This is a genomic window from Streptomyces sp. NPDC046197 (assembly GCF_040646295.1).
Lineage (GTDB): Bacteria > Actinomycetota > Actinomycetes > Streptomycetales > Streptomycetaceae > Streptomyces.
Map to the genome: position 1 here is coordinate 187,207 of NZ_JBEYZY010000002.1, position 57,671 is coordinate 244,877.

The 57,671-nt window shown below is 69.1% G+C and carries 51 protein-coding genes and 3 tRNA genes (1 of these 54 running past the window's edge); 42 read left to right on the forward strand and 12 right to left on the reverse strand.

The features are described 5' to 3' along the window. Positions 1-289 precede the first annotated feature (289 nt). The 3 genes from AB0A61_RS03540 (at position 290) to AB0A61_RS03550 (ending at position 3,675) form a co-directional block, all read left to right on the forward strand. Complete coding sequence (locus tag AB0A61_RS03540; RefSeq protein WP_361285433.1) at positions 290-1,429, forward strand: SDR family oxidoreductase; 1,140 nt, start codon at positions 290-292, stop codon at positions 1,427-1,429. A 651-nt stretch (positions 1,430-2,080) separates the two neighbouring features. Then, positions 2,081-3,142, forward strand: coding sequence for an acyltransferase (locus AB0A61_RS03545; RefSeq protein ID WP_361285436.1), 1,062 nt, complete (start codon positions 2,081-2,083; stop codon positions 3,140-3,142). Between the two features lie 320 nt (positions 3,143-3,462). Then, positions 3,463-3,675, forward strand: a complete 213-nt coding sequence (locus AB0A61_RS03550) for a hypothetical protein (protein ID WP_361285439.1) — start codon at positions 3,463-3,465, stop codon at positions 3,673-3,675. Between the two features lie 94 nt (positions 3,676-3,769). On the opposite strand, the gene AB0A61_RS03555 is transcribed toward AB0A61_RS03550, so the two are convergent. Together AB0A61_RS03555 and AB0A61_RS03560 are read right to left on the reverse strand one after the other, a co-directional pair. Then, positions 3,770-4,426: an SDR family oxidoreductase gene (locus AB0A61_RS03555; protein WP_361285442.1), complete on the reverse strand. Its 657-nt coding sequence runs from the start codon at positions 4,424-4,426 to the stop codon at positions 3,770-3,772. Between the two features lie 277 nt (positions 4,427-4,703). After that, positions 4,704-5,906 (reverse strand): amidohydrolase family protein, encoded by a 1,203-nt coding sequence (locus tag AB0A61_RS03560; RefSeq protein ID WP_361285445.1) that lies wholly within the window; start codon positions 5,904-5,906, stop codon positions 4,704-4,706. On the opposite strand from AB0A61_RS03560, the gene AB0A61_RS03565 reads away from it, so the two are divergent. The 9 genes from AB0A61_RS03565 (at position 5,824) to AB0A61_RS03605 (ending at position 11,690) form a co-directional block, all read left to right on the forward strand. Continuing rightward, positions 5,824-6,084, forward strand: coding sequence for a hypothetical protein (locus AB0A61_RS03565; RefSeq protein WP_361286271.1), 261 nt, complete (start codon positions 5,824-5,826; stop codon positions 6,082-6,084). The two genes, AB0A61_RS03560 and AB0A61_RS03565, sit on opposite strands and share 83 nt — an antisense overlap. Positions 6,085-6,531: 447 nt before the next feature. Further along, positions 6,532-6,604: transfer RNA gene (locus tag AB0A61_RS03570), tRNA-Thr, on the forward strand. Positions 6,605-6,649: 45 nt separating this feature from the next. Beyond that, positions 6,650-6,722, forward strand: a tRNA-Met gene (locus AB0A61_RS03575). 90 nt (positions 6,723-6,812) lie between these two features. After that, positions 6,813-6,977 carry a 50S ribosomal protein L33 gene (rpmG, locus tag AB0A61_RS03580; protein ID WP_003948671.1) on the forward strand — a complete coding sequence of 55 codons (165 nt, stop codon included), beginning with the start codon at positions 6,813-6,815 and terminating at the stop codon, positions 6,975-6,977. Positions 6,978-7,077: 100 nt separating this feature from the next. Next, on the forward strand, positions 7,078-7,530 hold the full coding sequence (locus AB0A61_RS03585; protein ID WP_361285448.1) for a MaoC family dehydratase N-terminal domain-containing protein: 453 nt from the start codon (positions 7,078-7,080) through the stop codon (positions 7,528-7,530). Between the two features lie 4 nt (positions 7,531-7,534). Beyond that, positions 7,535-7,963: a MaoC family dehydratase gene (locus tag AB0A61_RS03590; protein WP_361285451.1), complete on the forward strand. Its 429-nt coding sequence runs from the start codon at positions 7,535-7,537 to the stop codon at positions 7,961-7,963. Positions 7,964-8,115: 152 nt separating this feature from the next. Further along, positions 8,116-8,685, forward strand: a complete 570-nt coding sequence (locus tag AB0A61_RS03595) for a TetR/AcrR family transcriptional regulator (RefSeq protein ID WP_361285454.1) — start codon at positions 8,116-8,118, stop codon at positions 8,683-8,685. A gap of 115 nt (positions 8,686-8,800) precedes the next feature. After that, complete coding sequence (locus AB0A61_RS03600; RefSeq protein WP_361285457.1) at positions 8,801-10,291, forward strand: DHA2 family efflux MFS transporter permease subunit; 1,491 nt, start codon at positions 8,801-8,803, stop codon at positions 10,289-10,291. Between the two features lie 343 nt (positions 10,292-10,634). After that, complete coding sequence (locus tag AB0A61_RS03605) at positions 10,635-11,690, forward strand: UDP-N-acetylmuramate dehydrogenase (RefSeq protein WP_361285460.1); 1,056 nt, start codon at positions 10,635-10,637, stop codon at positions 11,688-11,690. Positions 11,691-11,737: 47 nt separating this feature from the next. Here AB0A61_RS03605 and AB0A61_RS03610 read toward each other — a convergent pair whose 3' ends face one another. Both AB0A61_RS03610 and AB0A61_RS03615 read right to left on the reverse strand, forming a co-directional pair. After that, a complete protein-coding gene (locus AB0A61_RS03610; RefSeq protein ID WP_361285463.1) occupies positions 11,738-12,805 on the reverse strand; it encodes an adenosine deaminase in 1,068 nt (355 codons plus the stop codon). A gap of 146 nt (positions 12,806-12,951) precedes the next feature. Further along, positions 12,952-14,178, reverse strand: a complete 1,227-nt coding sequence (locus AB0A61_RS03615; protein WP_361285466.1) for a pyridoxal phosphate-dependent aminotransferase — start codon at positions 14,176-14,178, stop codon at positions 12,952-12,954. Positions 14,179-14,439: 261 nt separating this feature from the next. Here AB0A61_RS03615 and AB0A61_RS03620 point away from each other — a divergent pair. The 10 genes from AB0A61_RS03620 (at position 14,440) to AB0A61_RS03665 (ending at position 27,929) form a co-directional block, all read left to right on the forward strand. After that, positions 14,440-14,512: transfer RNA gene (locus tag AB0A61_RS03620), tRNA-Trp, on the forward strand. Between the two features lie 109 nt (positions 14,513-14,621). Then, positions 14,622-14,909, forward strand: coding sequence for a preprotein translocase subunit SecE (gene secE / locus AB0A61_RS03625; protein WP_361285468.1), 288 nt, complete (start codon positions 14,622-14,624; stop codon positions 14,907-14,909). A gap of 81 nt (positions 14,910-14,990) precedes the next feature. Further along, entirely contained in the window at positions 14,991-15,842 is an 852-nt protein-coding gene (gene nusG, locus AB0A61_RS03630) for a transcription termination/antitermination protein NusG (RefSeq protein WP_361285471.1), read from the forward strand. A 191-nt stretch (positions 15,843-16,033) separates the two neighbouring features. Next, on the forward strand, positions 16,034-16,468 hold the full coding sequence (gene rplK / locus AB0A61_RS03635) for a 50S ribosomal protein L11 (RefSeq protein WP_055493153.1): 435 nt from the start codon (positions 16,034-16,036) through the stop codon (positions 16,466-16,468). A 99-nt stretch (positions 16,469-16,567) separates the two neighbouring features. Then, complete coding sequence (gene rplA / locus AB0A61_RS03640) at positions 16,568-17,293, forward strand: 50S ribosomal protein L1 (protein ID WP_361285474.1); 726 nt, start codon at positions 16,568-16,570, stop codon at positions 17,291-17,293. 191 nt (positions 17,294-17,484) lie between these two features. Further along, positions 17,485-18,408: a hypothetical protein gene (locus tag AB0A61_RS03645; RefSeq protein ID WP_361285477.1), complete on the forward strand. Its 924-nt coding sequence runs from the start codon at positions 17,485-17,487 to the stop codon at positions 18,406-18,408. Positions 18,409-18,794: 386 nt separating this feature from the next. Then, positions 18,795-19,325, forward strand: a complete 531-nt coding sequence (gene rplJ, locus AB0A61_RS03650; protein WP_361285480.1) for a 50S ribosomal protein L10 — start codon at positions 18,795-18,797, stop codon at positions 19,323-19,325. A gap of 114 nt (positions 19,326-19,439) precedes the next feature. Next, positions 19,440-19,829 carry a 50S ribosomal protein L7/L12 gene (rplL, locus tag AB0A61_RS03655; protein ID WP_361285483.1) on the forward strand — a complete coding sequence of 130 codons (390 nt, stop codon included), beginning with the start codon at positions 19,440-19,442 and terminating at the stop codon, positions 19,827-19,829. Between the two features lie 620 nt (positions 19,830-20,449). Continuing rightward, positions 20,450-23,935 carry a DNA-directed RNA polymerase subunit beta gene (gene rpoB, locus AB0A61_RS03660; RefSeq protein ID WP_361285486.1) on the forward strand — a complete coding sequence of 1,162 codons (3,486 nt, stop codon included), beginning with the start codon at positions 20,450-20,452 and terminating at the stop codon, positions 23,933-23,935. Between the two features lie 94 nt (positions 23,936-24,029). Continuing rightward, the gene (locus AB0A61_RS03665) at positions 24,030-27,929 is read left to right on the forward strand and encodes a DNA-directed RNA polymerase subunit beta' (protein ID WP_361285489.1); all 3,900 of its coding nucleotides are present in this window, start codon (positions 24,030-24,032) and stop codon (positions 27,927-27,929) included. A gap of 62 nt (positions 27,930-27,991) precedes the next feature. Here AB0A61_RS03665 and AB0A61_RS03670 read toward each other — a convergent pair whose 3' ends face one another. The 6 genes from AB0A61_RS03670 to AB0A61_RS03695 all read right to left on the reverse strand — a co-directional run bounded on the left by AB0A61_RS03670 (position 27,992) and on the right by AB0A61_RS03695 (position 36,222). Then, on the reverse strand, positions 27,992-29,314 hold the full coding sequence (locus tag AB0A61_RS03670) for a M48 family metalloprotease (protein ID WP_361285492.1): 1,323 nt from the start codon (positions 29,312-29,314) through the stop codon (positions 27,992-27,994). Positions 29,315-29,369: 55 nt separating this feature from the next. Further along, complete coding sequence (locus AB0A61_RS03675; RefSeq protein ID WP_361285495.1) at positions 29,370-29,960, reverse strand: Pycsar system effector family protein; 591 nt, start codon at positions 29,958-29,960, stop codon at positions 29,370-29,372. Further along, the gene (locus AB0A61_RS03680) at positions 29,957-32,008 is read right to left on the reverse strand and encodes a hypothetical protein (protein WP_361285498.1); all 2,052 of its coding nucleotides are present in this window, start codon (positions 32,006-32,008) and stop codon (positions 29,957-29,959) included. The genes AB0A61_RS03675 and AB0A61_RS03680 overlap by 4 nt, the downstream gene beginning before the upstream one ends. Positions 32,009-32,079: 71 nt before the next feature. Continuing rightward, a complete protein-coding gene (locus AB0A61_RS03685; RefSeq protein ID WP_361285501.1) occupies positions 32,080-34,290 on the reverse strand; it encodes a hypothetical protein in 2,211 nt (736 codons plus the stop codon). Beyond that, positions 34,287-35,165 carry a hypothetical protein gene (locus AB0A61_RS03690; protein WP_361285504.1) on the reverse strand — a complete coding sequence of 293 codons (879 nt, stop codon included), beginning with the start codon at positions 35,163-35,165 and terminating at the stop codon, positions 34,287-34,289. Before AB0A61_RS03690 ends, AB0A61_RS03685 begins: the two co-directional genes overlap by 4 nt. Before the next feature lie 298 nt (positions 35,166-35,463). Beyond that, positions 35,464-36,222, reverse strand: coding sequence for a Crp/Fnr family transcriptional regulator (locus AB0A61_RS03695; RefSeq protein WP_361285507.1), 759 nt, complete (start codon positions 36,220-36,222; stop codon positions 35,464-35,466). Positions 36,223-36,675: 453 nt separating this feature from the next. Between AB0A61_RS03695 and rpsL the strand changes: the two genes are divergently transcribed. The 4 genes from rpsL (at position 36,676) to tuf (ending at position 41,037) form a co-directional block, all read left to right on the forward strand. Continuing rightward, a complete protein-coding gene (rpsL, locus tag AB0A61_RS03700) occupies positions 36,676-37,047 on the forward strand; it encodes a 30S ribosomal protein S12 (RefSeq protein WP_003948652.1) in 372 nt (123 codons plus the stop codon). A 2-nt stretch (positions 37,048-37,049) separates the two neighbouring features. After that, positions 37,050-37,520 carry a 30S ribosomal protein S7 gene (rpsG, locus tag AB0A61_RS03705; RefSeq protein WP_003992340.1) on the forward strand — a complete coding sequence of 157 codons (471 nt, stop codon included), beginning with the start codon at positions 37,050-37,052 and terminating at the stop codon, positions 37,518-37,520. A gap of 39 nt (positions 37,521-37,559) precedes the next feature. Then, positions 37,560-39,686 carry an elongation factor G gene (gene fusA / locus AB0A61_RS03710; RefSeq protein WP_361285510.1) on the forward strand — a complete coding sequence of 709 codons (2,127 nt, stop codon included), beginning with the start codon at positions 37,560-37,562 and terminating at the stop codon, positions 39,684-39,686. 157 nt (positions 39,687-39,843) lie between these two features. Further along, a complete protein-coding gene (gene tuf / locus AB0A61_RS03715; protein ID WP_361285513.1) occupies positions 39,844-41,037 on the forward strand; it encodes an elongation factor Tu in 1,194 nt (397 codons plus the stop codon). Positions 41,038-41,277: 240 nt separating this feature from the next. Here tuf and AB0A61_RS03720 read toward each other — a convergent pair whose 3' ends face one another. After that, complete coding sequence (locus AB0A61_RS03720; protein ID WP_361285516.1) at positions 41,278-41,661, reverse strand: hypothetical protein; 384 nt, start codon at positions 41,659-41,661, stop codon at positions 41,278-41,280. Between the two features lie 197 nt (positions 41,662-41,858). Here AB0A61_RS03720 and AB0A61_RS03725 point away from each other — a divergent pair, with 197 nt between their 5' ends. The 8 genes from AB0A61_RS03725 to AB0A61_RS03760 all read left to right on the forward strand — a co-directional run bounded on the left by AB0A61_RS03725 (position 41,859) and on the right by AB0A61_RS03760 (position 52,105). Continuing rightward, positions 41,859-42,212, forward strand: a complete 354-nt coding sequence (locus AB0A61_RS03725; RefSeq protein ID WP_361285519.1) for a hypothetical protein — start codon at positions 41,859-41,861, stop codon at positions 42,210-42,212. A gap of 42 nt (positions 42,213-42,254) precedes the next feature. Next, positions 42,255-44,291: a hypothetical protein gene (locus tag AB0A61_RS03730; protein WP_361285521.1), complete on the forward strand. Its 2,037-nt coding sequence runs from the start codon at positions 42,255-42,257 to the stop codon at positions 44,289-44,291. Between the two features lie 17 nt (positions 44,292-44,308). Then, positions 44,309-44,875, forward strand: coding sequence for a hypothetical protein (locus AB0A61_RS03735; RefSeq protein ID WP_361285524.1), 567 nt, complete (start codon positions 44,309-44,311; stop codon positions 44,873-44,875). Between the two features lie 199 nt (positions 44,876-45,074). After that, the gene (locus AB0A61_RS03740) at positions 45,075-45,620 is read left to right on the forward strand and encodes a hypothetical protein (RefSeq protein WP_361285527.1); all 546 of its coding nucleotides are present in this window, start codon (positions 45,075-45,077) and stop codon (positions 45,618-45,620) included. A 1,654-nt stretch (positions 45,621-47,274) separates the two neighbouring features. Continuing rightward, positions 47,275-48,531: a type VII secretion-associated serine protease mycosin gene (mycP, locus tag AB0A61_RS03745; RefSeq protein ID WP_361285530.1), complete on the forward strand. Its 1,257-nt coding sequence runs from the start codon at positions 47,275-47,277 to the stop codon at positions 48,529-48,531. 356 nt (positions 48,532-48,887) lie between these two features. Then, a complete protein-coding gene (locus tag AB0A61_RS03750) occupies positions 48,888-49,328 on the forward strand; it encodes a hypothetical protein (protein WP_361285533.1) in 441 nt (146 codons plus the stop codon). A gap of 9 nt (positions 49,329-49,337) precedes the next feature. Then, positions 49,338-51,161, forward strand: coding sequence for an alpha/beta hydrolase (locus AB0A61_RS03755; protein ID WP_361285536.1), 1,824 nt, complete (start codon positions 49,338-49,340; stop codon positions 51,159-51,161). Further along, on the forward strand, positions 51,158-52,105 hold the full coding sequence (locus tag AB0A61_RS03760) for a hypothetical protein (RefSeq protein ID WP_361285539.1): 948 nt from the start codon (positions 51,158-51,160) through the stop codon (positions 52,103-52,105). The genes AB0A61_RS03755 and AB0A61_RS03760 overlap by 4 nt, the downstream gene beginning before the upstream one ends. 341 nt (positions 52,106-52,446) lie before the next feature. Here the strand turns inward: AB0A61_RS03760 and AB0A61_RS03765 are convergent, their stop codons facing one another. After that, complete coding sequence (locus AB0A61_RS03765) at positions 52,447-52,758, reverse strand: hypothetical protein (RefSeq protein WP_361285542.1); 312 nt, start codon at positions 52,756-52,758, stop codon at positions 52,447-52,449. Between the two features lie 151 nt (positions 52,759-52,909). On the opposite strand from AB0A61_RS03765, the gene AB0A61_RS03770 reads away from it, so the two are divergent. The 8 genes from AB0A61_RS03770 to rplV form a co-directional block, all read left to right on the forward strand. Further along, positions 52,910-53,590 carry a serine/arginine repetitive matrix protein 2 gene (locus AB0A61_RS03770; RefSeq protein WP_361285545.1) on the forward strand — a complete coding sequence of 227 codons (681 nt, stop codon included), beginning with the start codon at positions 52,910-52,912 and terminating at the stop codon, positions 53,588-53,590. A 607-nt stretch (positions 53,591-54,197) separates the two neighbouring features. Continuing rightward, positions 54,198-54,506 (forward strand): 30S ribosomal protein S10, encoded by a 309-nt coding sequence (gene rpsJ, locus AB0A61_RS03775; RefSeq protein WP_003948644.1) that lies wholly within the window; start codon positions 54,198-54,200, stop codon positions 54,504-54,506. An 18-nt stretch (positions 54,507-54,524) separates the two neighbouring features. Further along, positions 54,525-55,169, forward strand: coding sequence for a 50S ribosomal protein L3 (gene rplC / locus AB0A61_RS03780; RefSeq protein WP_009190129.1), 645 nt, complete (start codon positions 54,525-54,527; stop codon positions 55,167-55,169). An 8-nt stretch (positions 55,170-55,177) separates the two neighbouring features. Next, positions 55,178-55,831, forward strand: a complete 654-nt coding sequence (gene rplD, locus AB0A61_RS03785; RefSeq protein WP_361285548.1) for a 50S ribosomal protein L4 — start codon at positions 55,178-55,180, stop codon at positions 55,829-55,831. Continuing rightward, positions 55,831-56,250 carry a 50S ribosomal protein L23 gene (gene rplW / locus AB0A61_RS03790; protein WP_361285551.1) on the forward strand — a complete coding sequence of 140 codons (420 nt, stop codon included), beginning with the start codon at positions 55,831-55,833 and terminating at the stop codon, positions 56,248-56,250. The genes rplD and rplW overlap by 1 nt, the downstream gene beginning before the upstream one ends. A gap of 40 nt (positions 56,251-56,290) precedes the next feature. Beyond that, entirely contained in the window at positions 56,291-57,127 is an 837-nt protein-coding gene (gene rplB / locus AB0A61_RS03795; protein WP_361285554.1) for a 50S ribosomal protein L2, read from the forward strand. Positions 57,128-57,139: 12 nt separating this feature from the next. Next, positions 57,140-57,421 (forward strand): 30S ribosomal protein S19, encoded by a 282-nt coding sequence (gene rpsS / locus AB0A61_RS03800; RefSeq protein WP_361285556.1) that lies wholly within the window; start codon positions 57,140-57,142, stop codon positions 57,419-57,421. Positions 57,422-57,464: 43 nt separating this feature from the next. Next, positions 57,465-57,671 carry the 5' portion of a 50S ribosomal protein L22 gene (gene rplV / locus AB0A61_RS03805; RefSeq protein WP_019329637.1) on the forward strand. The gene runs 141 nt beyond the window's last position, so only the first 207 of its 348 coding nucleotides appear in the window; its start codon is at positions 57,465-57,467; its stop codon lies beyond the right edge, outside the window.

Sequence of the window (57,671 nt, forward strand, 5' to 3'; positions counted from 1 at the left end):
GGACTCACCGGTGGCTGCCTGCGGGCCCTGGCCTCGCCCGGTGGCTGCCTGCGGCCCTGGCCTCGCCGAGTGGCTGCCTGCGGCGTGGGACTCACCGGTGGCTGCCTGCGGGCCCTGGCCTCGCCCGGTGGCTGCCTGCGGCCCTGGCCTCGCCGAGTGGCTGCCTGCGGCGTGGGACTCACCGGGGGCTGCCTGCGGGCCCTGGCCTCGTCCGGTGGCTGCGGCGGTCGCGGCGCAGGCGGACCATGAGAGCAGCGGCCCAGGGGCCCAGGAGGACACAGGAGGCGTCATGGACATCGAAGGATCGGTCGCCCTGGTCACGGGCGCCAATCGCGGCATCGGCCGCGCATTCGCCCGAGCCCTGATCGAACACGGCGCGGCCAAGGTCTATGCGGGCGCCCGCGATCCGGCGAAGGTGGTGGATCAGGACGTCACCCCGCTGCGCCTGGACGTGACCGATCACCAGCAGGTCGCCGATGCCGCCGCCGTGGCCGGTGACGTCACCGTCGTCGTCAACAACGCGGGGATCGGCGGCGCGAGTACCAAGCTCCTGGAGGGGCCCTTCGACGGGGCACGCCGGGCGATGGACGTCAACTACTTCGGTACGTGGGCGGTTTCGCGGGCGTTCGCGCCGGTGCTGGCGCGCAACGGCGGTGGCGCACTGGTGAACATGCTGTCGCTGGCCTCCTGGGTGGGACAGCCGCTGTTCCCGGGTTACGCGGCCGCAAAGGCGGCGCAGTGGTCACTCACGGACGCCTTGCGGAAGGCGCTGCGGGAGCAGGGCACCCTCGTGGTCGGCGTACATGCCGGCTTCGTGGACACCGAACTCAGTGCCTGGACGGACGCGCCGAAGATCAGTGCGGCCGAGGTGGCCGAGCAGACCGTGCGGGCCCTCGCCGACGACCGCGTCGAAGTCCTCGCCGACGAGGAGACCAGGAAAGCCAAGGACGCCCTGTCGCTGCCCCTCGACCCCGGGGCCCCGAAGACCGACACCACCGACACCGACGACACCACCGATGCCATCGACACCACCGATGCCACGGACACCACCAACACCACCGACACCACCGCGGAGACCGGGACGGTACTCGGTGCCGTCCTCGACCGGTGGAAGGCAGCCGTCGACGGTCACCGGCCCCAGGAGGTGGCCGCCCAGTTCACCGAAGACGCCGTCTTCCAGGGACTGCACCCGTACAGCGTCGGACGGCAGGGCATCGCCGACTACTACGCCTCCCAGCCCCTCGGCCTGACGGCCGACTACCGCGTCCTCGAGACTCGACGACTCGCCGACGATCTCGTCTTCGGCTATCTGGGTGTCGACTTCGGGTTCACGGACCGCCCCACACTGGGCGTCAACCTCGGCGTTCTGGTGAGGTGCGTGGACGACGGCTGGTACATCAGTCATTACCAGGTGTCCCGGCTGGACTAAGCTGAGACGACGACGGGCTGCCGAGGCGGTCTGTCCGGCGCCGTACCCTCTTGCCTGGATATCGCTGGTGCTCCGCACCGGCGCGTGGGAACGTGATCACCCGCCAGGCCCATCCGAGGGTTTGGGTTCGTGGAAGAAGGGAAGCGGCCTCGACGGCTGCAAGTCGGTGAATGTGCAACTCACTCCCCGACTCCCAGGGCCCTGCGGCGGCCGGAAAACCACTCGATGGCGGGGCTCGTAGCAAGGAGTAAGGACCTGCGTGTTCACCCCTCAGCCCGCCCGGGACCCGGCCGTCGACCGCTCGCCCGACCTGCGCAGGCACCGTGACACCTCGAGAGCCGTCGGGGCCGTCCGTGTGGTCGGAGGCTTTGGAGCCGTTGGAGCGGATTGTGCCGTTCCGAGTGGAAGGTCCGTAGCGGCCCGGCAACCATTCCGTCTGCCCGCCGGTCATGTGATCGAGGGTTCCAGGGCCCTGTCAGCAACTGAAACCGGAACGGGGGATGCATGACCCAGACGGATCACAGGGGTCCGGCCGACACGGGCACGCTACGGGGCAGCGAGGGGGTGGTCGCGTCGGAAGTGTCGTTGCCGCAGACGGCATCCGGAGCACGGGTGATCGTGGCTGGGCGGCAGGCCCGCAGGGGCCGGCTCGTGGCTCTGGACGGACTGCGCTTCCTGGCGGCGCTGGCGGTCGTCCTCTTCCACTTCGTCGGCCAGACCCCCTGGTCGATGATCGGCATCTGGGGCCGGCCGTACCAGAGCACCTTCCCCGTAGCGCACGGATACTTCGCCTTCGGGCGGCTCGGTGTCGACCTGTTCTTCCTGATCAGCGGCTTCGTCATCTGCATGAGCGCGTGGGGGCGCACCCCGCGTGACTTCTTCATCTCGCGGGTCACCCGGCTGTACCCGATGTACTGGATCGCGATCGTGGTGTCGTCGTGCGTCATCTACTTCGCCGACAGCCCGTTCGGGCACCCCAACCCGCGGCTGCTCTTCGCGAACTTCACGATGCTCCAGGCCCCGCTCGGCGTGCCCAACCTGGACCCGGTCTACTGGACGCTCTGGCCCGAGCTCTGCTTCTACCTCACGTTCGCGGTCGTGGTGTGGAAGGGCCTCACCTACCAGCGGGTGGTGATCTTCTGCGGGTTGTGGACGGTCGCCTCGGTGCTGGCGCCCGGCGCGCGCATCCCGCTGCTCACGCTGCTGGTCAATCCGACGTCCGCGCCGTACTTCATCGCCGGCATGGCCTTCTACCTGATGTACCGGTACCGCCCGACACCGCTGCTGTGGGGCATCGTCGCCATGTCGTGGCTGCTGGCGCTGCACTTCCTGCTGGCGCCCGTCGGGGGTCGTAACAACTGGGACACCTGGTCGCCCTGGCGCGGCTGGCTGGTGCTGTTGACCACGGTGTTCTTCCTGCTGATCGCGGCCATCGCGCTCGGCTGGACCCGCTGGATCCGCTGGCGAGGGCTGACCGTGGCGGGAACGATGACCTTTCCGCTCTACCTGCTGCACGACAGCATCGGGATGACCATCGTGCACCACTACGGTGACCGGGTCGACCCCTGGCTTCTGGTCGGGGTCACGGTGAGCGGCCTGATCGTCCTGTCGTACTTCGCACACCGGTTCGTCGAGCGCCCGATCGCACTGGTCATGCGGCGCTACCTGAACACCGCCGCGTTCGACCTGCGGCCGCCCGCGCCGCGTCGCTGAGCGGGCGGGAGACGACCGCGGACCGTCCCGCGCCCACTGCGTCGCGGTCCTTCCGCGCCCGCGGCGTCGCCGGCCTTCCGTGCCCACTGCGTCGCGGTCCTTCCGCGCCCGCGGCGTCGCCGGCCTTCCGTGCCCACGGCGTCGCGGTCCTTCCGCGCCCACGGCGTCGCCGGCCTTCCGTGCCCACGGCGTCGCGGTCCTTCCGTGCCCACGGCGTCGCGGTCCTTCCGCGCCCACGGCGTCGCAGGCCTTCCGTGCCCACGGCCCCGCGGGCACACGCCCCCTGCGCGTACGTCTGCCGCAGCGGGCACACTGGGCCCATGTCCTCCCGCCGCAGACCCTGCCCCGAGTGCCGTCGCGAAATCGCCGTCGTCGCCGGGCGGTTCGCCCGGCACGATCCGCCCGGAGTGCAGGACCGCGGCGAACTCGTCTCCTGCCCGGGCTCGCGGAGGGCAGCCCAACTCGGGGCCGCACAGCCATCGTTGGACGGGTACGTCGTTCCCGAGTTTCCGGGTCAGCTGCCGCTCTTCTAGCTGCCCTGCCGGAACCCGCTCAACCGGAACCTGCTCATCCGGAGGCCGCTCATCCGGAGGCCGCTCCTCCGATGCCCACCCCGGGTCGTCATCCTCAGTTCCCCGCCACCGACTTCACCGCCACCGAAACCGGCGTCGAACCGCTGATCACTTCGAGGGTCAGGCCGGCGGTCGCCGGGGTGTCCACCAGTTCGGCCAGTACGGCGGCCACGTCGTCGCGCGGGATCGTGCCGCGGCCGGTGTGGGCCTCGAGGCGTACCAGACCGGTGCCGGCGTCGTTCGTCAGCGAGCCGGGGCGCAGGATGGTCCAGTCGAGGGCCTCCTGGCTGCGGACGTAGTCGTCCGCCTCGCCCTTGGCGCGCAGGTAGACGTCGAACACCTCATCGCCCTCGTGGTTCGCGTCGGCGCCCATCGACGAGACGACCAGATGACGGCGTACGCCCGCCCGGACCGCCGCGTCCGCGAACAGGATCGCCGCTTGCTTGTCCACCGTCTCCTTGCGGGCCGTTCCGCTGCCCGGGCCCGCGCCCGCCGCGAAGACCGCGGCGTCCGCGCCCCGCAGTTGCTCCGTGACCTCCTCGACCGAGGCCGACTCCAGGTCGAGTACGAGGGGTTCGGCGCCCGCCTCCCGCAGGTCGTCGCCCTGTTCGGCGCGGCGGATGATCCCCGCGACCTCGTCCCCGCGCGCGGCGAGCAGCCGCTGCAGCCGCAGCGCGATCTGACCATGACCTCCAGCGATGACAATGCGCATGTTTCCGACCGTACGCCCGGACGGCCGCATCCGCCGCACGACTTCAGCCACGCCCCTGACCACCCCAACCATCCCTGGCCACCCCAGCCATCCCCTGGTCACCCCGACCAGCCGCTGGCCACCCCAGCCATCCCCTGGTCACCCCGACCAGCCGCTGGCCACCCCAGCCATGCCCTGGTCACCCCGACCAGCCGCTGGCCACCCCAGCCATGCCCTGGTCACCCCGACCAGCACCTGGAAACCCCAACCGCCCCCGCCTGCGGACCCCGGCTTCCCGTCACGACAACTCCCCCCGCCCCTGCCGCGGCAGCCCCAGTTCCACCGCCGCCGCCGAGTCGCAGAACTCCCGGACCGCGCTCGTGCGTGCCACCACGCGCCCGCGGTGCACCACGATGCGGCTGTACGCGAGTGACAGCGCCCCCGCGAGCCGGTCCCCGCGCACCGCGAGCAGTTCGGCGGGGAAGCCCGCCTCGACCCGGACCTCGGGCAGTCCGAGCACCGCCCGGACCGACGTGCTCACCGACTCGTAGGCGTCCTCGGGCCGCAGACCGTGCCGTGAGGCCAGCAGGTACGCCGCCTCGAGGGGATCCCCGCGGCCCACCGGGTTCGACGCGTCCCGCAGGGCCCCGCTGCCCGCGGCCACGCGCACCCCGGCCGCCCGCAGCAGCCGTACCGGAGCCGTCCCGCGTCGCTCGGCGACCCCGCAGCCGCCCTGCGGCAGGCACACGACCGTGATCCCGGCCGCGGCCAGTTGGTCCGCCGCTCGCGATGCGAGCTCCGCGGGCAGCCGTGCCAGGCCTCCGCAGGGCCCGAGTGTCACCCCGGGACGCAGCTGTCCGGCCATCGCCGCGATCCGGGCCAGGCGGGCCGGATCGGCACCGTCGGTGTGCAGGTCGACGGGTGAGCCGTGCTCCGAGGCGACCTCCAGGACCGCCTCGACGTAGCCCGTGGGGTCGGGGTCCATGTCGGGGCAGCCGCCCACCACGCACGCGCCCATCTTCAGCGCATCCCGCAGCATCGCCAGCCCGTTCGCACCGGCCGCCCCGGTCAGCACTCGGGGAACCGCCACCGTCGTCAGCTCGGTGAGCCCGCGCAGCGCCCGCCGCGCCCGCAGGACGGCGGTCAGGGCGCCGAGCCCCTGCACGTCGCCCACGCGCACATGTGCGCGCAGCGCGGTCGCCCCATGGCCCAGTTGGAGCAGTGCGGCCTCGGTCGCCCGGCGCTGGACGTCCTCCGGGTCGTACGACACCGGTCCGTCGCCGTCGCCGTCGCCGTCGGCGGTCAGGGCCGTGTCGCCGTGGGCGTGGGGCTCGGCCGGGGCGGGCAGCAGGAGATAGCCGCTGAGATCCACGCGTGCCCCGTCGGCGCGGTTGCCGCCCGTGCCGAGGCTTCCGGCCGTGCCCACCGCCTCGATACGTCCGCGGGCCAGCCGTACGTCCACGGTCCGCCCGTCGGTCAGCCGGGCCCCGCACAGCAGCAACCCGCCCCCGTCGGCCCGTCCCGACGAGCCGGACGACCCGGGCGATCCGGACGAGCCGCCGGACGAGCCCGATGAACCCGACGAACCGGACGAGCCCGACGTCGAATCCGATGCCGAACCCGGTGACGAGTCCGATGCCGAACCCGACGACGAGAACGAGTCGGGCGGCTGCGACTGACTCTCGGGCATCGTGCTCCAGGTACGACGGTTGACAGGACGGGGGACGGGCGACGGGCCACGGGCGGGGGCGCCGGATGACGGGGGACGGGCGACGGATGACCGTTGATGGGCGGGTGATGGGTCATGGGTGATGGGTAATGGCTGACGAGTGACGGGTGACGGGTGACGGGTGCTCGGGGCGGACGGCTCGTAACTGCGTACGCGGGTGCAAGATCACGCAGAGTGAGTCGAGCCTATGGCGGCCCTCCTTCGGGTCGGGGGAGGAGCGCAATAGTCGTACCGGCGTGGCCGCCGGCCGTCGGGGCGTCGGGCGCCGCGCGGGACTCCGGGGCGCCCGTGAGGTGCGTGCGAACGGCCGGGGTACCGGACGGCGGAGTGCGTGGCGCGAGTGCCGCGAAACGGATTTGGGTGAACGGCGGCCGAGCGTGTAATGTCTTCATCGCTCGCCCCAATAGCTCAGTCGGCAGAGCGTCTCCATGGTAAGGAGAAGGTCAACGGTTCGATTCCGTTTTGGGGCTCTGGTGTGAGAGGTTCCCGCCGCGAGGCGGGGCCGATCTCATCAAAGCGGTGTAGCTCAGTCGGTAGAGCAAGCGGCTCATAATCGCTGTGTCACCGGTTCAAGTCCGGTCACCGCTACTGACAGTAGCCGATTGCGGGGTCGGTCCTTCGATCGGCTACTCTTTCTTGCGTTGAACTAGCCCACCCGTTCGTCTTAGGAGCACTCACGTGGCTGCCACCGACGTCCGCCCGAAGATCACGCTGGCCTGCGTGGAGTGCAAGGAGCGGAACTACATCACCAAGAAGAACCGGCGTAACAACCCGGACCGTCTTGAGATGAAGAAGCACTGCCCGCGTTGCAACGCGCACACCGCGCACCGCGAGACGCGATAACCAAGGCTCACTCATGAGGCCGCCCCCGCAACAAGGGGGCGGCCTCATGTTGTTTCCTCATGTTGTTCGACAGCAAGTGACACCCAGGAGGTGCCGAGCCATGGCGCTCGACCAGTCCTTCGTGGGGCGGTCCTACCCGTCCCCCGCCCCCTACGAGGTGGGCCGGGAGAAGATCCGTGAGTTCGCCGAGGCGGTCGGGGACACCAACCCGGCGTACACGGATCCGGAGGCCGCCAAGGCGCTCGGTCACCCCGATGTGATCGCCCCGCCGACCTTCGTGTTCGCGATCACCTTCAAGGCGGCCGGCCAGGTCGTCGAGGACCCGCGGCTCGGACTCGACTACAGCCGCGTGGTGCACGGCGATCAGAAGTTCGCCTACCACCGCCCGGTCCGGGCCGGCGACCGGCTCTCGGTCACCTCGACGATCGAGGGCATCAAGTCCCTGGCCGGCAACGACATCCTGGACATCCGCGGCGAGGTGCACGACGAGGCGGGCGAGCACGTCGTGACCGCCTGGACCAAGCTCGTGGCCCGTGCGGCCGAGGAGGCGTGAGGCGATGACGGCGAAGATCGCGTACGACGACGTCGAGGTCGGCACCGAACTGCCGGCTCGGACCTTCCCGGTGACCCGCGCCACCCTCGTGCAGTACGCGGGTGCCTCGGGCGACTTCAACCCGATCCACTGGAACGAGAAGTTCGCCAAGGAGGTCGGGCTGCCGGACGTGATCGCGCACGGCATGTTCACCATGGCCGAGGCGATCCGCGTCGTTACCGACTGGGTGGGCGACCCGGGCGCGGTGGCCGAGTACGGCGTCCGTTTCACCAGGCCCGTCGTCGTCCCCAACGACGACAAGGGCGCCACGATCGAGGTCACCGGCAAGGTAGCGGCCAAGCTCGACGACAACGCGGTGCGGGTGGACCTGACGGCCATGAGCGACGGCCAGAAGGTGCTCGGGATGTCGCGGGCGGTCGTGCGGCTGGCCTGACGGTCACGCGGCGAAGTCCGGCAGGCGAGTAACCGGGGTCCGGCAGCCGAGTAAGGGGCGTTCCGCAAGGGCGGGCGCCCCTTACCTGTGCCGTCTTACCTGTGCCGTCGGCGGCCTTGACGAAGTTAGTGATTGAGTACTAACTTCATCGCATGGTCAGGATGAGCGCAGAAGAACGCCGTGAGAGCGTCATCCGCGCGGCGACGAGCGAGTTCGCGCGGGGTGGCTACCACGGCACGTCCACCGAGGCGATCGCCAAGCGCGTCGGGGTCTCGCAGCCGTACCTCTTCCGGCTCTTTCCCGGCAAGAAGGCGATCTTCCTGGCAGCCGCCGACCGGTGTGTCGACGACACCATCCGGACCTTCCAGGAGGCCTCCGAGGGGCTGGAGGGCGAAGAGGCGGTGCATGCCATGGCGCACGCCTACACCGAGGTCATCGCGGAGCGGCCCGAGCTGCTGATGCTGCAGATGCAGATGTACGTCGCGGTGGCCGCCGCCGAGGAGGCCGGCGACCACGAGTTCGGCGAGGCGGTGCGGACCGGGTGGATGCGGCTCTGGGACACCGTGCACCTGCCGCTCGGCGCGGACCTGAACGAGACGACGACCTTCATGGCGTACGGCATGCTCATCAACTGCCTGGTGTCCATGGGCTTCCCGCCCGAACACCGGGTCTGGGAGGGGCTGTACACCTCGGCCCGGCTCGAGGGGCGGCTGGAGAAGTAGCCCGACCACCGCAGACCGGAAGCACCCGGAAGCATCATCGCGAGGCGGCCGTCCGTTCTTCATGGCCGCGGAAGTTAGTCAGCAATAACTAACCTCGATTCTCTCTGGGGGAGAGATGTCAGCACCGACCACACCCGACCCGACGACCGCACCGAACACGGCACCGGCCGCACCCCGCGGCGCAGTCGGCTGGGCCCTCGTCATCACCAGCGTGGCCGGGTTCATGGCGGCGCTCGACAACCTCGTCGTCACCACCGCACTGCCGTCCATCCGCCGCGATCTCGGCGGGGCGCTGGACGAACTGGAATGGACCGTGAGCGCCTACACGCTCACCTTCGCCGTTCTGCTCATGTTCGGTGCCGCCCTGGGCGACCGGTTCGGCCGTCGCCGGCTCTTCCTCGCCGGGCTCACCGTCTTCACCGGGGCGTCCGCCGCGGCGGCCATGGCGCCCGGCATCGACTCCCTGATCGCCGCCCGGGCGGTGCAGGGCGTCGGCGCCGCGATCATGATGCCGCTGACCCTCACCCTGCTGACCGCCGCGGTCCCCACGCACCGGCGCGGCATGGCCTACGGCATATGGGGCGCCGTCAACGGGCTCGCGGTCGCCTCCGGGCCGCTCATCGGGGGCAGCCTCACCGAGCACGTGTCCTGGCACTGGATCTTCTGGCTGAACGTCCCGCTGGGGCTGGTCCTGCTGCCGCTGGCCCGTCTGCGCCTCGCCGAGTCCCACGGCAGCGGTGCCCCGCTCGACGTCAACGGCACCCTGCTCGCCAGCGGCGGCCTGTTCGGGATCGTCTACGGCCTGGTCCGCGCGCCCGCCGACGGCTGGACCGACTCGCTGGTCCTTACGGGCCTGATCGCGGGCAGCGCTCTGCTGACGGCGTTCGTCGTGCACGGCATCCGCGCGAAGAACCCCATGCTGCCGATGCGGCTGTTCCGCTCCCGGGCCTTCTCCGGGATCAACGCGGCGAGCCTGCTGATGTTCCTCGGGATGTTCGGGTCGATCTTCCTGCTCAGCCAGTACATGCAGGGTGTGCTCGGCTACTCGCCCACCGAGGCGGGCCTGCGGATGCTGCCGTGGACCGGCATGCCGATGCTCGTGGCGCCGGTGGCCGGCATCCTCTCCGACCGCATCGGCGGCCGGCCCGTGGTCGCCGCCGGACTGTTCCTGCAGGCCACCGGGCTGGCCTACATGGCGTCCGTGGTGTCCGCCGACGTCTCTTACGCCGCCCAGCTGCCCGCCCTGATCCTCAGTGGCGTCGGCATGGCCCTCTTCTTCGCCCCCGCCTCCAACCTGGTCATGTCCAGCGTCGGCACCAGGGAACAGGGCATCGCCTCCGGCGCCAACAACGCGCTGCGCGAGGTGGGTGGCGCGCTCGGCATCGCGATCATGTCGTCGATCTTCACCGCCCGCGGCGGCTACGAGAGCGCCCAGACCTTTGTGGACGGGCTGCGCCCGGCCCTCGTCGTGGGCGCCGCGATGGTCGCCCTCGCCGGTGTCGCGGCCCTGCTGATCCCGGCCCGGCGCCGCGCCCCCCAGGACGCGGCCACCGCGGAGCCCGCACCGCTCCCCGAGACCCCTGTCGTCCAGACCGCCGCCCACTGACCCCACGCGTGGACCCCGTCCCGGGCCGGACGGGGTCCACGCGCACGCGCACGCACACTCGCGAAGCCGCGCATCCCATACCCCGTTGCATACCCGTGGCCGCATACCCGTTGCCGCGCGTTCGGCGTCTCCTCCACGGCGGCCGGGCACCCCGGCAGCGGCGGACGACACCTCCGGCACGCAGGCTCTGGCCCCGCCCCGCGCCGAGCCGCGGCGCGGGGCGGGGGGCCAGAGTCTGCGTGCCGCGGCACGCGTCCGCGCGTCCCATGGCAGGGCGGGGCCGCGGGGCCGGTCACCCGACGGGGGCGCCGGGGTGTCCGGGGCGTCTCGTAGTCTTGGGCGCGTGCAGGAACTCCACGACGCGCCCCTGGCTCCGCTGACCACCTTCCGGCTGGGCGGCCCCGCGACCCGGCTGATCACCGCGACCACCGACGCCGAGGTGATCGACGCCGTGCGCGAGGCCGACGCCGCAGGCACGCCCCTGCTGGTCATCGGCGGCGGCTCGAACCTGGTCATCGGCGACAAGGGCTTCGACGGTACCGCCCTGCGCATCGCCACCCGCGGCGTCGAGCTGCGCGGCACCACGCTGGAGCTGGCGGCCGGCGAGGTGTGGACCGACGCCGTCGCCCGCACCGTCGAGGCCGGGCTGGCCGGCATCGAGTGCCTGGCCGGCATCCCCGGTTCCGCGGGTGCGACGCCGATCCAGAACGTCGGAGCGTACGGCCAGGAGGTCTCCTCCACGATCACCGAGGTCATCGCCTACGACCGCAGGGCGGGCGAGACGGTCACCCTGGCGAACGAGAAGTGCGCGTTCTCCTACCGGCACAGCCGCTTCAAGGCGGACCCCGAGCGGTACGTCGTCCTGCGGGTGCGCTTCGAGCTGGAGGACGCGGAGGGGCTGTCGGCGCCGGTCAAGTACGCCGAGACGGCCCGGGTGCTGGGCGTGCAGGCGGGCGACCGGGTGCCGCTCGCCACGGCCCGTGACACCGTCCTCAAGCTGCGTGCCGGGAAGGGCATGGTTCTCGACCCCGAGGACCACGACACCTGGTCGGCCGGGTCCTTCTTCACCAATCCGATCCTCACCGATGCCGACTTCGCCGCCTTCCACGCGCGCGTGCGGGAGCGGCTGGGCGACGGCGTCGAGCCGCCCGCGTATCCGGCGGGGCAGGGGCACACCAAGACCTCGGCGGCCTGGCTGATCGACAAGGCGGGCTTCACCAAGGGCTACGGCACCGGCCCGGCCCGCATCTCCACCAAGCACACGCTCGCCCTCACCAACCGCGGCGGGGCGACGACGGAAGACCTGCTGGCGCTCGCCCGCGAGGTCGTGGCGGGGGTCCGCGAGGCCTTCGGCGTCACCCTCGTGAACGAGCCGGTGACGGTGGGCGTGAACCTGTGAGGACACTCACCGGGCTTCCCACCCGGGCCCCGGGGTCCTGATCCGTCTCAGGCCGTTTCCGTCCCGTACCCGCCACGGACGGCCGGACCGCCGAGCCAGTCGTCCACCCCCGACAGCAGCTTCGTGCGCACGTCCTCCGGGGCCGCCGACGCGCGGATGGACTGGCGGGCCAGCTCCGCGAGCTGCTCGTCCGTGAAGGCGTGGTGCCGGCGCGCGATCTCGTACTGGGCCGCCAGCCGGGAGCCGAACAGCAGGGGGTCGTCGGCGCCCAGGGCCATCGGGACGCCGGCCTCGTACAGCGTCCGCAGTGGGACGTCCTCCGGCTTCTCGTAGACCCCGAGCGCCACGTTCGACGCCGGGCACACCTCGCAGGTCACGCCCCGGTCCGCCAGGCGCCGGAGCAGGCGGGGGTCCTCCGCGGCGCGCACCCCGTGGCCCACCCGGTCGGCGTGCAGGTCGTCCAGGCAGTCGCGGACCGAGGCCGGGCCCGTCAGCTCGCCGCCGTGCGGCGCCGACAACAGGCCGCCGTCCCGCGCGATCGCGAACGCCCGGTCGAAGTCCCGTGCCATGCCCCGGCGTTCGTCGTTCGACAGGCCGAAGCCGACCACCCCCCGGTCGCGGTGGCGAACCGCCAGGCGGGCCAGCGTGCGCGCGTCCAGGGGGTGCTTCATGCGGTTGGCTGCCACCAGGACCCGCATCCCGAGGCCCGTCTCGCGCGACGCCGTCTCCACCGCGTCCAGGATGATCTCCAGCGCCGGGATCAGCCCGCCCAGGCGCGGCGCGTACGAGGTCGGGTCCACCTGGATCTCCAGCCAGCCGGAGCCGTCCCTGATGTCCTCCTCCGCCGCCTCCCGCACCAGCCGCTGGATGTCCTCCGGCTCCCGCAGGCACGAGCGCGCGGCGTCGTACAGGCGCTGGAAGCGGAACCAGCCCCGCTCGTCGGTCGCCCGCAGCTGCGGTGGCTCCCCGCTGGTGAGGGCCTCCGTCAGGGCGTCGGGCAGTCGTACGCCGTACTTGTCGGCCAGTTCCAGCACGGTGGTGGGCCGCATCGACCCGGTGAAGTGCAGGTGCAGATGGGCTTTCGGCAGCTCAGAGACATCACGTACACGCTCCATTCCAGGATCCTGCCGTACGTCCCGCGGGTCCCGGTAGCGTTTTCCCCGTTCGTGGCCTTGCTCGCACAAACAAGTGGTCTTGCTCGCAAAAGAAACGGACCACCGGGTCAAGACACCCGGTGGTCCGTTACGTGAGACGTGGGACGTCAGTCCCGCGCCTCCGACAGCAGCTTCTGGATCCGGCTCACGCCCTCGACCAGGTCCTCGTCACCGAGGGCGTACGAAAGCCGCAGGTAGCCCGGCGTGCCGAAGGCCTCGCCCGGGACGACGGCGACCTCGGCCTCCTCCAGGATCAGCGCGGCCAGCTCGACCGTGTTCTGCGGGCGCTTGCCGCGGATCTCCTTGCCGATCAGCGCCTTCACCGACGGGTACGCGTAGAACGCGCCCTCCGGCTCCGGGCAGAGCACACCGTCGATCTCGTTGAGCATGCGCACGATGGTCCGGCGGCGGCGGTCGAAGGCCTCGCGCATCTTCGCGACCGCCTCCAGGCCGCCGGAGACCGCGGCCAGGGCCGCGACCTGGGCGACGTTCGAGACGTTCGAGGTGGCGTGCGACTGGAGGTTCGTCGCGGCCTTCACCACGTCCTTGGGACCGATGATCCAGCCCACGCGCCAGCCGGTCATGGCGTACGTCTTGGCGACGCCGTTGACCACGACGCACTTGTCGCGCAGCTCGGGCAGGAGCGCCGGCAGTGACACGGAGACCGCGTCGCCGTACACCAGGTGCTCGTAGATCTCGTCGGTCAGCACCCACAGGCCGTGCTCCACGGCCCAGCGGCCGACGGCCTCCGTCTCGGCCTCGGAGTACACCGCGCCGGTGGGGTTGGAGGGGGAGACGAAGAGCACGACCTTGGTCTTGTCGGTACGGGCGGCCTCCAGCTGCTCGACCGTGACGCGGTAGCCGGTGGTCTCGTCCGCGACGACCTCCACCGGGACGCCGCCGGCCAGGCGGATCGACTCCGGGTACGTCGTCCAGTAAGGCGCGGGCACGATGACCTCGTCGCCCGGGTCCAGGATCGCCGCGAAGGCCTCGTAGATGGCCTGCTTGCCACCGTTGGTGACCAGGATCTGCGAGACGTCCGGCTCCCAGCCGGAGTCGCGCAGCGTCTTGGCGGCGATGGCGGACTTCAGCTCGGGCAGGCCGCCGGCCGGGGTGTAGCGGTGGTACTTGGGGTTCTTGCAGGCCTCGATCGCGGCCTCGACGATGTAGTCCGGGGTCGGGAAGTCGGGCTCGCCGGCGCCGAAGCCGATCACCGGACGCCCGGCGGCCTTGAGGGCCTTGGCCTTGGCGTCCACGGCGAGGGTGGCGGACTCGGAGATCGCGCCGACTCGGGCGGAGACCCGGCGCTCGGTGGGAGGGGTTGCAGCGCTCATGCGGTCCATCGTTTCAGACCGGAAACGGCCGCGGCACACGGGTTTCACAGACTGAACAGGATGTGTCACGTCTCAGAACATCCGTCCGGATCCGGGCCTCGGCCAGGCGATCTTCCGCTCCGAAAACCCCGACGGACACTTTCTGTTCGACGACCGGCGCGGGACCACGTACACTCTCACCTCGTTGGCCTTCAGCAGCCGCTGCTGCACCCGGTGCACACCGAGCATCCGGTCGGATGCGGTACGTTGGGGGACACACAAAGGGTCGTAGCTCAATTGGTAGAGCACCGGTCTCCAAAACCGGCGGTTGGGGGTTCAAGTCCCTCCGGCCCTGCTACACACACCTTCGCCAGGATGTGTGCGCATGTACGTACAGAAATGCACCGCCGTGCGGCTCGACCGGGCAAGCGGCACGGCCACGACCCGGAATCAGGTGAGGACGAATGACGGACGCCGTGGGCTCCATCGACACGCCTGATGCCCAGGACGAGGTCACGGAGACCAAGAAGAAGGCCCGCAAGGGTGGCAAGCGGGCCAAGAAGGGCCCGCTCAAGCGCCTTGCCACCTTCTACCGTCAGATCATCGCGGAGCTCCGCAAGGTCGTCTGGCCCACGCGTAACCAGCTGACGTCGTACACCACCGTGGTCATCTTCTTCGTTGCCATCATGATCGCCCTGGTGACCGTGATTGACTATGGGCTCAACCACGCGACCAAGTACGTCTTCGGCTGAGCAAAGAGCGAAGGGCGCCGCGGTTACCGGCGCCCGTTTTCGCATGTTCCACCCCTATGTATCCAGGAAGAAGCAGCCACCGTGTCTGACCCGAACCTGAACGACGCCATGGAGCCTCGCGGGGAGGCCGTCGAGTCCGTGGATGACGAGCTCGACATCGTCGAGGGCGCGGACGAGGTCGACGAGGCCGAGGCTGTCGAAGCCGCCGCGGGCGAGCCGGCCGAGTCGGCCGCCGTCCACGTGGTGGACGAGCACGAGGTCGTCGAGGACGAGGCCACCGAGGAAGAAGCCGCCGCGGAGGAGCCCGAGGCCGAGCTCGACCCGGTCACCAAGCTCCGCGAGGAACTGCGCACACTGCCCGGCGAGTGGTACGTCATCCACACCTACGCGGGCTACGAGAAGCGCGTGAAGGCCAACCTGGAGCAGCGCGCCGTCTCGCTGAACGTCGAGGACTTCATCTACCAGGCCGAGGTGCCCGAGGAAGAGATCGTCCAGATCAAGAACGGCGAGCGCAAGACCGTCCGGCAGAACAAGCTGCCCGGCTACGTCCTCGTTCGCATGGACCTGACGAACGAGTCGTGGGGCGTCGTCCGCAACACGCCGGGCGTCACGGGCTTCGTCGGCAACGCCTACGACCCGTACCCGCTGTCCCTGGACGAGATCGTCAAGATGCTCGCCCCGGAGGCCGAGGAGAAGGCCGCCCGCGAGGCCGCCGAGGCCGAGGGCAAGCCGGCCCCGCAGCGCAAGGTCGAGGTCCAGGTGCTGGACTTCGAGGTCGGCGACTCGGTCACCGTCACCGACGGCCCGTTCGCCACGCTGCAGGCGACCATCAACGAGATCAACCCCGACTCGAAGAAGGTCAAGGGCCTGGTGGAGATCTTCGGCCGCGAGACGCCGGTCGAGCTCTCCTTCGACCAGATCCAGAAGAACTGACGTCCTTTCGGACCCAGCACTTCCGAGCAGGTCAGACAGGCTGCCGAAGCCGGTCTGACCTGCTCGGTTTTTGGCTGCGCATCAATACCCGTTATCGTTGTGCGGTATGCCTCCATCCGGATGATCCGGACGATCGGGATCACCCACGAGGGTGGAGGCGAAACAACTCTCACTAAGGACCCGGAGAGAGCATGCCTCCCAAGAAGAAGAAGGTCACGGGGCTCATCAAGCTCCAGATCCAGGCCGGCGCCGCCAACCCGGCCCCGCCGGTCGGCCCGGCGCTGGGTCAGCACGGCGTCAACATCATGGAGTTCTGCAAGGCCTACAATGCCGCGACCGAGTCGCAGCGCGGTTGGGTCATCCCGGTGGAGATCACGGTCTACGAGGACCGTTCCTTCACCTTCATCACCAAGACTCCGCCGGCCGCCAAGATGATCCTCAAGGCCGCGGGCGTCGAGAAGGGCTCCGGCGAGCCGCACAAGACCAAGGTCGCCAAGATCACCGAGGCGCAGGTCCGCGAGATCGCCCAGACCAAGATGCCCGACCTCAACGCCAACGACCTGGACGCTGCCGCGAAGATCATCGCCGGCACCGCCCGTTCCATGGGCGTCACGGTCGAGGGCTGACCCCACCTTCGTAGAACATCGCGGCAGGCACGGTCTGCCGCGCGTGGCAGGGCCTGCTCGGCCCGTACCACGCCTCCTTCAGAACACACAGGAGCAGTTGTGAGCAAGCGCAGCAAGGCTCTCCGCGCTGCGGACGCCAAGGTCGACCGGGAGAAGCTCTACGCCCCGCTCGAGGCCGTCCGTCTCGCCAAGGAGACCTCCACGACCAAGTTCGACGGCACCGTCGAGGTCGCCTTCCGTCTGGGTGTCGACCCGCGCAAGGCCGACCAGATGGTCCGTGGCACCGTGAACCTTCCGCACGGCACCGGTAAGACCGCCCGGGTCCTGGTCTTCGCGACCGGCGACCGTGCCGAGGCCGCGCGTGCCGCGGGCGCCGACATCGTCGGTGCCGACGAGCTGATCGACGAGGTGGCGAAGGGCCGTCTGGACTTCGACGCCGTCGTCGCCACCCCGGACCTCATGGGCAAGGTCGGCCGCCTCGGCCGCGTCCTCGGCCCGCGTGGTCTGATGCCGAACCCGAAGACCGGCACCGTCACCCCCGACACCGCCAAGGCCGTCACCGAGATCAAGGGCGGCAAGATCGAGTTCCGTGTCGACAAGCACTCGAACCTGCACTTCATCATCGGCAAGACGTCGTTCGACGACAGCAAGCTGGTGGAGAACTACGGCGCCGCGCTGGAGGAGATCCTCCGTCTGAAGCCGTCCGCCGCCAAGGGTCGCTACATCAAGAAGGCCGCCATCACCACCACGATGGGCCCCGGCATTCCGGTCGACCCGAACCGCACCCGCAACCTCCTCGTCGAGGAGGACCCGGCCGCGGTCTGAGCCTGACGGTTCACCCCAGTCGGACGACGGGCCCCGCAACCTCCGAGGTGCGGGGCCCGTCCCCATGTGCGGAGGCCGTATGCCCGGGGGCCGTACGCGGGCGCGGTTGTCCGCCGCGGTTATTCGCGAACGTCTGTCGGTGCCCTGCGCTAGCGTGCGGAGCACGGCAATCACAAGGGGTGGGACGAAAAATGAAGAGCACGACCGTGCGCCGCGCGACCCTCTCGATCGCGGTGGCGACCGCGCTGACGGGGGTCTCCGCCTGCGGCTTGTCGGGATCCTCCGGCGCGTCCGGCAGCGGCGGGCAGGGCGTGACGCACGTCAGCCCCATTGCCGCCCTGCGGACCGCCGAGCAGTCGACGGACAAGGCCGACTCCGCCCGGGTGGACGGCACGATCAGCGTCGGCACCGCGATGTCCATGAAGGCCCAGGGCGCGCTCAGCTGGGGCCATGGCCTGACCGGCAACATCACGATCACCTACACCGGCGGCACCCTGGCCGAGGTCATGCGCAAGGCCGGAAGCACGTCGATGCAGGCGAGGTACCTGCCCGACGCGTACTACGCGAAGATGACCGATACGTTCGCGCAGCAGGCGGGCGGCAAGCACTGGCTGCGGTACGGGTACGACGAGATGGCCCGGCTCGGCGGTGGCTCCGGCGCCTACCTCCAGGACCAGCTGCAGAACAACACCCCGAACCAGACGGTGAAGCTGCTGCTGGCCTCCGGGGACGTGAAGAAGGTCGGAGAGGAGCAGCTCTCCGGCGAACACACCACGCACTACGCCGGGACGGTGAACGTCGCGGACTTCGCCGACCGGAGCAACAAGGACCTCTCCGCCGGCCAGCTCGCCCAGTTGAAGAAGCAGCTCAGCCGGGCAGGCGTCACCACCGAGACCGTCGACATCTGGATCAACGACCAGAACCTGCTGGTCAAGAAGGTCGAGAAGGGCACCATTGCGGCCGGCACCATGACCAGCACCGCCTACTACCGGGACTACGGGGTCAAGGTCTCGGTCACCCCGCCCCCGGCCGCCGACACCGAGGACTTCACCAAGCTGCTGAAGAAGCAGGGCGCCTCGGCGGACACCGCGGCCGGCCGGACCACCACGAACTGAACCGAGCCACCGCACGAGCGGCCGGATGCCGGAGCAGGGGCCGCCGGGAGCGCATGGCCGGGTCGGCACGAAGCCCCGGGCGGCACGCCTGACGGTGACCGCCCGGGGCGGATTTGCTTGACGGGGACCCGTTCCCTTACTCTCCTACAGAAGCCAAAGACCGCTGGTCGTTACCGTGCGCTCGAACGAGGGCGCGGTGGCCGAAGGATCCGCTGAAGTGCGGACGACCCGCGCAGGTGACAGTGGAAGAACTCCCGGAGTACGCGCGTCGTCGCACGTCCGTCCGGTCGAGTCCGCCCCGTGCGCCTGCGCCGGGGCGTTTCGTTTTCCCCAGTCCTCCTTCGGGTCCGCGCGGTCCGAATCACCCGGAAGGAGGCCGAGGCTCTATGGCGAGGCCCGACAAGGCTGCCGCGGTTGCCGAGCTGACGGACAAGTTCCGTAGCTCCAACGCCGCCGTGCTGACCGAGTACCGCGGTCTCACCGTGGCGCAGCTCAAGACGCTGCGCCGGTCGCTCGGTGAGAACGCCCAGTACGCCGTGGTGAAGAACACGCTGACCAAGATTGCGGCCAACGAGGCCGGGATCACGCTGGACGACCAGCTCTTCGCTGGTCCGACGGCCGTCGCCTTCGTCACCGGTGACCCGGTGGAGTCGGCGAAGGGTCTCCGTGACTTCGCCAAGGACAACCCGAATCTCGTCATCAAGGGCGGTGTCCTTGACGGCAAGGCGCTGACCGCCGACGAGATCAAGAAGCTTGCGGACCTCGAGTCCCGCGAGGTTCTGCTCAGCAAGCTGGCCGGTGCCTTCAAGGCGAAGCAGTCCCAGGCTGCCTCCGTCTTCCAGGCGCTGCCGTCGAAGCTCGTCCGCACCGTGGACGCGCTGCGCGCCAAGCAGGCCGAGCAGGGCGGTGCCGAGTAACTCGGCTCGCTTTCCGATCCTCGCCGACGTGAGGCGAGGGTCTTAGCGGGCCGACGTACGCCCGCCTCATCCAGTACATCCGGCACCTGCCGATTGAGTGGAAGGACCGCCATCATGGCGAAGCTCACCCAGGACGAGCTGCTTGCCCAGTTCGAGGAGATGACCCTCATCGAGCTCTCCGAGTTCGTGAAGGCCTTCGAGGACAAGTTCGACGTCACCGCTGCCGCGGCTGCCCCGGTCATGGTCGCCGGCGGCGTCGCCGGTGGCGGCGAGGCCGCTGCCGAGGAGGAGAAGGACGAGTTCGACGTCATCCTCACCGGCGCCGGCGACAAGAAGATCCAGGTCATCAAGGTCGTGCGTGAGCTGACCTCGCTGGGTCTGAAGGAGGCCAAGGACCTCGTGGACGGCGCCCCGAAGCCCGTTCTCGAGAAGGTCGCCAAGGACGCCGCCGAGAAGGCCGCCGAGTCCCTCAAGGGCGCCGGCGCCTCCGTCGAGGTCAAGTAAGACCTTGACGTTCGACGGGTCGGAGTCTCTCCGATCCCCGCGCGCTGAGAGCAGCCCCCCAGGGCTGTAACGCGAACGCACCGAGGAGCGATCATCCATTTGGGTGGTCGCTCTTCGGCGTTCCCCGGGGGTGGTGGTGGCTGCCTTGCACCCGTGGCGGGGAGGGGTATGGTGATCATCGTCGTGCCCCGAGCTCCCCTGGTGGCAGGTTGCAAGTGACGATGGCAGCATCCGTTTTGGGCTTGGGGGGCCTTGACGAACCGCACGCAGCGCGCAATTCTCAGGACGCGTCGTCACGAGGATCCGAATCCGAGGCATGGATCGACGGCGAAGAGGGCAGTATCAACGTGCGTTGAGGGCAGGCATGCCGCAGGCGTTGACAACATCAAGGGTCTCGAAAAACCCGCACTGGACATCAGTGTGCCAAGTGGCTACACTGACCCTTTGCGCTGCCTGTTAGCTGTCCCCTGCCCGTCACCAGGGGCATGCCCTCGCCTCAGCATCGATGACCAGACACGTCTGACCTGGCTATTCAGCCAGATGAGGAACCGTCTGTCTTGGTGCGGCGGTGAGGGGCCGGTACGCGCGTAGTGAGTCCGAGCCCTCGGAAGGACCCCCTCTTGGCCGCCTCGCGCACTGCCTCGACCGCGAATATGAACAACGGCGCCAGCACCGCCCCGCTGCGCATCTCCTTTGCAAAGATCAAGGAGCCCCTCGAGGTTCCGAACCTTCTCGCGCTGCAAACCGAGAGCTTCGACTGGCTGCTCGGCAATGACGCATGGAAGGCTCGCGTCGAGGAGGCTCTGGAGAACGGTCAGGACGTCCCCACCAAGTCCGGACTGGAGGAGATCTTCGAGGAGATCTCCCCGATCGAGGACTTCTCCGGGTCGATGTCGCTGACCTTCCGCGACCACCGCTTCGAGCCGCCGAAGAACTCCATCGACGAGTGCAAGGAGCGCGACTTCACGTACGCCGCGCCCCTCTTCGTGACGGCCGAGTTCACCAACAACGAGACCGGCGAGATCAAGTCCCAGACCGTCTTCATGGGCGACTTCCCGCTCATGACGAACAAGGGCACCTTCGTCATCAACGGCACCGAGCGTGTCGTGGTGTCGCAGCTGGTCCGTTCGCCGGGTGTGTACTTCGACTCCACCATCGACAAGACGTCCGACAAGGACATCTTCTCGGCCAAGATCATCCCGTCCCGGGGTGCCTGGCTGGAGATGGAGATCGACAAGCGCGACATGGTCGGTGTCCGCATCGACCGCAAGCGCAAGCAGTCCGTCACCGTCCTGCTGAAGGCGCTCGGCTGGACCAACGAGCAGATCCTCGAGGAGTTCGGCGACTACGAGTCGATGCGCGCCACCCTGGAGAAGGACCACACCCAGGGCCAGGACGACGCGCTGCTCGACATCTACCGCAAGCTGCGTCCGGGTGAGCCCCCCACGCGTGAGGCCGCGCAGACGCTGCTGGAGAACCTCTACTTCAACCCCAAGCGCTACGACCTCGCCAAGGTCGGCCGCTACAAGGTCAACAAGAAGCTGGGTGCGGACGCCCCGCTCGACGCGGGCATCCTGACCGTCGAGGACATCATCTCGACGATCAAGTACCTGGTGCAGCTGCACGCCGGCGAGACCGAGACCACCGGTGACAACGGTGACACGATCGTCGTCGAGACCGACGACATCGACCACTTCGGCAACCGCCGTCTGCGCAGCGTGGGCGAGCTCATCCAGAACCAGGTCCGCACCGGTCTGGCCCGTATGGAGCGCGTCGTCCGCGAGCGCATGACCACGCAGGACGTCGAGGCGATCACGCCGCAGACCCTGATCAACATCCGGCCGGTCGTCGCCTCCATCAAGGAGTTCTTCGGCACCAGCCAGCTGTCCCAGTTCATGGACCAGAACAACCCGCTGTCCGGGCTGACGCACAAGCGGCGTCTGTCCGCGCTGGGCCCGGGTGGTCTGTCCCGTGAGCGGGCCGGCTTCGAGGTCCGTGACGTGCACCCGTCGCACTACGGCCGTATGTGCCCGATCGAGACGCCGGAAGGCCCGAACATCGGTCTGATCGGCTCGCTCGCCTCCTACGGCCGGGTCAACGCGTTCGGTTTCGTCGAGACCCCGTACCGCAAGGTCATCGACGGCCAGGTCACCGACGAGGTCGACTACCTGACGGCCGACGAGGAGGACCGCTTCGTCATCGCGCAGGCCAACGCCACGCTGAACGACGAGCTGCGGTTCGCCGAGGCGCGTGTCCTGGTCCGCCGCCGTGGCGGTGAGGTCGACTACGTCAGCCCCGAGGACGTCGACTACATGGACGTCTCGCCGCGCCAGATGGTGTCGGTCGCGACCGCCATGATCCCCTTCCTCGAGCACGACGACGCCAACCGTGCCCTCATGGGCGCGAACATGATGCGTCAGGCCGTGCCGCTGATTAAGTCCGAGTCCCCGCTCGTCGGCACCGGCATGGAGTACCGCTCCGCCGTCGACGCCGGCGACGTGGTCAAGGCCGAGAAGGCGGGCGTGGTCCAGGAGGTCTCCGCGGACTACATCACCACCGCCAACGACGACGGCACGTACATCACGTACCGCCTGGCCAAGTTCGCCCGCTCCAACCAGGGCACCTCGGTCAACCAGAAGGTCATCGTCAACGAGGGCGACCGCGTCATCGAGGGCCAGGTCCTCGCCGACGGTCCGGCCACCCAGAACGGCGAGATGGCGCTCGGCAAGAACCTGCTCGTGGCGTTCATGCCGTGGGAGGGTCACAACTACGAGGACGCGATCATCCTGTCGCAGCGCCTCGTGCAGGACGACGTCCTCTCCTCGATCCACATCGAGGAGCACGAGGTCGACGCCCGTGACACCAAGCTCGGCCCCGAGGAGATCACCCGGGACATCCCGAACGTCTCCGAGGAGGTCCTCGCCGACCTCGACGAGCGCGGCATCATCCGCATCGGTGCCGAGGTCATCGCCGGCGACATCCTCGTCGGCAAGGTGACCCCGAAGGGTGAGACCGAGCTGACCCCCGAGGAGCGCCTGCTGCGCGCGATCTTCGGTGAGAAGGCCCGTGAGGTCCGTGACACCTCGCTGAAGGTGCCGCACGGCGAGACCGGCAAGGTCATCGGCGTGCGTGTCTTCGACCGCGAGGAGGGCGACGAGCTTCCCCCCGGTGTGAACCAGCTTGTGCGCGTCTACGTGGCGCAGAAGCGCAAGATCACCGACGGTGACAAGCTCGCCGGCCGCCACGGCAACAAGGGCGTCATCTCCAAGATCCTGCCGATCGAGGACATGCCGTTCCTGGAGGACGGCACCCCGGTCGACATCATCCTCAACCCGCTGGGTGTGCCGTCCCGAATGAACCCGGGACAGGTCCTGGAGATCCACCTCGGCTGGCTCGCCAGCCAGGGCTGGGACGTCTCCGGCCTGGCCGACGAGTGGGCCCAGCGTCTGCAGGTCATCGGCGCCGACCAGGTCGACCCGCGCACCAACGTGGCGACCCCGGTCTTCGACGGTGCCCGCGAGGACGAGCTGGCCGGTCTGCTGGAGAACACCCTGCCGAACCGCGACGGCGACCGCATGGTCCTCCCGTCCGGCAAGGCGCGGCTGTTCGACGGCCGCAGCGGTGAGCCGTTCCCGGACCCGATCTCGGTCGGCTACATGTACATCCTGAAGCTGCACCACTTGGTCGACGACAAGCTGCACGCCCGTTCGACCGGTCCGTACTCGATGATCACCCAGCAGCCGCTGGGTGGTAAGGCCCAGTTCGGTGGTCAGCGGTTCGGCGAGATGGAGGTGTGGGCACTTGAGGCCTACGGTGCCGCCTACGCCCTCCAGGAGCTGCTGACCATCAAGTCCGACGACGTCACCGGCCGCGTGAAGGTCTACGAGGCCATCGTCAAGGGCGAGAACATCCCCGAACCCGGCATCCCCGAGTCCTTCAAGGTGCTCATCAAGGAGATGCAGTCCCTGTGCCTGAACGTGGAGGTGCTGTCCAGCGACGGTATGTCCATCGAGATGCGTGACACCGACGAGGACGTCTTCCGCGCTGCGGAGGAGCTCGGCATCGACCTGTCCCGGCGTGAGCCGAGCAGCGTCGAAGAGGTCTGACGGGAGTCCGGCCGGGGTTCACCAAGCCCCGGCCGGCCCCAGGACCCCCGTATCAGACCCAAAGACTTACGACCCTGAGAGGGATTGACGCATAGTGCTCGACGTCAACTTCTTCGACGAGCTCCGGATCGGCCTGGCCACCGCTGACGACATCCGTCAGTGGAGCCACGGTGAGGTCAAGAAGCCCGAGACCATCAACTACCGCACCCTCAAGCCGGAAAAGGACGGACTCTTCTGCGAGAAGATCTTCGGCCCCACCCGGGACTGGGAGTGCTACTGCGGCAAGTACAAGCGTGTCCGCTTCAAGGGCATCATCTGCGAGCGCTGTGGCGTCGAGGTCACTCGCGCGAAGGTGCGCCGTGAGCGGATGGGCCACATCGAGCTCGCCGCGCCCGTCACGCACATCTGGTACTTCAAGGGCGTCCCGTCGCGCCTGGGCTACCTGCTCGACCTGGCCCCGAAGGACCTGGAGAAGGTCATCTACTTCGCGGCGTACATGATCACGTACGTCGACGAGGAGCGCCGTACCCGGGACCTGCCCTCGCTGGAGGCGCACGTCTCCGTCGAGCGCCAGCAGATCGAGCAGCGCCGCGACGCCGACCTGGAGGCCCGCGCCAAGAAGCTCGAGGCGGACCTCGCCGAGCTGGAGGCCGAGGGTGCCAAGGCCGACGTGCGCCGCAAGGTGCGCGAGGGCGCCGAGCGCGAGATGAAGCAGCTGCGCGACCGCGCGCAGCGCGAGATCGACCGTCTCGACGAGGTGTGGACCCGCTTCAAGAACCTCAAGGTCCAGGACCTGGAGGGCGACGAACTCCTCTACCGCGAGCTGCGTGACCGCTTCGGCACGTACTTCGACGGTTCGATGGGTGCCGCGGCGCTGCAGAAGCGCCTGGAGTCCTTCGACCTGGAGGAGGAGGCGGAGAGGCTCCGCGAGATCATCCGTACCGGCAAGGGCCAGAAGAAGACCCGTGCCCTCAAGCGGCTGAAGGTCGTCTCCGCGTTCCTGCAGACGTCCAACAGCCCCAAGGGCATGGTTCTGGACTGCGTGCCGGTCATCCCGCCGGACCTGCGTCCGATGGTGCAGCTGGACGGTGGCCGCTTCGCGACCTCCGACCTGAACGACCTGTACCGCCGTGTCATCAACCGCAACAACCGTCTGAAGCGGCTCCTGGACCTCGGTGCCCCGGAGATCATCGTCAACAACGAGAAGCGCATGCTTCAGGAGGCTGTTGACGCCCTCTTCGACAACGGTCGTCGCGGCCGCCCGGTGACGGGCCCCGGCAACCGCCCGCTGAAGTCCCTCAGCGACATGCTGAAGGGCAAGCAGGGCCGCTTCCGTCAGAACCTGCTCGGCAAGCGTGTCGACTACTCGGCGCGTTCCGTGATCGTCGTCGGCCCGCAGCTGAAGCTGCACCAGTGCGGTCTGCCGAAGGCGATGGCGCTGGAGCTCTTCAAGCCGTTCGTGATGAAGCGCCTGGTCGACCTGAACCACGCGCAGAACATCAAGAGCGCCAAGCGCATGGTCGAGCGCGGCCGTACGGTCGTGTACGACGTGCTGGAAGAGGTCATCGCGGAGCACCCGGTTCTGCTGAACCGTGCGCCCACCCTGCACCGCCTCGGCATCCAGGCCTTCGAGCCGCAGCTGGTCGAGGGCAAGGCCATCCAGATCCACCCGCTCGTCTGCACCGCGTTCAACGCGGACTTCGACGGTGACCAGATGGCCGTGCACCTGCCGCTGTCCGCGGAGGCGCAGGCCGAGGCCCGCATCCTGATGCTGTCCTCGAACAACATCCTCAAGCCGGCCGACGGCCGTCCGGTGACGATGCCGACCCAGGACATGGTCCTCGGTCTGTTCTTCCTCACCACCGACGCCGAGATGCGTGACGTCAAGGGCGAGGGCCGCTCGTTCGCGTCCGTGGCCGAGGCGATCATGGCGTTCGACGCCGGCGAGCTGTCGCTGCAGTCGAAGGTGGACATCCGCTTCCCGGTGGGCACCATCCCGCCGCGCGGCTGGACCCCGCCGGCCCGCGAGGAGGGCGAGCCGGAGTGGCAGCAGGGTGACTCCTTCCGTCTGAAGACGACCCTGGGCCGCGCGCTCTTCAACGAGCTGCTGCCCGAGGACTACCCGTTCGTCGACTACGAGGTCGGCAAGAAGCAGCTCTCCGAGATCGTCAACGACCTCGCCGAGCGCTACCCGAAGGTCATCGTGGCGGCGACGCTCGACAACCTGAAGGCGGCCGGCTTCTACTGGGCCACCCGGTCCGGCGTCACCGTGGCCATCTCCGACGTCGTCGTTCCCGAGGCGAAGAAGGAGATCGTCAAGGGCTACGAGGCGCAGGACGAGAAGGTCCAGAAGCAGTACGAGCGTGGTCTGATCACCAAGGACGAGCGCACGCAGGAGCTCATCGCGATCTGGACCAAGGCGACCAACGAGGTCGCCGAGGCGATGAACGACAACTTCCCGAAGACCAACCCGATCTTCATGATGGTGAACTCGGGTGCACGAGGCAACATGATGCAGATGCGTCAGATTGCCGGTATGCGTGGTCTGGTGTCGAACGCGAAGAACGAGACCATCCCGCGGCCCATCAAGGCGTCCTTCCGTGAGGGTCTGTCCGTGCTGGAGTACTTCATCTCCACGCACGGTGCCCGTAAGGGTCTCGCCGACACCGCTCTGCGTACCGCCGACTCGGGTTACCTCACCCGTCGTCTGGTCGACGTCTCCCAGGACGTCATCATCCGCGAGGAGGACTGCGGCACCGACCGCGGCCTCAAGCTCCAGATCGCGGAGGTCGGTGCGGACGGCGTGCTGCGCAAGGCGGAGAACGTCGAGACGTCCGTGTACGCGCGCTGCCTCGCCGAGGACATCGTGGTCGACGGTCAGGTCCTGGCCCCGGCCGGCACCGACCTCGGTGACGTCCTCATCGAGGAACTGGTGGCCCGTGGCGTCGCGGAGGTCAAGACCCGCTCGGTCCTGACCTGCGAGTCCGCCGTCGGCACCTGCGCCATGTGCTACGGCCGTTCGCTCGCCACCGGCAAGCTGGTCGACATCGGTGAGGCGGTCGGCATCATCGCCGCCCAGTCCATCGGTGAGCCCGGTACCCAGCTGACGATGCGTACCTTCCACACCGGTGGTGTGGCCGGTGACGACATCACCCAGGGTCTGCCGCGTGTCGTCGAGCTCTTCGAGGCCCGTACCCCGAAGGGTGTCGCCCCGATCTCCGAGGCCTCCGGCCGCGTGCGGATCGAGGAGACCGAGAAGACCAAGAAGATCGTCATCACCCCGGACGACGGCAGCGACGAGACGGCGTACCCGATCTCGAAGCGCGCCCGGCTCCTGGTCGGCGAGGGCGACCACGTCGAGGTGGGCCAGAAGCTCACCGTGGGTGCCGTCAACCCGCACGACGTGCTGCGCATCCTGGGTCAGCGTGCCGTCCAGGTCCACCTGGTCGGCGAGGTCCAGAAGGTGTACAACTCGCAGGGTGTGTCGATCCACGACAAGCACATCGAGATCATCATCCGGCAGATGCTCCGCCGTGTGACGATCATCGAGTCCGGCGACGCCGAGCTGCTGCCCGGCGAGCTGGTCGAGCGCTCGAAGTTCGAGACCGAGAACCGTCGTGTGGTCCAGGAGGGCGGTCACCCGGCCTCCGGTCGTCCGCAGCTCATGGGTATCACCAAGGCCTCGCTGGCGACCGAGTCCTGGCTGTCGGCGGCGTCCTTCCAGGAGACGACCAGGGTCCTCACGGACGCGGCGATCAACGCCAAGTCCGACTCTCTGATCGGCCTCAAGGAGAACGTCATCATCGGTAAGCTCATCCCGGCCGGTACGGGCCTGTCCCGCTACCGCAACATCCGGGTCGAGCCGACCGAGGAGGCCAAGGCCGCGATGTACTCGGCCGTGGGCTACGACGACATCGACTACTCGCCGTTCGGCACGGGCTCCGGCCAGGCCGTTCCGCTGGAGGACTACGACTACGGTCCGTACAACCAGTAAGCGAGCAGCATGAAGGGCGGCCACTCCGACTGCGGGGTGGCCGCCCTTCGGCGTGTGCGGACTCAGGGGCGCTGCGGCTGGAGGTACGGCTGCAGGTGGTGCAGCCGGGTGTGGTGGTCCGGGTGGGACGACAGCAGCCGGCTGAGGGCGCTCTCCTCGACGGGGACACCGCCGTTCCGGGCGGTCAGCTCGGCCTCCTCCTGCTGTTCCTGCTGGTGCAGCTTGTGGAGTACGGAGGCCAGCATCGGGGCGAAGCCGAGTGCGGCCGCGTGCTCGTCGGCACGCAGCTCCGCGCGGCGGCCGACGGCGGCGAGCGCGTACGGCACGGCCAGCACCAGCAGCGGCAGACCGTAGAGCGTGCTGACCGTGGCGACGGCGACGGCGCCGATGACCATCACCACGGCGGCCACACCGACACAGCCGAAGGCGCGCGACACCTTGAAGACGATGCCGGAGAACGCCTTCAGGAAGCGCCAGGCGAGGCGGCCCGGCAGGGCGTACCAGTAGCCGAGCAGCGAGGACCAGGCGTGGCCGCCGACATGGTGGCCCAGTTCGTGCGCCATGACGGCGGCCAGCTCGCCGTTGGGGAGCTCGTTCATGGCGAAGCGGGTGACGCCGACGATGTGGCCGGCGGCGGCGACCGCGTTCAGGCCGTCGCTGTCCTCCACCCAGAGTTCGTAATTACGGCCCTCGATGCCGGCACGGGCCGTGACCTCCCGCCAGACCGGTTCGAGTTTGGCTCGTTCCTGTGGAGTGGGGTAGCGCAGATGGAGCAGATGGCGCGCGAGGGCGCTTTCGGTCGGCCGGTGGAACACGAGTGCGCCGCTTGCGAGCCAGACCAGGACGACCACGACGGCGAAGCCGCCGAAGAAGGCGGAGATCAGGCCCACGACGAAGAGGCTGCACAGGAAGTTGGGCAGGTAGAGCAGCAGATTGCCGACGGCCGTGACGTCCGTCCGGCGCTGGTCCCGGGAGATGTGCACGCGGCGGTGGCCGGTGCTGATGTGGTGCGGGTGCGCCGGGTCGTCGGGGGAGGGGGAGGCTGCCGGGGGCGTGGGGGGCGCGGCAGGCGTCGGCGGTGTGACCGGCGGAGCGGCCTGCGGGTAGGGCGGGGCTGCATGCGGGCGCAGGGGTGTGGCCTGGGGGTACGAGGGTGTGGCCTGGGGGTACGAGGGTGTGGGCTCCGGGTACGGAGGGGTGGCCTGCGGATACGTGGGTGTGGCCTGGGGGTACGAGGGTGTGGGCTCCGGGTACGGAGGGGTGGCCTCCGGGTACTGGGGAGCCTGCGCGAACTCGTGGGTGTACTGCGGCGGTATCGGCTGCTGCGGGGTGGCCTGGGTGGGCGGCTCGGGATACTCCGGGGATGACGGCGGGGGCTGGGTCATGGTGGTCGTTCGTTCCTTCACTTGCAGGTGCGGGGACGGCTGGTCGGCGGACGGGTCAGCCGATCAGCAGGGACGCGGGCAGCAGGACCGTGCCGGTGCAGAAGGCGACGAGGCCGACGCGGATCCACTGGTGCTTGCGCGCGGCGATCCGGCTCGTCTCGGTGAGGGCGCGGGTCAGTCCGGCCGCGGGATGACGCTCGGTGTCGGCGAGCGCGGTCTCCAAGTGCCCCTGGCGGACGGCCTGCTGGATGTCGCCGAAGTACGACAGGGGTTCGCCGGGTGCCCAGGTGCCCGAGCGGTAGCGGGGGAGCACGGCGAGCAGCAGGGCGAACAGGGAGAGCGCGAGGCAGACGGCTCCGGCCCACCACAGGACGGTGCCCACGCCGGACAGCGCGGCCGGGGTCCACTTGCGCCCGGCGAGCAGACCGCTGAAGACACCGGCGGTCATCCCGAGCGCGGCGACCAGCACCGAGGCCTTGCTGTCGGCGCGGGCGATCTCGCCCCGCAACTCCGAGAGCAGCCGCTCACAGAGCCGGGTGAGTACGGCGGGGTCGGCGTCGGGAGCGCCCGGAGAGCCGAGGGAGCCGGGGGAGGGGAGGGCGCCGGTGGGCTGGGTGGTGGACGGTGTGGGGTCGAGGGCCGTCATGTGCCGCTCTTCTCGGGGGCGTCACCGCTGGTTCCGCCGGTCGTGTCGGGGCGGCCGTCGGCGGTGGTGGCGGTCGCCGGTGCTGCCGCTTCCTCCGCCGACGCCGCCGGGGCCTGCCGGCCGGGCACGGTCGGTGTCGTGCCGTATCCCGGGGGAGGCTCCCAGGCGGGAGGCGGCGGGGCGTAGGCCGCAGCGGGCGGCTGGAGATTCGGCGTGGCGGCACCATGCGCGGGCGTGGCGCCGTAGGGCGTGTCCGTCCCCGGAGGCGGCGGCACGAGTGGATCCGGGGCCACGGCCGGGGGTGTGCTCGTTCCCGGCAACGGTGGGGTGCTCGGGCCCGTGGTGGGGATCGGTGGGTTGAGCGGGCTCGTGCCCGGGATTGGTGGGTTGAGCGGGCCCGTGCCCGGGATCGGTGGGCTGAACGGGCTCGCACCCGGGATCGGCGGCGTTGTCGGGCTCGTGCCCGGGATCGGTGGGATGGTCGGGCCCGTGCCCGGGATCGGTGAGGTGAACGGGCTCGTGGTGGGTCCTGGTCCCGGGAGCGGGCTCGGCATCGGGGTCTGAGGTGTGCCGGCCTGTGGGGCGAAGCCGAAGGGCGTCGCGTCCGGGATCGGCGGGGCGGAGGGCGTCGCCGTCGGTGCGGGGCCCGGCATGGACGCGGTGTGAGCGGCCGCGGCCTGGTAGGGGCCCGTAGGTGACGGCGCCCCGGCCGATGCGGCGCCGACCGATGGCCCCGACTCGCGGTCGAGCCCCGCGGGGGAGGGCGCCGAGCCCGCATCCCATGCTCGTGAGCCCTGCGCGGCCGCGTCCTCCGGGGGCGGCGGCACCGCCTGGGAGCCGTCCGTGGCCCCCGGCTGCGCCGCCCACTCGCCCGCCGGTGGTGTCTGCGCGTTCGCCGGATAGGCCGGACCCGCCCCCTCGGGAAGGGGAGGCGGGGTCTGCGGAACGCCGGGGAGGCGTTGGTTGAGGATGTCGCTGACCGTGCGCAGAGCCAGCTGCTTGGGCCCCTCCAGCTCGTAATTCTCCGCCGTGTCCCCGCTCAGCAGCTGCTTCACCAGGTCCATCTGGGCGCGGATCATGCGGAGTTGGTCGTCGCGCATGCTGGACATGACCAGCTGCGAGTCCTCAGGGTGCTGGGCGAGGTGCAGGGCCCAGGTGTGCACGCCGCCCTGTTGGAGGTGCCACTGGTAGTACGCGATCTTCTGGGCCTCGATCTGCTGCAGCTCCAGCTGCTGATGCCCCTGCTGAAGGGCGAGTTGGTGCTGCTGCCCGCTCGCCAGCATCGCCTGCTCGTACTGCCAGCGCTGCTGTTGCAGGATCAGCTCCTGCTGCTGCGTGCCGTACGCCATGGCCCGATCGATCTGCAGGGAGTCCTGCTGCCGCTGGCGGCGGTCCATCTCGACGTCGACCTCCATGCCGCGCTGGGCCACGTGGACCTGCTCGACGGCGGAGTGGTCGATGGCCTGGAGGCGCTGCTGGTGCTCGATGTTGGCCTGGTCCCGCCTGACCCGCAGAGTCCATGTGACCTGCAGTCCGGCCGGCGCACCCAGCGGCCCCAGCACCGTGACCGCCTGCAGCAGTTCCCCTTCGGCCGCCGCGCTCTCGGCGATCGGGAAACGCCGGGTCACCGGCCGCGCCGCCTGCTGGAGTTCGCCGAGCACCAGCGCCGGTACGTCCCGGTGCCCGCTCGCCACGAACCGGGCCGGGTCCAGCACCTGCCAGGACAGGTCGACCTCGGCCGTGAACTCGAAGGCGTCGTTGTCGCTCGGCAGCGTGAGTTCCGCCGTGTACGGGTGGACGCCCATGTCCACCTCGTAGACAGCGGTGTACCGCCTGGCCGCGATCTCGGCGCGCGTAGGCCGCGACGGAGGCAGATACGCCTCGTAGGAACCCTTCGGCGTGGAGAAGACAAGCGCGTGGTCGATGCGGACCAGCGATCTGAAGTTGAACTCGAAGCGCGACAGCTGGCGCACGGTCAGAACGGGGTCGACCAGCTGCGTGTGCCGGTCGGCGGGCTGCTGCCACTCGGGCTGGCGGAAGGTGGGCATGGTGCGTGTCTCCTCGGACGTACCGGTGCGACCGGGGCGGGGACGGTGGTCCGGCGGTCGTCTGATGTGGGTCAGCGGGCGGGAAGCGTGGTCAGCAGGCGGGCGGCGACCTGTGGTGGTGGGGCACCGTCCTCGCCGGGCATGGTGCGCAGCAGGTGGCCCAGCCGCAGGTGCTCGGTGGACGTGGTGACCAGGGCGGGCAGCAGCGCGGCCAGCGCCCACTCGACGGCCGTGGACCGGTCGGCGATCAGTACCCACTCGCGCAGCACGTCGAGCGCCTGCCGGGTGGTGCGCGGATCGGCCAGCGCGGCCCGCCACAGGTATGGGACGCCCTGCGCGGCGGTCCCGCCCTCGGTGGCCGCGCGGGCGAACCACTCCAGGACGAGGGGCCGGCCGTAGCGCTCCTCGTCCTGGGTGCGCCGGCACGCGCCGACGAAGCCGCCGAGCGTCAGGTCGCGCACGGCCCGGTCGTCGTCGAGGTGGGCGCGCAGCTCGGCGAGGACGCGGTCGCTCGCCGCCGACAGCAGCAACAGCCCCACGGCCTCGGCGAGTTCCCGCGCCAGTTCGCCGTCGATGTCGTCGGGGGCGTCGACGTACAGCCGCCGTACGGCGCCGCGCAGCGCGGCGAGGGCCTGCTCCGGGCGCTCCGGTCCGAGCAGCCCGTACGCCCGCACCGCCACCCAGCGCAGTCGTGGGTCGTCGCCCGCGCACCAGGCGTCGAGGATGCGCGGGATGTTGGGCGTGTCGACCAGGTGGGCGAGGGTGAGGGCGTTGACGGCCACGAGCCGGTGCCGGTACCGCCTGGAGGTGCCCCAGGGCTCGATGACCAGCGCCATCGCGGACGGCAGGTCGGTGCGGGCCAGGACGGCGACGGTGGACGCGGCGCGGGTGCGCACCAGTGGGCGGCCGTCGTCCGCGAGCCGGCGCAGCCAGCGGATCAGGGCGGGCCGCGCCGAGGGGTGGCCGGTCCACACCTCGCGCAGCAGCACGAGGGAGGCCCGCTCGTCGCGGAACCTCGCCTTCTGCTGGGGCACCGGCCCCCACTCGGTGTGCTCGTTCTCCAAGTACTTCTCGGCACGGGCCAGTTGGAGGCGTTTACCGACGTGGGTGCCGAAGACCGGGACCTCGGGGACGCCGGCCGGGTTCTCGGTCTCCTGCAGGAAGCGGTAGAGCAGGTCGCTCAGCTCGGCGGTGAGCGCGTACGGCCCGCCGTCGAAGGCGGCCAGGGCGATGAGGAACGCCTTGTCGCGCAGGTGGAGGCAGGTCTCGTCCTCCTCGAACCACTCCTGGACCTGCTTCTCCAGAGAGACCAGGGAGAACTGCCCGACCGCGTCTTCCGTGACCTCCCCGGCGGCGTACCTGCCGAGCAACCGGGCGAAGGCGGCGGCCTCGCGCGGCTGGTGGCTGCGCTCCAGGAAGGCGGTCACCTGCGGCAGGGCGAGCAGCTTGGCGGCGGTCTCCTCGCCGGTGCGGGCGCGCAGATGGGCGGCGAGGACGGCGGCCGCGGCCGGCGGGCGCCACTCCACGGCGGTCACGTCGTCCAGGGCGGCGCCGGGGTCGAGGGTGACGACGAGGTAGGCGTTCCGCTCGGCGAGCCGGTCGCGGGCGGCCAGCAGGTGGGTCCAGCGCAGCGGTTCGTCGCGGCGCGGGGTGAGGTCGCACAGGACGTGGCCGCGGGCCTGGTGCTCGCCGGTGAACTGGTCGGCCAGGCCGCTTGCGGTGGTGTCGCGGACCAGGGTGCGTACCGGGAGAGCGCCGAGGCGGTGCAGCAGCATCAGGGCGGCGGTGCGCCGGCCGGTGAAGCGGCCGCCGGCCAGCACCAGCACGCGGTCCTCGCGCAGCCGGTCCAGCAGGTGGGACATCAGCTCCTCGTCGGCGACGAACCCGTTCGCCAGCTCCTCCAGGGTGGCCTGCGGGACCTCGCCGGAGGCGGAGGCGGCAGCGCCGGGGCCGGGGACGGCGAGCTGGAATATCTCCGTCTTGCTGCCCAGGAAGACGTCGCCGGAGAAGTGGCCGCCGCTGATGCCGCCGTGCTGGTCGCCGCCGAGCAGGCCGCCGCTGAAGTGGGCCCGGGCGCCGACGTTCATGGTCCGCGGGCTGTGGTCGACCAGGTCGCGCCGAGCCGACCAGGCGTTCTGCGGCTGGTCCCGTTCCTCGGACTCGCTCCCGGTGTCGCTCCGGGTGTCGTCGGCGGACCCGGGCTCTTCCGGGGGCGGCTCAGGCGTCGGCGCGGCGGGTCCGGCGGCCGGGCGGGGCGGCGCCTCTGCTTCCGGTGCGTTCATGCGCCCTCACCCCGCGTGCGGTCGCCGCCGTCGCCGAGGGTGACGTCGCCGGAGAAGTGGCCGCCGCTGATGCCGCCGTACTGGTTGCCGCCGATCAAGCCGCCGCTGAACGTGCCTCCGTGGACGTTGACGACCGGGCCCGGCGCCGGGGCTCCCCGTGATCCGCCCGGCGCCGGGCTGTCCTCGCGGGGGCCGCCCTGCGGGGGAACCCGCGGCGCCGGGCGGTCCCCCGAACCGCCCGGCGCCTCCCCCGCCCCCGTGTCACCGTGGTCTTGGTGGCCCTCCGCCTCCCCGGCGGCGCGGCCCGGCAGCGGACCGTGCAGCCAGGCCTTCAGGGGGCCGTTCTTGCTGTCCACCGTCACCGGGTGGAAGTCGGCGGCGGGGATGCCGACGTGGTCGTGGCGCACCACCCCCGCGTACAGCGCGTCCGAGACGCACAGCGCGAAGTCGTCGGGCCGCTCGCGCAGGGCCTCGCGCAGCAGGCCGGCGTCCAGCAGCCGGCAGGCGTGGTTCAGGTCGGAGCCGACCCAGCCGTCGTGGTCGTCCACGGCGACGTAGCCGGTGGCGACGACGCCGCGCAGCCGGATCTGCGCGGACCGGGACGCCATGCGGTTGACCGCGCGCAGCTGCGCCGGAACCTCCGTGAGCAGGGCCCGCAGCAGGGCGGTGACCGGAGTGTTCGCGTCGATGAGCTCCATCACCGAGTCGCCGCGGTCGGCCCGCAGCCGCCGGGTCTCGTCGATGCCGGCGCGCTCCAGCGTGCGGTCGGTGATGTCGTAGAGCATGCGGCGCAGATAGGCCTGCTCCACGTCGTCCCGGTCGCTGAACCTCTCGATGTCCAGCAGCAGGATCGTGCGGCTCACGGGGTCGGTCATGGTCGCCTCTCCGGGGGGTCGGCCGTGCAGATGAGCAGACTGGCGGGGGAGGGGCTGCGGCGGTGAGGACGGATGACGCAGTCGGAGTGTGACCGTGTGCACAGAGCGCTCCGCGCTCCGCGAGGTCGAGGGGGGTTCAGTGGGCCGGGGGTGGGTTCAGCGGGCGGGGTGGGTGCCGTGGGCGGTGGGCGCCGTGGGCCTCGCCGCAGTGCTGGGGTCCGCTGATACGGGCGCGAGCCGAGGATGCCCTCGGGCTCAGCAGTGGCTTCGGGCTCGTGGCTGCGTCGGCGTGTGGTCGTCAGGGTTCCGTGGGGCCCGGCGGTGTGGGGATTCCCGGGGCCGGGGCCGATGCTGCGATCCGGCGGAGGATGTCGGGGCGGTGGATGAGGAGGGTGCGGCGGCCCGTGGTGACCGCCTGCTTGGCACGGAGTTCCTTCAGCAGGCGTTGGACCATCTCCCGGGAGGCACCCACCGAGCCCGCCAGTTCCTGCTTGCTGAGCGGGACCGACAGCTCGATGCCGTCGGCGGTGCGGCGGCCGTGGGTGCGGGCCAGGTCCAGGAGCAGGACGGCGAAACGCTCCCGCACGCTCATGGAGGCGAACTCCAGCCGGCGCCGGTCGGCCGCGCGGGTCCGGTCCGCGGTCAGGCCCAGCAGGGCGAAGGCGACGGCGGGGGAGCGGCCCAGGAAGTCCCTGAACCGCTCGTGCTCCACGGCCAGGGCCCGCACCGGCTCCAGCGCGGTCACCGTCGCCGACCGAGGCCGCCCCGTCAGCGCGGCCGACTCGCCGACGATGTCACCGGGGCCGCGCAGCGCGAGCAGCGCCTCGTAGCCGTTGGCGGCCGACGCGGTCACCTTGGTCCAGCCGTACACGAGGAAGAGCACGTGTGCGGACGGCTCGTGCTGGTGGATCAGCACCATCCGGGCCGTGAACGCCAGTTCCCGGCCGAGCCCGAGCAGTGCTGCCCGGTCGTCGGTCTCAAGCCGCGCCAGAAAGGGCACCCGGTCGTCCAGGCCGCCGTCGTCCGGCGAGTACGCGGCCGTCCACGCAGTTGTCATGCCCATCCCCCGATTGCTCACCCGCAGCGGACGGATCAACGTACTGAAAGCGCAAAACCGGGGCGCGTGAAAGAGCGCAAACCAGCCATCTGTGACCGAAGGTCGCCGTACCCGCCTCGACCAGCCGCGTGGCCCTGCGCGGCGATCGTCCAGGGGGCGGCGGACAAGTGGGACGAAATCCAGGTGAGGAGGTGAGAAGTCCGGCGTGTCGCAGCCCGCTCCGTTTGTTTTGACCGAAGTCCGTGAGGTAGGTACGCTCAGACCTTGTGCCTGGGGTGTGCCCTGGCTCTCGTGCGTGCCTCCAAACCGCACCGGGAGCTGCCATCGGCCACCGTAATCTGCGCCTCTCCCTGCCTTGCGGCGGGAGTCTGCGGGATTCGACACACCCGACCGCGTGGGTCGGAGATGTTCCAGGTTAGCTGTACCCATCGGCACACAGAAACCGGAGAAGTAGTGCCTACGATCCAGCAGCTGGTCCGCAAGGGCCGGCAGGACAAGGTCGAGAAGAACAAGACGCCCGCACTCGAGGGTTCCCCTCAGCGTCGCGGCGTCTGCACGCGTGTGTTCACGACCACCCCGAAGAAGCCGAACTCGGCCCTGCGTAAGGTCGCGCGTGTGCGTCTGACCAGCGGGATCGAGGTCACCGCTTACATTCCGGGTGAGGGACACAACCTGCAGGAGCACTCCATCGTGCTCGTGCGCGGCGGCCGTGTGAAGGACCTGCCGGGTGTTCGCTACAAGATCATCCGCGGTTCGCTCGACACCCAGGGTGTCAAGAACCGCAAGCAGGCTCGCAGCCGTTACGGCGCCAAGAAGGAGAAGTAAGAATGCCTCGTAAGGGCCCCGCCCCGAAGCGCCCGGTCATCATCGACCCGGTCTACGGTTCTCCTCTGGTGACCTCCCTCATCAACAAGGTGCTGCTGAACGGCAAGCGCTCCACCGCCGAGCGCATCGTCTACGGCGCCATGGAGGGTCTGCGTGAGAAGACGGGCAACGACCCGATCATCACGCTGAAGCGCGCACTGGAGAACATCAAGCCGACCCTCGAGGTCAAGTCCCGCCGTGTCGGTGGTGCGACGTACCAGGTTCCGATCGAGGTCAAGCCCGGTCGTGCCAACACGCTCGCGCTGCGCTGGCTGGTCGGTTACTCCCGCGCCCGTCGCGAGAAGACCATGACCGAGCGTCTGCTCAACGAGCTTCTCGACGCCTCCAACGGCCTCGGTGCCGCTGTGAAGAAGCGCGAGGACACCCACAAGATGGCCGAGTCCAACAAGGCCTTCGCGCACTACCGCTGGTAGTCGCTACCCACATCGAGACCGAGAGAAGACTGAAGCCTTATGGCTACCACTTCACTTGACCTGGCCAAGGTGCGCAACATCGGCATCATGGCCCACATCGACGCGGGCAAGACGACCACCACCGAGCGGATCCTGTTCTACACCGGTGTGTCCTACAAGATCGGTGAGGTCCACGACGGCGCTGCCACCATGGACTGGATGGAGCAGGAGCAGGAGCGTGGCATCACGATCACCTCTGCTGCCACCACCTGTCACTGGCCGCTGGAAGACGTCGACCACACCATCAACATCATCGACACGCCGGGCCACGTCGACTTCACCGTCGAGGTGGAGCGTTCGCTGCGCGTGCTCGACGGTGCCGTGACGGTGTTCGACGGCGTCGCCGGTGTCGAGCCCCAGTCCGAGACGGTGTGGCGTCAGGCGGACCGCTACGGCGTTCCGCGCATCTGCTTCGTCAACAAGCTCGACCGTACCGGTGCCGAGTTCCACCGCTGTGTCGACATGATCTCCGACCGCCTGGGTGCGCAGCCGCTGGTCATGCAGCTGCCGATCGGTGCCGAGGCGGACTTCAAGGGCGTCGTCGACCTGGTGACGATGAAGGCCCTGGTCTGGTCGGCCGAGGCGACCAAGGGCGAGATGTACGACACCGTCGACATCCCGGCCACGCACACCGAGGCTGCCGAGGAGTGGCGCGGCAAGCTGCTCGAGGCCGTCGCGGAGAACGACGAGGAGCTGATGGAGCTGTACCTGGAGGGCGAGGAGCCCTCCGTGGAGCAGCTGTACGCGGCGATCCGTCGTATCACCATCGCGTCCGGCAAGGGCACCGGCACCACGGTGACCCCGGTGTTCTGCGGTACCGCGTTCAAGAACAAGGGTGTCCAGCCGCTGCTCGACGCGGTCGTGCGCTATCTGCCCTCCCCCGTCGACATCGAGGCCATCGAGGGCCACGACGTCAAGGACCCGGAGCAGGTCATCAAGCGCAAGCCGTCGGACGAGGAGCCGCTTGCGGCGCTGGCGTTCAAGATCATGAGCGACCCGCACCTCGGCAAGCTCACCTTCGTCCGCGTGTACTCCGGCCGTCTGGAGTCCGGCACCGCCGTGCTGAACTCCGTCAAGGGCCGCAAGGAGCGCATCGGCAAGATCTACCGCATGCACGCCAACAAGCGTGAGGAGATCGATTCGGTGGGCGCCGGCGACATCGTCGCCGTCATGGGCCTGAAGCAGACCACCACCGGTGAGACGCTGAGCGACGAGAAGAACCCGGTGATCCTGGAGTCCATGGACTTCCCGGCCCCGGTCATCCAGGTCGCCATCGAGCCCAAGTCCAAGGGCGACCAGGAGAAGCTGGGTGTCGCCATCCAGCGCCTGGCCGAGGAGGACCCGTCCTTCCAGGTCCACTCGGACGAGGAGACCGGCCAGACCATCATCGGTGGTATGGGCGAGCTGCACCTCGAGGTGCTGGTCGACCGTATGCGCCGTGAGTTCAAGGTCGAGGCCAACGTCGGCAAGCCGCAGGTCGCGTACCGCGAGACCATCCGCAAGGCGGTCGAGAAGGTCGAGTACACCCACAAGAAGCAGACGGGTGGTACCGGCCAGTTCGCTCGCGTCATCATCGCGGTCGAGCCGATCGAGGGTGGCGACAGCTCGTACGAGTTCGTCAACCAGGTCACCGGTGGCCGTGTGCCGAAGGAGTACATCCCTTCGGTCGACGCCGGTGCGCAGGAGGCCATGCAGTTCGGCATCCTCGCCGGTTACGAGATGACCGGTGTCCGCGTGACGCTGCTCGACGGCGCCTACCACGAGGTCGACTCCTCCGAGCTCGCCTTCAAGATCGCCGGTTCGCAGGCCTTCAAGGAGGCCGCGCGCAAGGCCAGCCCCGTTCTCCTTGAGCCGATGATGGCCGTAGAGGTCACCACGCCCGAGGACTACATGGGTGAGGTCATCGGCGACATCAACTCCCGCCGTGGCCAGATCCAGGCCATGGAGGAGCGGGCCGGTGCCCGCGTCGTGAAGGGCCTCGTGCCCCTCTCGGAGATGTTCGGCTACGTCGGAGACCTCCGCAGCAAGACGTCGGGTCGCGCAAGCTACTCGATGCAGTTCGACTCCTACGCCGAGGTTCCGCGGAACGTCGCCGAGGAGATCATCGCGAAGGCCAAGGGCGAGTAACTCACCCGAGTTCCAGCCTTTAGGCTTGACTCCGGAGCCTCACGGGGCATTCCGTCGCAATCGTGGACGGAATGCCCCGGGGATCCGGGCCATCCAGCAAAGATCACCTGGCGCCGATGAAGTAAGGCGTACAGAACCACTCCACAGGAGGACCCCAGTGGCGAAGGCGAAGTTCGAGCGGACTAAGCCGCACGTCAACATCGGCACCATCGGTCACATCGACCACGGTAAGACGACCCTCACGGCCGCCATTACCAAGGTGCTGCACGACGCGTACCCGGACCTGAACGAGGCCACCCCGTTCGACAACATCGACAAGGCGCCCGAGGAGCGTCAGCGCGGTATCACCATCTCCATCGCGCACGTCGAGTACCAGACCGAGGCGCGCCACTACGCCCACGTCGACTGCCCGGGTCACGCGGACTACATCAAGAACATGATCACCGGTGCCGCCCAGATGGACGGCGCGATCCTGGTCGTGGCCGCCACCGACGGCCCGATGCCGCAGACCAAGGAGCACGTGCTCCTGGCCCGCCAGGTCGGCGTTCCCTACATCGTTGTCGCCCTGAACAAGGCCGACATGGTGGACGACGAGGAGATCCTGGAGCTCGTCGAGCTCGAGGTCCGTGAGCTCCTCTCCGAGTACGAGTTCCCGGGCGACGACGTTCCGGTCGTCAAGGTCTCCGCTCTGAAGGCGCTCGAGGGCGACAAGGAGTGGACGCAGTCCGTCCTGGACCTCATGAACGCCGTCGACACCGCGATCCCGGAGCCGGAGCGCGACGTCGACAAGCCGTTCCTGATGCCGATCGAGGACGTCTTCACGATCACCGGTCGTGGCACGGTCGTCACCGGTCGTATCGAGCGCGGTATCCTCAAGGTCAACGAGACCGTGGACATCATCGGCATCAAGACCGAGAAGACCACCACCACGGTCACCGGCATCGAGATGTTCCGCAAGCTGCTCGACGAGGGCCAGGCCGGTGAGAACGTCGGTCTGCTCCTCCGCGGCATCAAGCGCGAGGACGTCGAGCGCGGCCAGGTCATCATCAAGCCGGGCTCGGTCACCCCGCACACCGAGTTCGAGGCGCAGGCCTACATCCTCTCCAAGGACGAGGGTGGCCGCCACACGCCGTTCTTCAACAACTACCGCCCGCAGTTCTACTTCCGTACGACGGACGTGACCGGCGTGGTGACCCTCCCCGAGGGCACCGAGATGGTCATGCCGGGTGACAACACCGAGATGAAGGTGGAGCTCATCCAGCCCATCGCCATGGAAGAGGGCCTGAAGTTCGCCATCCGCGAGGGTGGCCGCACCGTGGGCGCCGGCCAGGTCACCAAGATCACCAAGTGATCCTGGACTGACCCGGTAGACCAGCAGGTCTCCAAGAGGCCCGTACGACTTCGGTCGTACGGGCCTCTTCGCGTTTCCGGCGGCAGTGCGGGGTGCGGCTGTCACGCCGGCGGGCCGTCACGGCGGGGTGCCGTCACGAGAGTCAGGGCGAGGTGGCGTCACGGGAGTCACGGCGAGGTGGCGTCACGGCGAGGTGGCGTCACGGGAGTCACGGCGAGGTGGCGTCACGGGAGGGGGTCGTCACGGGGAGGGGAGCGTGAACACCAGGAACAGCACGGTCAGGGGCGGCACCAGCGCGGCGACGGCCGCCCAGCGCCGCGCCGCCGCCCAGCGGCGCCTCCAGGGCAGCAGCCACGCGGTGAGCAGGGCCGCGACGGCGACCGGACCGCCGAGGAAGAGCATGCCGTAGATCCAAGCCAGCGACGTGTTCAGCGCCGCCGAGCAGTCGTCGGGACCGCAGCTGTCCGTGGCCATGGCGGACAGCCCGCCGAACAGGACTGCGGCGGGGCCCAGCACGGTGAGCAGGGCCGTGGCGACCACCGGAGCCACCCAGGCCCGGCGGTCCCGCTCGGCCGTGTGCGCGGGAACGGTGGGTGTCGCGATGTGCTGTGCGGTCATGTCCATGCGAGCAGTGAACCGGCGGACGCACCTCGGCCACACCGGCGTACGTACTCAAGAAGTACGCGTCGGCGTACTCAGGCTGGATCGGCCGTCGACGTCAACATCGAGCACCCCGGGCCACCGTGACGAAGCCCGGCGCCGCTCGGTTGAAGTACTGGACGTATCGGCATGTTCGGCGTTGGCGCAGTCGGGGGTGGGCGGTGGGCGGCAGTTCCACAGCGGTGCAGGGTCTGGCCTCCTCACCCGCCGAGAAGCGGGCGGCGGCGACAGCGGTGGAGAACCATGTCCTGCCCGGCACACACCGGGCGGGGAACTGGGCGGACGAGGAGACGGGGGCGGCGGTGCGGGCCCTCGGCGCGAAGGACGGCGAGGGCTGGCTCACGTCCACCGCGCTGAGGAAGGCCCACCGGACGTGGGGCGACCAGGTGAGGAGCCTGATGGACCGCCTGGCCGCGGAGAAGGACGCGCTGCGAAGCACCAACAGGGTTCTGACGAGCACCGACCTGGCGACCGGTTCGACGCTGCGGCAGGCGTCGGCACTGGACCGGTTCTGACCCGGGCGCGGGAGGCCGGGCATGCCGACGTACCACGAGATCATGAGCACCGACCTCTGCGCGCTCACCACCGCGGCCGACCGCTGGGACGGCATGGCGGACGAGTTCGAGAGGCAGGAGAAGGCGTACCGACAGCATGTCCACGGCATCGCCATGGGCCCCACCTGGACGGGCCTGAGCGCCGACGCGGCGAACGCCCGCTTCGAGATCACGCTCAAGCAGTTCCAGTACGCACAGACGCAGGCGAAGGCGGTCGCGTCGCTGCTGCGGGACGCGTACACGCAGTTCGCGCGGCTGCGGGGCAGGCTGGAGGCAGCGCGCCGCGAAGCCGTCGGGGCGGGGATGAGGGTGTCGGAACGGGGACTGGTGAGCCCGGACCCCGACCGCGCCAAGGGCACGGAACGGGCTGCCCGCCATCCCGGCGAGTCCACCGTCCACGCCTGGCAGGACCGCATCGACAAGGCGGTCCGGGACGTCACTGACGCGGACACCGGCGTCCGGATCGCGTTGACGGCGGTGATGGTCGGCCCGGACGCGCCGCCCGGGGGCAGGGGCTTCAACGGCGGGGCGCTGGGGGACATTGAGAGGTACGAAGCCGAGGCGGCCGAAGGGCCGCTGGAGAAGCTGAGCCGGGGCGGACACCTGTCCCATGCCGAACTCACCGCCCTGCGGCGAACGTTGCGCGACAACAGCGGCGACGAGGCGTTCTCGCGCACGCTGCTGGACGACCTGGGCGCGGCGGGCACGATCAGGCTGACGAACGAACTCAACGACCTGATCCACGTCCGCGGCGAAGGCGAAGGCGGAGCCGGTGCCTACGCGACGATCGAAACGGGCTTGGCGGACACACTGGCCACGGCCACAAGGGACCCGCACTCGAAGTGGTACGAGCACTGGCGCGCCGAGATGCGGCACGCGGGCGTGCAGCGGTACGCCACCGACGCCCAGGGCGCGCACCTGGACAAGGCGGTCGGCTACCAGTCATTGGTCACGCTGATGCGGCGGGGCCACGGCTACGGGCGCGGCATGCTGGAGGACCTCACCGACGACATGATCGCCGCGGAGAGGAAGGACCCCGGCATCTGGCACCTGAAGGGCGAGTACGCCGGCAGGCACGACGGCTGGTTCGCCAACGACCCGGTGGACGGCACGCTCGGCATCATGAGCCACGACCCCGGTACTGCGGCGCACTACCTGGGTTCCGACGCCCACATGAACTACCTGATGAGGGACCGCGACTGGAACGTCACGCTCCACGAACAGGGAGGTGGCGGCAAGGCCGACGCATACACCCCCGGCCTGGACGGAGACGACCGCGCGGGTTTCGGCGCGGCCCTCCGGGCGGCGACGACGGGGATGGACCCGTCCGACCGGCACGCGCACTACGTGACGCACAGCCGCCAGAACGAGGCGGTGCTGAACTCGGCACTCGGCCACCTCGCGGCCCAGGGCGACGACTTCCCCCCGTCCCTGCGCGCCCCGATGGCCGACATCCTGGTCAACCACGGCGCCACGGTGCACGCGTCGATGAGCGAGGTCGACATCTCCCAGTCCCCCCTGAAACAGGACGAACTCTTCGAGGTCGTCAAACAGATCTCCAAGGACAAGAACGCCTACGGCACGCTGAACGGAGGCCTCAACCAGGCGATGGTGTCGACCATCCACGGTGACCACTCGAAGTCACCGGAGCCCCTGGTACGCGCGGGCCGCACGGTGGGCTTCCTGGAAGAGGCGCGTATCCAGGCCCAGGGCGACCCAAAAACCGCGGAATTCGAATCCAAGCCGCTTTTCGACAAGGCGATCGGTTACATCCCTGTGGTGAGCGAGGACGTGCAGGAGGGGTTCGATTACGTGACGGAGAAGTGGCTGGAGGATGAACAGAGGAGGCTGGATGAGGAGCGGGCGGACGAGAACTTCAGGGCCTACGACGCGAGAAACGGCCAGTTGATGGGACTTGCGGAGGAGTGGACCAGGACCCGTCGAGTCGGCGACAGTTTCGACGCCAAAGCGGAGATCGGCAGGTCCGCTCAGGACGGCATGGCACACGCGACGGGCGTATCGGGGGAGCAGCCGAAGTGAGTGCACGCTGCCGAGCTATGAGTCTCATCGCGTTCTCGCTCTGGGGCTTCGGCGTGTCCTGTGATGGTGCGGCTGACCAGGAGATCCCGAAGAGCATCTGTGGCACGCGTATGGATCCCGATCTGATGCGCCCGCTCGTCACTTCCGCCGAGGACTGGCATGAGTACGACCGGGTGGACCGTTCCGAAGCCATCACAGCTCCTTGCTTGGTTCAGGTGCAGAACCACCTGGCCATCCGCTTTCGCTTCTCATGGGACGAGAATCCGATGGACCTCATGTACCTCGCCAAGAACACCGGCTCGATCTCGGGCGTAACGGACCCCCGTGAAATAGCCTCCCCCTACAAGATGGTCGTCGGCACCGACGGGGCGATCTCCACGACGCGCTGCAAGACCAAGGGCGGCCAGTACTTCACGCTCACCCTCCAGCTGCCCCGTATCAAGCTCACGGACCAGACCCACCGCAAGGACATCGAGAAGTTCATGCGGGCCTACTTCCCCGCCACCGTAAACACCCTGGGCTGCGGGAAGACAACGGCTCGGACGACCGGACCCGGTGAGGTGTCCCACCGGAACCTTAACTAGGTGACCTGCACATGCCACCCGGAGGGCTCGTGTCGTAGGCGTCGAGAAACCCGCGTATCTGAGTACGAGCGCTCATGTGCCGCCCCGCAGCCCTGGCTTGGATGGATCACCGAGGCGCGGCCCGAGCCAGGACTGTCACCGGGTGTAGCTACAGTTGCTACCGAGGCTTCCGCTTTACGAACTCACGGGGGAGGACGTTGTGTTGCCGAGCGATGCCGGGTCCGGGGCGGCGGCGCCGTCGTTGTTTTCCGGTCTGTCCGGCCTGGTCGAAGCGACGCGCGACGCCATCGGTGCCCAGGCCGAGATGGCTGCGGAGTACGCGTCATTCACCAAGTTCCAGAAGCGAGTTGACGACCTGATCCGCGACCTGAAGGGTTCCGACGCGGGACCGACCAAGGTCGGGGAGGCCCAGCTCGCGCGCCACCAGTTCGGCGGTGGAGGCGGTTCCTGGTCGGAGGCGTCCGGCGTGTACTCGGCGTACGAGACGGTGATCAGCGAGCTGGAGACGCTGTCGAAGCTGCTGTCGGACTCCATGGAGGGCATGGGCATCGCGGTCATGGCCTCCCACAAGGGCTACCAGAACGTCGACCTGGACATCCGCGACCGCATGGCGGCGATCAGCGCGGAGACGACGAAGCACTACGGCGGGAGCTACGACCCGTCGCTGCCGAAGAAGAGCCACGATGGCGGTCAGCCGGAGCAGGGGACGCAGCCGCCGGCCGGCGACTCGGGCGGTTCGATCTGATGGACGTGATGGACCACATGGACCACGTGGATCTGATGGAAACGAAGCGGACGGGGGCTCTCTGATGGCCGGCAACGGTTCCGGCGGCGGTACGTCCTTCGAGAGCATGAGCCACGAGCAGATGCTGGCGTGGCTCGACCAGGCCAACTCCGGAGAGGTCCAGGCCGCGGCCGACCGCCTGACCGCGGCCGCGAAGGAGATCCGCAAGATCGCGGAGGAGCTCAAGGTCCGTCCGCAGTGGGTGGAGTGGAAGGGTGACGGCGCGGACGCGTTCCGCGCGTGGGCCGGCGACCTGGCCAACTCCACCCACCGCCTGGGCGACTTCAGCGAGGGCGCCGGGAAGTGGCTCGGCGAGGCGTCGAACGCGATCGCCACCGCCCAGGCCTCCATCCCACGCGACACCAAGAGCGCACAGGCGAACCTGGACGCGGCGACAGCGGCCCACAACGACCCGGACGCGGCAGCGATCCGCACCAAGTCCGCAGGCGAACTGGCCGCCCTGAAGGCCGACCGCGAAAAGGTCCGCCAGGAGGCAGCTGCCCAGATGCGAAAGCTGGGCCAGTCCTACGAACTGTCCGCAACACAGATGAACGGCCTGGAGCGGCCCAAGTTCCCGCCGCCGCCGAAGGCTGTCCAGCCACCGCATGCCGGAGGCTCCCAGGATCTGGCTCGCCAGGGCGGTGGTACGTCCGGTGGTCTGGGACCTGGAGGCGGTGCCGGAACCGTGGGAAGCGCCGGCACTGTAGGAAAAGCGCATCGGGATGCGGTGACCTCTGGCCCCCATATGGATCCACCCACGAGCCGGACGCCGTCCGGTCACGAGCGTCCGTCGGTGATCGAGCCTGCCACGCACGTCGGCATCGACTCAGTGTCTGCACCGCCGGAAGTCCACCGGCCCGCCCCGGGCCCAGTGGCCAGGCCGCCCGCCCCCGTGGCCCCCGAGGTAGGAATCGTGCCGCCGATGGGCGCGCCGATCCCGCCGATGTCAGGTGGTCCTCTGCGCGTGCCTTCAGGAGGGCTGGGGAGGCCAGTCGGAGAAGAGCGCGTGCCAACCCAGTCCGGGCGAGGACCCGTCAATCCACTCCCCGGACGTGGAGTCACCGGAATCAGTCCTGCCCCTGGCCGCAATCTGCCGAGCCCCAGTGGGACAACTGGCCGGGGCTCCTTCGGCGAGGGTCCCACCCCCGGCCGCGGTACTCCGCCCGTATCGGGAATCACTGGTGGGCGTCCGGCTACACCCTCGGCCACCGGACGCTCGACGAGTCGGCTACCCGGTGCCCCACTTGGTGGAGAACCTGCCGTCAGCCGCGGTTCGGCCGGCCGCCTGCCGATTACGGGAGCAACGGGACAGCCTGTAACCGGCAGCCCTGCACGCGCCGCCGGACGCCCTGGGGCCACGCCCCGCGACGGCATCGTTGGCGGTACCCCGCAGCGGACGGGCCGCACTCCGGCGCGCCCTGGGTCATCGGTACCCTCTGCGCCGATACGGGGAGGCATCTCCGGTGGTATGCCGAGTGAGACCGGTGCAAGGGGTGGCGTGCGCGGTGTCGCGAGTGGATCGGCCGGTCGTGTCCGGCAGCGGAATGACAAGCGGAAGAGCGACCGCCGAAGCGAACCGCCTACTACCGACTGACGATCAGGGGACACGAGAACTATGCACAAGCCCACGGGCAAGACGTGGCACAGCGGAATTCGTGCCTTGGCCTCGACGGCCGTCGGCCTGCTGCTCGTAGGCGGTACGACGGCGCAGGCTCACGCCGACTCCACACGTTCTCAGCAGTGGTTCCTGGATGCCATGCACGCTGACGAGATGTGGCGGACGAGCACGGGCACGGGGATCACTGTGGCCGTGATTGATACCGGAGTGGACTCGGACAACCCCGATCTCAGGGGACGCGTTCTCGACGGGTTGGACCTGGCTGCACGCCGTTCCGGCGATGAGCACACGGACTATGACGGCCACGGTACGGGGATGGCTGGGCTCATTGCAGGTACGGGGGCATACGAGGGCGGCAAGGGCGCGTTCGGACTCGCGCCAGGTGTGAAGATCCTTCCTGTCCGCATGCCGGGCCAGCAGGACGACAACCCCTTTTCGGGACCGTCCTACGTCAGCAAAGCTATTCGCTACGCGACAGACTCCGGTGCCCGGGTGATTAACATTTCCTCGGGTTCGACGGTTCAGTCACCCCAACTGACTGCCGCTGTGAAGTACGCCTTGCAGCACGGGTCGCTCATTTTCGCAGCGGTGGGCAATGACGGCGACAAGGGGAATCCTGTCGAATATCCGGCGGCCACACCCGGTGTCGTCGGGGTGGCCGCCGTGGGCAAGAACCTCAGTCGCACGCCATGGTCCACGTACGGCCCTCAAGTGGACGTCTCGGCCCCGGGCGACGACATGGTGCACGCCTGCGGCGGTAAGACCGGTCTCTGCAAGAGTTACGGCACCAGCGACGCCACCGCCATAGCCTCCGCCAGCGCCGCCCTCATCTGGTCCAAGCACCCGAACTGGACCAACAACCAGGTCCTCCGCGTCATGCTCAACACCGTCGGCGGCCCCACGAACGGCGCCAAGCGCAACGACTCCATCGGCTACGGCATCGTCCGCCCGCGCATCGCCCTGCAGAACCCCGGCGACCCGGGGCCGGCCAACGTCTATCCGTTGCCGGACTTTACCGCCGCCGGGGCGGGCGCCTCGTCTTCTCCAGGTGCCGGTGCCGGTGCCGCCAAGGGCTCCGAGAGCTCGAAGGGTTCGGATGCGTCGGCGAAGGGTGACGGCGTCAGCGCGGCGGACTCCGCATCGGACGGCGGCAACGGCGTCCTCTGGGGCGCACTGGGGATCGGTGCCGTCGTACTGCTCGGCGGAGCCACCGCTGCCGTCGTCATCAGCCGCCGTCGTCGCTCGGTCGGTTAGCCGCACGGAGTGCCGTGCCGGACACCGACCGGCCCGCGGGCGCTCGTCCTTACCCGTAGTCGGCCTGTCAGGTGCGGCAAGGGCTGCCCTGCCGGGGACAGGGTCGGCATTGGGACGGGTCCGGCCAGTACTGCGGCGCTCGACGCCCCACGGATCCCAGCCCCGCACGAGGCAAGGCCGCCACGCTCGTCACACATGAGTACGGATACTCAGTCGGTTTGGTCGCCTGTCCGGATGGCGCGAAGTGATCGTAGGGATACGGTACAAGTCGATCAGCGCAACGTACCTGCTGCGAACTCGCACCATCGCCAGGCTCACGTCTGTTCGGGATACGACATAACAAGGGGGAACCACTCATGGCGTGGCAGGAGTGGGAACAGCTCAAGACCGCGGCGGCCGAGCGGCATTCTGCCCAGATGCGGCTGAACCACATACCGATGGATCCGGGTGGGTCCGGCACATTGGTTTCGAACAAGCCGGCCTGGTCCAAGGCAGGCCAGGACGTCGGCTCGCTCCGTGACGACATCACCAAGGCGCTGGGCAAGCTGGCGGACGGTCAGAAGGGCCTTGGTGACGAGGCCGGCTGCCTGACTGCGGGGGCGCAGAAGGAGGTTCACGACTCGTGGGAGCGCTACGTCAAGGCGGTGAGCGGGCGCTGCGGGAAGCTCTCGAGTCTGCTGGAGAAAGCGGGCAGTGACCAGCTGAAGACCGATGAGGCCGTCGAGGCCGAGATCGGCAACCTCAAGGTGGACTACGCGGATACTCCGGCTGTCGGCGGTCAGGACAAGGGGCGGTAACCAGAAGTCATGGACCTTGCAACACTCAAGGCCCTCAAGCCGACGGAGTTTCTGGAGGCGGCCCACGGATACCGCAGCACCGGTGACATGGCCCGCGGGGCCAAGGACCGCATCGAGAACCAGATCTCCGTGGCCATGAGGAACTCCCTCGAGGGCGAGGCCGCGACCGCGGCGATCAAGCAACTGGCGGAGCTGGGCAAGAACTTCCAGTACGTTCAGGTCGAATGCGGCCTCGTCAGTACGGCGCTCGAGGCGTTCTCGTACGAGGCTGGAGCGGCCAAGAAGAAGCTTGAAGCGGCCCTCGACGGTGCGCAGGCGGCGAACCTCACCGTGAACGCCGACGGCTCGATCACCTATCAGCCGGGCGGGGAAAAGGGCGAGGACGGAAAGGTTCCGGACGGTGGCACGGTAAGTGGCTTCACGGACGCCATGGCCTCCGCGGTGGGCCGTCAGGCGGCCAACGTCGACCCCAACCCCAACCACCGCCTCGCGCAGGAGTACGCGGATCAGATAGCCGGTGCCCTCAAGGAGGCGACGGAGGCCGACGAGAAGTGGGCGCCGAAGCTGCGGGCGCTGAAGGCGGACGACGATCTGACCGTCTCCGACAAGGACTGGGCCGACGTGTCCTCGGACACGAGCGGCGTGAACGATGCGGGCAAGAAGTATCTCGACTCGCTGCCGCAGCCGCCCAAGAACGGCAGCCCCAAGGACAACGCGCAATGGTGGAAGGGGCTCAGCGCGGAGGACCGGGCCGCGTGGATCTCCATGCGACCCGACTCCGTGGGCGCGCTCGACGGACTGCCCGCCACGGTTCGGGACGAGGCGAACCGGATGGTGCTCGCCGAGGCACACGGTGTTGCGCAGGGCGGATACGACGCCTGGCTGAAGAACCACCCGGAGCCCAGGCGATACGAGACCTACGTCAACCTGCACACCGGGATGCAGGGCGGCAAGGTCGAAACCCAGGCGTGGAAGGACTGGGAAGAGGCACGGAAGAACGCCCGGGGCCGGCTCGACGGGATGGAGGCGATCCAGAAACGCTTCGACAACTACGCCGACGAGAGCAAGCGCCCATACCTGCTCGGCTTCGACGACAAGAACAACGGCCGCGTCATCATCTCCATCGGCAACCCCGACACCGCCGACAACGTGGCGACCTACGTGCCCGGCACGGGTACCAAACTGAGCAGCATCGACGGTGATATCCGCCGCGCGGAACTGCTCCAGGACCGGGCGAGCTTCACCGACCCCACCCATAAGACGGCGTCGATCATGTGGCTCGGCTACGACGCCCCGCAGAGTCTCCTCGGCGACGCGACCGACGCCAAGTACGCTGACGCCGCCCGCGAGCCGCTGAGCAACTTCCTGACCGGGATTGACACTACCCATCACGGATCGGTGAACTCCACGGTACTTGGTCACAGCTACGGCACCCTTGTGGCCGGCGAGACCATGCGGGACCACCCCGATCTGCCCGTGGACAACGCGATTCTGGTGGGCAGCCCCGGTGTAGGCGTGAATCACGCCAAGGACCTGCACATCGGGGCCGACCATGTCTGGGCAGCCACCGCCGAGAACGATCTGGTGAACCTCGCCCCGCCGCCGGCCGGGACGCTGGCTCCCCTGAACCCGATGGCATACTGGCGCCTCTTCAACGATCACTCAGTTATGTACGGAAATGATCCGACATCCGATGAATTCGGCGGGCGGACCTTCAATGTCGCTGACGGAAAGCTGCCGGGCACGGACGGTCTCATGCCGGCGCACTCGCAGTACTGGGAGGGCGACTCTCTGACCAACATGGCGAAGATTGTGACTGGAGGAACCTCATGAGGCTGTCCCGGGCGATGTCGATCATCGCCGTATTGACTGCGTCCGTCGCGGTGGCGGCGTGCGGGTCCGGGCAGACGGGAAGCAGCGGCGGCAGCACAGCATCGAAGCAGGTCACCATGGACGAGCAGCAGGCAACGAAGCGCGCCGAGGAAATCATCCACCAGGCTGTGGACGGCATGTCTCCCAAGCCGACCCTCAAGCGCACCGGGCTGACGCCGGTCGGAGCCTGTGTCGCCGACGATCACAGCGCCGGCGAGCGCCAGCAGGTCACGCTGTCGTACCAGCTGACCGGGGTGCCGGGCACCGAGGCGAAGACGCTGGTGCGCCAGGCCAGGGACGCCTGGGTGAAGCGGGGCTACAAGTTCCAGTCATCTGACGCCGACTGGTCCGACTCTTTCCCCTCGGTGAGCATGCGCACCGTGTCCGACGACTTCTGGATGACCGCGCTCACCGGTGTCGTGGACAAGGCCAAGGGTGAGGGACTGGCAGCCATCAGTGTGACGTCCCCCTGTTTCGCCGCTGACGGCTCCCGCACCGCCGACCCCGCCTCCTTCCGGCAGGTCCCCACCGACGAGCAGGCCGAGCGCCGCGCCCTGGACCACTCCAGCCGCATCTACGACGCACTCCTGGTGCGACACGCGCCGATGAGGGAAGCAGAGGGCCTCGCCACCTACCAGGACGGCGAGGACACGTACGCCCACCATGCATGGTCGACCGAGCCGCTGAATGAGGATGCGATGGTCCAGGCGCTGGCGCGGGCGAAGGCCCACTTTGGGAGCCTGGGGTGGACGCTTCGGCAGGTCCCGACCGCGACCGGTGTCCCTGCGCTCCTGGCCCGAAGCGCCGAGGACGAGAGTGTGGCCCGGCTGGCCCCGTCGACCGACGGCACCCTGCGTGTGGCCGTGACGACTCCGACGGTTCGCCGGAGGTCCGCATCAGCGTGACCGCTGACAAGAGCGTGTTCCGGTAGCGGCCCTGATAGAGGGGGCTCAGCACGGAGGACCGGGTCGCGTGGGTCTCCATGCGACCCGACTCCGGGCATACCTGCTGGGCTTCAGCACCGAAGGAGACGACCGCGCGATCGCCGCCAACGGAAACCCGGACACCGCGGATCACCAGGCGGTCTATGTTCCGGGTACCACGTCAGAGCTGGGAAATATCGGGCGGACATCGACCGGTTGGTCAGGGTACGCCGCCCATGACGAAGCCAGGTTGCTACAAGGCCTCGGACGGTCAGACGGTCGAGCACTTTCAGGAGCTGGTCTGTCGCGGCGGCCGGGTCCTGTCAGCTCCAGGCCAGCGCCGCCCCCAGCAACACCGCGAACAGCACGGGAAGCAGCACGCACCCCAGCGCCAGAGACGCCGCCGCCATGCGAAGAGCCCGCATGGAATGGCGGTGGGGCAGGGCCCAGGCGATCGCGAACAGGCCCATGGCCCAATACAGCACGGCCCCGATGTCGTGGGGGCCGCCGTCCGCCTGGTAGAGGCTGTACTCCCAGGCGAGGAGTGGCAGCCCGGGCAGGGAGGTCACGAGCGGCGCCTTCCACCATGTCTTGTGGGAAGCGGGGGGCTGCACGGAGTCGTTCTGCGTCGTCATGGGTTTGATTCCAGCAACGAAGGCCGCCCAGGTCAGCGGTCGGCGTACTCATCCCGCTTGCGCTGCGTACTCACGCCACACGGCACGCGTCCCTCCGCACCGGGTCCGAAGTCGGACGCTCCGCCGAGCGGTTGCCGTACAGTGCGCCACTGTGGCGATACAGAATCCGCATCCGTGGGGACCACCGTACGGCGGCCCGCCGCCTCCGCCGCCGCCCGTCCCGGCGAAGGACTTGCGGCCTCGGCGCATCTGGTACCTGGTAGCGGCGCTGCTGGGGCTCGTACTGGCTGGGGTCGGTGTCGCCTTCATCGTCGTGACGGTGAAGAACACGCTGGACTCGATCGACACGGCCCGGAGCTTCTCCAGCGGCGACTCGCGGACGTTCCGCTTCGTCCAGGGACAGACCAAGGCGATCTACGTCTCGCAGTCCGGGCAGGGCCAGGTCGACTGCCGCATCCCGGAGATGTCGGCCGGGTCGATGAACCGGCCCGACAGCGACTTCCGCATCACCCTCGGGTCCCGCACCTGGGACCGCGTCTTCGAGGTGAAGCCCGGCAGCAGCGGCGACTACACGCTCACCTGCACCTCTCAGCTGCCGGCCGAGTTCGCGCTCGGGGACGGGCCCAAGGTGGGGGCCACGGTCGGCAGCATCGTCGCGGGCATCGGCTGCTTCCTCGCCGCGCTCGCCGTATCCGTGGCCATCGTCGTCGTCACCGCCGTCCGACGCAGCCGCCACCGTCGGCGGCTCGCCGCCGCGTGCGCCCCTGCGCCGCCGTGGGGCCCACCACCTTCCGGTCCCGCCCCGTGGCCCCCGCCGGGCTCGCGGCCTTGACGCGCTGAGGCAGGTCCTTCACTCCGGCGCCGGAACGGTGATCTCGGCCCATACGGTCTTGCGCGAGCCAACGCCTCGGTGGTGCTTCCCGCCCGCGTGGCCGCAAAGGCGGCCCGCTGGGGATCCGGATCCCGGGCTGACGGAGGTGCGGCACGCTCGGGCGCGGTACCGCGGTACGGATGCCCGACCGGCGCCCCGGTTCGACCCACGTCCCCCCGCGGTATGCTCCCCTGCTCGATTGGCGGAGCCCCCGTCGCATGTGGCAGACTGTCCGAGTTGCTCGGTCGAGTGTTGATGCTGCGCGCCTCCCGCCGGGAGGACCGGAAGCGAGTCCCACAGTACTCGTCGTCCTAACTGCCACCACGGCAGCGCTGGGGCGGACGTACGGGAATCTTCCGGGAAGTGTGGGCGCGGCACCGGCCAGGCGCCCGGTGGGTCTTCGCCCCCGGTCCAGCGGTTCCGGAAGGGCCGCGCTCCCCGTGCAGGGATGTTCGAACAAGGGACATTCATGTCAGCGAGAGCGCGACACGCCCGACCGCGTGGGTCGGAGGAGAGCAAGGAAACACCGGGTTCCAGAGCGTTAGAGAGACAGGACTACTGAGTAGCCATGGCGGGACAGAAGATCCGCATCCGGCTCAAGGCCTACGACCACGAGGTCATCGACTCCTCGGCGAAGAAGATCGTCGAGACGGTGACCCGTACTGGTGCGTCGGTCGCGGGCCCGGTGCCGCTGCCCACTGAGAAGAACGTGTACTGCGTCATCAAGTCGCCGCACAAGTACAAGGACTCGCGCGAGCACTTCGAGATGCGCACGCACAAGCGCCTGATCGACATCCTCGACCCGACCCCCAAGACCGTTGACTCTCTGATGCGACTCGACCTCCCGGCCGGTGTCGACATCGAGATCAAGCTCTGAGGCGCGGTGATCTGAGAGATGGCTAAGCAGATCAAGGGCATCCTGGGCGAGAAGCTCGGTATGACGCAGGTGTGGGACGAGAACAACCGTGTTGTTCCGGTCACCGTCGTCAAGGCCGGGCCCAATGTCGTCACCCAGGTCCGTACCAACGACGTCGACGGCTACGAGTCCGTTCAGATCGCCTTCGGCGAGATCGACCCGCGCAAGGTGAACAAGCCCCTCAAGGGCCACTTCGCGAAGGCCGACGTCACCCCCCGTCGTCACCTCGTCGAGATCCGCACCGCGGACGCCGCCGAGTACACCCTCGGCCAGGAGATCACCGCTGAGGTGTTCGAGGCCGGCGTGAAGGTCGACGTCACCGGCAAGAGCAAGGGCAAGGGCTTCGCCGGTGTCATGAAGCGCCACAACTTCGGTGGCCTCGGCGCCGGGCACGGTACCCAGCGCAAGCACCGCTCTCCCGGTTCCATCGGTGGCTGCGCCACCCCGGGCCGTGTGTTCAAGGGCCTCCGCATGGCGGGTCGCATGGGCAACGAGCGGGTCACCACCCAGAACCTGACCGTCCACGCCGTTGACGCGGAGAAGGGTCTGCTGCTCATCAAGGGCGCGGTTCCCGGTCCGAACGGCGGCCTCGTCCTGGTCCGCACCGCGGCCAAGGGGGCCTGAGGTAACCGATGAGCACTGTTGACATCCTTTCGCCGGCGGGCGACAAGGCCGGTTCCGTCGAGCTCCCCGCGGAGATCTTCGGCGTTGAGAAGGTCAGCATCCCGCTGATCCACCAGGTCGTCGTCGCGCAGCTGGCCGCTGCCCGCCAGGGCACGCACAAGACCAAGACCCGCGGTGAAGTCCGTGGTGGTGGCAAGAAGCCGTACCGCCAGAAGGGCACCGGTCGCGCCCGTCAGGGTTCGACCCGCGCGCCGCAGTTCGCCGGTGGTGGCGTCGTGCACGGTCCCGTGCCGCGCGACTACTCGCAGCGGACCCCGAAGAAGATGAAGGCCGCGGCCCTGCGCCACGCCCTCACCGACCGGGCCCGCCACAACCGCATCCACGTCGTCTCCGGCGTGGTCGAGGGCGCGATCTCCACCAAGGCCGCCAAGACGCTGTTCGGCAAGATCAGCGAGCGCAAGAACCTGCTGCTCGTCGCCGAGCGCTCGGACGAGGCCGCGTGGCTGTCCGCCCGCAACCTGCCCCAGGTGCACATCCTGGAGCCGGGCCAGCTGAACACGTACGACGTTCTCGTCTCGGACGACGTGGTCTTCACCCAGGCCGCTTTCGAGTCCTTCGTCGCCGGCCCGAAGGCCAACGACACCGAAGGGAGCGAGGCCTGATGGCTACGCGTCACCCGAGCATTGCCTCGAAGGCGGCCAAGGCCGCCAAGGCCGCGCGCGTCGCCAAGGCGCGCCGCCACGCCGCCGAGGGCAAGAACACCGTCGAGACCCCGCTGAGCAAGTCGTACACGGACCCCCGTGACGTCCTGCTCAAGCCGGTCGTCTCCGAGAAGAGCTACGCGCTTCTCGACGAGAACAAGTACACGTTCATCGTCGACCCGAACGCCAACAAGACCCAGATCAAGCAGGCCGTCCAGGCGGTCTTCGACGTCAAGGTCACCGGGGTCAACACGATCAACCGCCAGGGCAAGCGCAAGCGGACCCGCACGGGCTTCGGCCAGCGTGCCGCCACCAAGCGCGCGATCGTGACCCTCGCCGAGGGCGACCGTATCGACATCTTCGGCGGTCCGACCGCCTGAGGGCGGTCCGGATCGTCCGATATCGGACGAGGACTGAGAAATGGGAATCCGCAAGTACAAGCCGACTACGCCGGGCCGTCGTGGCGCCAGCGTCGCCGACTTCGTCGAGGTCACGCGGTCCACGCCGGAGAAGTCGCTGGTCCGTCCCCTGCACAGCAAGGGCGGCCGTAACAATTCCGGTCGTGTGACCGTTCGCCACCAGGGTGGCGGGCACAAGCGCGCCTACCGCGTGATCGACTTCCGTCGTCACGACAAGGACGGCGTGCCGGCGAAGGTCGCGCACATCGAGTACGACCCCAACCGCACCGCGCGCATCGCGCTCCTGCACTACGCGGACGGCGAGAAGCGCTACATCCTCGCGCCGCGTGGCCTGAGCCAGGGCGACCGCGTGGAGAACGGTCCCGGGGCCGACATCAAGCCGGGCAACAACCTGGCCCTGCGCAACATCCCGGTCGGTACGACGCTGCACGCGATCGAGCTCCGTCCGGGCGGCGGCGCCAAGTTCGCCCGCTCTGCCGGTGCCTCCGTGCAGCTGCTCGCGAAGGAGGGCTCGATGGCCCACCTCCGCATGCCCTCCGGTGAGATCCGCCTGGTCGACGTGCGCTGCCGCGCCACCGTCGGCGAGGTCGGCAACGCCGAGCAGAGCAACATCAACTGGGGCAAGGCCGGCCGCAAGCGCTGGCTGGGCGTCCGCCCGACCGTTCGCGGTGTGGCGATGAACCCGGTTGACCACCCCCACGGTGGTGGTGAGGGCAAGACCTCGGGTGGTCGCCACCCGGTCAGCCCCTGGGGTCAGAAGGAAGGTCGTACTCGTTCTCCCAAGAAGGCGAGCAACAAGTACATCGTCCGCCGCCGCAAGACGAACAAGAAGCGCTAAGGACGGGTTGAGATGCCTCGTAGCCTGAAGAAGGGGCCTTTCGTCGACGACCACCTGCTCAAGAAGGTGGACGCCCAGAACGAAGCCGGCACCAAGAACGTCATCAAGACCTGGTCCCGCCGCTCGATGATCATCCCCAGCATGCTGGGCCACACGCTCGCGGTGCACAACGGCAAGACCCACATCCCGGTGTTCGTCACCGAGTCGATGGTCGGCCACAAGCTCGGCGAGTTCTCGCCGACGCGCACCTTCCGGGGTCACGTCAAGGAAGACCGGAAGTCGAAGCGCCGCTAGTAGCGGATCGCATTCAGACACGTAAGTAACTGAAGGGACAACCATGGAAGCCAGGGCCCAGGCGCGGTACATCCGCGTCACGCCCATGAAGGCCCGCCGCGTGGTGGACCTCATCCGTGGCATGGACGCCACGGAGGCCCAGGCTGTTCTGCGATTCGCTCCGCAGGCAGCCTCCGTGCCGGTCGGCAAGGTGCTCGACAGCGCCATCGCCAACGCCGCGCACAACTACGACCACACCGACGCCGACAGC

Coding starts and splice junctions, on each gene's coding strand:
- AB0A61_RS03540 (WP_361285433.1), top strand. CDS start 290: ATGGACATCGAAGGATCGGTCGCCCTGGTCACGGGCGCCAATCGCGGC.
- AB0A61_RS03550 (WP_361285439.1), top strand. CDS start 3,463: ATGTCCTCCCGCCGCAGACCCTGCCCCGAGTGCCGTCGCGAAATCGCC.
- AB0A61_RS03555 (WP_361285442.1), bottom strand. CDS start 4,426: ATGCGCATTGTCATCGCTGGAGGTCATGGTCAGATCGCGCTGCGGCTG.
- AB0A61_RS03585 (WP_361285448.1), top strand. CDS start 7,078: ATGGCGCTCGACCAGTCCTTCGTGGGGCGGTCCTACCCGTCCCCCGCC.
- AB0A61_RS03590 (WP_361285451.1), top strand. CDS start 7,535: ATGACGGCGAAGATCGCGTACGACGACGTCGAGGTCGGCACCGAACTG.
- AB0A61_RS03595 (WP_361285454.1), top strand. CDS start 8,116: ATGGTCAGGATGAGCGCAGAAGAACGCCGTGAGAGCGTCATCCGCGCG.
- AB0A61_RS03600 (WP_361285457.1), top strand. CDS start 8,801: ATGTCAGCACCGACCACACCCGACCCGACGACCGCACCGAACACGGCA.
- AB0A61_RS03610 (WP_361285463.1), bottom strand. CDS start 12,805: ATGGAGCGTGTACGTGATGTCTCTGAGCTGCCGAAAGCCCATCTGCAC.
- AB0A61_RS03615 (WP_361285466.1), bottom strand. CDS start 14,178: ATGAGCGCTGCAACCCCTCCCACCGAGCGCCGGGTCTCCGCCCGAGTC.
- secE (WP_361285468.1), top strand. CDS start 14,622: ATGACGGACGCCGTGGGCTCCATCGACACGCCTGATGCCCAGGACGAG.
- rplK (WP_055493153.1), top strand. CDS start 16,034: ATGCCTCCCAAGAAGAAGAAGGTCACGGGGCTCATCAAGCTCCAGATC.
- AB0A61_RS03645 (WP_361285477.1), top strand. CDS start 17,485: ATGAAGAGCACGACCGTGCGCCGCGCGACCCTCTCGATCGCGGTGGCG.
- rplJ (WP_361285480.1), top strand. CDS start 18,795: ATGGCGAGGCCCGACAAGGCTGCCGCGGTTGCCGAGCTGACGGACAAG.
- rplL (WP_361285483.1), top strand. CDS start 19,440: ATGGCGAAGCTCACCCAGGACGAGCTGCTTGCCCAGTTCGAGGAGATG.
- AB0A61_RS03670 (WP_361285492.1), bottom strand. CDS start 29,314: ATGACCCAGCCCCCGCCGTCATCCCCGGAGTATCCCGAGCCGCCCACC.
- AB0A61_RS03675 (WP_361285495.1), bottom strand. CDS start 29,960: ATGACGGCCCTCGACCCCACACCGTCCACCACCCAGCCCACCGGCGCC.
- AB0A61_RS03680 (WP_361285498.1), bottom strand. CDS start 32,008: ATGCCCACCTTCCGCCAGCCCGAGTGGCAGCAGCCCGCCGACCGGCAC.
- AB0A61_RS03685 (WP_361285501.1), bottom strand. CDS start 34,290: ATGAACGCACCGGAAGCAGAGGCGCCGCCCCGCCCGGCCGCCGGACCC.
- AB0A61_RS03690 (WP_361285504.1), bottom strand. CDS start 35,165: ATGACCGACCCCGTGAGCCGCACGATCCTGCTGCTGGACATCGAGAGG.
- AB0A61_RS03695 (WP_361285507.1), bottom strand. CDS start 36,222: ATGACAACTGCGTGGACGGCCGCGTACTCGCCGGACGACGGCGGCCTG.
- rpsG (WP_003992340.1), top strand. CDS start 37,050: ATGCCTCGTAAGGGCCCCGCCCCGAAGCGCCCGGTCATCATCGACCCG.
- fusA (WP_361285510.1), top strand. CDS start 37,560: ATGGCTACCACTTCACTTGACCTGGCCAAGGTGCGCAACATCGGCATC.
- AB0A61_RS03720 (WP_361285516.1), bottom strand. CDS start 41,661: ATGGACATGACCGCACAGCACATCGCGACACCCACCGTTCCCGCGCAC.
- AB0A61_RS03730 (WP_361285521.1), top strand. CDS start 42,255: ATGAGCACCGACCTCTGCGCGCTCACCACCGCGGCCGACCGCTGGGAC.
- AB0A61_RS03735 (WP_361285524.1), top strand. CDS start 44,309: ATGAGTCTCATCGCGTTCTCGCTCTGGGGCTTCGGCGTGTCCTGTGAT.
- mycP (WP_361285530.1), top strand. CDS start 47,275: ATGCACAAGCCCACGGGCAAGACGTGGCACAGCGGAATTCGTGCCTTG.
- AB0A61_RS03750 (WP_361285533.1), top strand. CDS start 48,888: ATGGCGTGGCAGGAGTGGGAACAGCTCAAGACCGCGGCGGCCGAGCGG.
- AB0A61_RS03755 (WP_361285536.1), top strand. CDS start 49,338: ATGGACCTTGCAACACTCAAGGCCCTCAAGCCGACGGAGTTTCTGGAG.
- AB0A61_RS03760 (WP_361285539.1), top strand. CDS start 51,158: ATGAGGCTGTCCCGGGCGATGTCGATCATCGCCGTATTGACTGCGTCC.
- AB0A61_RS03765 (WP_361285542.1), bottom strand. CDS start 52,758: ATGACGACGCAGAACGACTCCGTGCAGCCCCCCGCTTCCCACAAGACA.
- rpsJ (WP_003948644.1), top strand. CDS start 54,198: ATGGCGGGACAGAAGATCCGCATCCGGCTCAAGGCCTACGACCACGAG.
- rplC (WP_009190129.1), top strand. CDS start 54,525: ATGGCTAAGCAGATCAAGGGCATCCTGGGCGAGAAGCTCGGTATGACG.
- rplD (WP_361285548.1), top strand. CDS start 55,178: ATGAGCACTGTTGACATCCTTTCGCCGGCGGGCGACAAGGCCGGTTCC.
- rplW (WP_361285551.1), top strand. CDS start 55,831: ATGGCTACGCGTCACCCGAGCATTGCCTCGAAGGCGGCCAAGGCCGCC.
- rplB (WP_361285554.1), top strand. CDS start 56,291: ATGGGAATCCGCAAGTACAAGCCGACTACGCCGGGCCGTCGTGGCGCC.
- rpsS (WP_361285556.1), top strand. CDS start 57,140: ATGCCTCGTAGCCTGAAGAAGGGGCCTTTCGTCGACGACCACCTGCTC.